The organism is Streptomyces mobaraensis NBRC 13819 = DSM 40847 (genome assembly GCF_017916255.1).
Classification (GTDB): Bacteria; Actinomycetota; Actinomycetes; order Streptomycetales; family Streptomycetaceae; genus Streptomyces; species Streptomyces mobaraensis.
Window position 1 is genome coordinate 5036359 of record NZ_CP072827.1, and the last position, 56769, is coordinate 5093127.

Consider the following 56769-nt stretch of genomic DNA (forward strand, 5'->3'; position numbering starts at 1 on the left):
CCAGCCGCCGCGTGGCGCTCACCCCCCTGGGTGAACGTTTCCTCACCGACCTGCGCCCCGCCTACGACGCCCTCAGGAGCGCGGTCGGCGATGCGCGCGACGCGGCGCGCGGCGTCGAGGGCGTTCTGCGCGTCGGCTTCCAGGGTGTCGCCGGCCGTACGGTCATGGCGGCCGTGCACGCCTTCCGGGAGCGGCACCCCGGCTGTGAGATCGAGATCGCGGAGATCCCGCTGGCCGACCCGTTCGGCCCGGTGCGCCGGGGCGAGGTCGACACGGCCGTGGTCCTGCTGCCGGTCGCGGAACCCGACCTGACGCTGGGCCCGGTGTTCTCCCGTGAGCAGCAGACGCTCGCGGTGTCCGTACGGCACCCGTTCGCGTCCCGCCGCCGCCTCGACGCCGAGGACCTCGCCGACTGCCCCCTCATCGGCCCCGCCGCCCCGGCCCCCGCCTACTGGCGGACGGCCCAGGCACCGTCAGTCACCCCGGGCGGGCGGCCGGTCCCGGCGGGCCCGGCGGTGTCCACCCTCCAGGAGGGCATCACCCTGGCCGCCGCCGGACGCGGCGGCATGCTGCTCTGCAGGCCGACCGGCACCTACCAGGCCCGCGACGACCTGGCGTTCGTCCCGGTCGACGGCCTCCCCCCGTCCGCCCTCGGCCTGATCCGCCACCGCGACGCGGCGACGGCCCGGCTCCGCGCTTTCGGCACGGCCCTGGCGGGGGTGGCGGAGGCATGACGACTACGGCGACTCTCGTGTCGCGAACGTCCCTTCCGTCTCACCCCTCCCACGGCCACGCCGCGTCCCGGCCCGCCTCCAGCAGCGGGATCGCGCGGAAGGCCGCGTCGTCGAGACCGCCGAAGGTGTGCCGGTCGCCGGTGCCCGAGGGGGCGTGGGCGGTGCGGTAGCCGGCGAGGTTCCAGGTGTAGACGGGGATGTGGGGCGGGACGGCGGCCGTGGCGTCGTAGGGACCGCCGGGGGCCGTCTGTTCGTCGGTGACGATCACGACGCGGTCGTGTCCGGCGTAGTGCCGGCGTACCGCGTCCGCGGTGTTCGTGCCGCCCAGGTCGCCGAACCGTTCCGTCGCCCGCAGCACCGAGTCGCCGGGCGCCAGCGGGATCCGGCGGCTCGTCGTGCCGAACTCCACCAGGTCGGCCGATGCCGCCCGGAGGGCGAGGGCCGTGCCGAAGACCGCCGCGCTGTCGGCCCGGTTCAGCCGCGTCCGCTCGCTGATCCCGCCGAACATCGACCCCGACCGGTCGACCAGCACCAGCGTCCGGCCGTCCAGCGCGGGGACGTTGGCGAGCGAGTGGGACAGCGCGCGCTCCAGCGCGTCGGCCCAGCGCGTCGAGCCGGTGTGCCGGTGGGCGGCCAGGTAGCGGAAGGGGAACTGCCGGGAGCGCGCCACCTCCGCCGGGTCGGCGATCCGCGCGGCGACGGCGGCGGCGACCTCGTCGCCCACCCCCGCCTCGTCGAAGTTCCGCAGGTTGCGGACCAGCGCCATGGTGCCCATGGACGGGATGACGGCCTCCCAGGCCGCCCGGTCCAGCGGCCCCTGGAGCCAGCCGGCCAGCGCCTCCCACGTCATGCCCGCCGCGGCGAGCCGCTCGGCGCCGCCCGGGCCGGTGAGCACGGCCCGCCGCTCCGCCACCGGGACGGCCATCAGCTCCCGGTGCGCGGTGAGCACCGGGTCCGCGGCCGGCGGTACGGCGTCCTCCGGGTGGTGCCGGCGGTCCAGCGCGTAGCGGAACAGCTCGCCCTGCCACGGCTTGGCCGGATCCGGCGCCGGGTGGACGACGTTGAGCACGTCGCCGAAGCGGAAGCCCTTGCTCGCGGTGTCGTACTTGAGCAGCGCCCTGCCGTGGTACAGCCGTCGCACCGCGTCCCCCACGCCGCGCTTGACCGGCTTCGGCACCGCCCGCCCGTACCGCGACGTCCAGTAGCCCAGCATCTCGCCCGGCTCGTCCGGGCGGAGCAGGACGGACGCGACGACGCCCCGGTTGCCGTACGGGCCCGCCGCCGGCGCTGCCGCCCCGCCGGCCGCGAGCCGCGCGTGGACGAACTCGGCCGCGCCGACGAGGGACGCGGTCCGCATGCCGCCGTCCGCGCGCAGCCAGCCCAGCAGCCGCGCCGTCCACTCGGGGTCCTCGACCGCCAGCCGGCGCACGAGACCGGCGAACCGGTCGTCGCGCTCCCCGCCGCCCTCGTAGAACGTGTCCTGGGCGACGGTGTTGGTGACGGCCAGCAGGAACAGCTCGCCGCGGGCCTCGCGCAGGTGACCGGTGCCGCCCTGGTGGTTGACGGCCGTGGCGCCCGTCGTGGCGACGGGCGACGTGGCGGCCCCGCGGCGGCGCGCGCGGGCGTTGAAACGGGACATGAGAAGCGGAACCCCCCTGGAGAGCCGGCTGACGGCTCGTCGGTGTGTGGCGGTGGGAGGGAGGCGGGACGGCGGTCCGTGGCGCCCGAGAACGAATGGCCGCGGATCGCCCGCCAGGAGTGGGCAGCACGTCGCCGGTCCCGTGTCGACGGGACGGTGACGTGCGGGAGTCGAACCCGAAGTAGCCGCGGACCGGCACACCGGACGCCCCGGTGCCGCGCCTCCCGAGATCAGGTCCGGCCACGGCGTGTTTCCGGCAAAGAAGGAGCCGTGGCCCGCGCACCGGGAGGTGCGTTGCGGTAGCGCTTACGCTCTCCCGAGATCGGAGGCGGGGACGGTACATGGTGCTCTGCCGTTGAGCTACCGGGGCCCTGAGCCCCGGACGGGATTCGAACCCGCAACCACCCGTTCCCGAAACGAAGTAACCGTCTCCTGCGCACCGGGAGATGCGTAAGCGATGTCTCCGACTCTGCCCGGACGGCGGGTGGTCCGCAACGGATTTACACGCGGCGCGGCGCGGCGGCCCGGCGGCGGCCCGGACGGACGCGGCCCTCCTCCGCGTATCCGGTCGGCGGCATGGAGAATCGCACCGGAATTGGCGGGAATCGGCCGAGCGCGCGGAACACGGGCGGTCCCGCGAATGCCCGGGCGATCCCGAAAGCGCGAAGTCCCGGCGGTGTCCCGGAACTTCACCGAAACCGTCCCCGATATCCGGATTCCTCTTCTCCGGCCCTTCCGTGGCGAACCCCTGCCGGCTTCCTCGCGCGGGCGGATGCGTAAACTCGGTCGCCGTTTCCGGATTCGGATCCGGAACGGCACCACGGAACAAACGGGGGACATCTTGCTCAGCCAGTTCGCAGATCTCACCGCCGCGGCACCCCGCCGCGCGGCGCTCACCGCGGGGGCCGTCGTGGCCGCTCTGGCGCTGACCGCCTGCGGTTCGTCCGGCCACGCGGCCGACAAGGGGAAATCCGGCGACGCCAAGGCGGACACCAAGGCGGACACCAAGGCCGACACCAAGGCGGACGCCGGGGCCAAGGAACTCCCCGCCGGGCAGCCCAGCCCGGAGGAGCAGGAACTGGAGTCGGACAAGAAGAAGGGGAAGTTCGTCGTCACCGGCCAGAAGGTGGTGATGGGCAAGCCCGAGTCCCTGCAAGGCGGTTCCGACGCCAAAAAGTTCGCCGGGAAGACCGTCGCCTTCGCCTACCTGACTGCCAAGCTGGCCGACGCCGACGCGCCCATGCGGCCGCCGATGGTGACCACCGACATCGGCACCCTGGTGCAGGGCGGCGAGCCGGGCCGGCCGCTGATCACCATCGGGCAGCTTCCGGGGACCCCGGCGGACTGCGAGAGCGCCGACTACGGCAAGGCGTGGAAGAAGGGCGAGGAGCGCACCTTCTGTCAGCCTTTCGTGGTGCCGCAGGGGAAGAAGGTCACCCACATCACGTACCGGCGGGGCTTCTACAAGGAGCCCCTGAAGTGGGTGCTCCCGAAGTAGCCGCCATACCGGTAGCCGCACGAGGGTGCGCGACCGCCGGGGCGCCCGCTCCGCGGCGCGCACCCGTTCCCGTACGCCCGTGACCGCCGTACGTCCACGACCGCCGTGGCTCCCGCACGCCCATGACGACGGCGAGGGGCCCGGCCGGTGATCCGGCCGGGCCCCTCGGGTTCCCGTGTGCCACCGCACGCCGGTGTGACGCGTCGAGCGCCCCGCCGACGGTGGACGAAGGGGGAGACCTTACGCCTTCTTGGTCTCCCAGAAGATACGGTCGATCTCGGCGATGAGCTCCAGCGCCTTCTCGCCCGTCTTCGGGTCGGTCGACGCCTTGGCGGCGCTCAGCGCCTTCAGGGTGTCATTGACCAGCTGGTGCAACTGGGGGTACTTCTCGAAGTGCGGCGCCTTGAAGTAGTCGCTCCACAGCACCGAGACGTGGTGCTTGGCGAGCTCCGCGCGCTGCTCCTTGATGATCGTGGCGCGGGCACGGAAGTGGGGGTCCTCGTTGGCCTGGTACTTCTCCTGGACGGCCTTGACCGATTCCGCCTCGATGCGGGCCTGGGCCGGGTCGTACACGCCGCAGGGCAGGTCGCAGTGGGCGCTGACCTTCACCTTGGGGGCGAACAGGCGGGAAAGCATAGTGGTGCTGTCCTTCCTCGTGATCGTCTTCTCAGGTGCGAGATTACTCGGTGCGGGAAGGCTTTTCCCGGGTACCCCGTGGGGCTTAGGACGAAAGACCGGTGTCAGGCTGGGACCGGACGGCGAAGGACGGGAGTGAGGAGCCGAGGTGCAGGAGCGACTGGACGAGCCCGCGTACGGGCTGGACCGCGAGCGTCGCGGACTGCTGCGGATCGGGCTGGCCGAGGTCTACAACCCGTCGATGGTCCCGACGCTGAACCCGGGCGACCAGCTGGTGGTGCAGTACGGCGCGAGCGTGCGTCCGGGGGACGTGGTGGTGCTGCGGCACCCGTTCCGGCAGGACCTGCTGATCGTCAAGCGCGCGGTGGAGCGGCGCGACGGCGGCTGGTGGGTCACCGGGGACAACCCCCTGGTCGAGAACGACAGCCGGGAGTTCGGCGCGGTGCCGGACGAGCTCGTCGTGGCCCGCGCCTGGATGCGGCTGCGCCCGCTGCCGCAGGCGGGTCAGCGGTCGGCGGGCGCGCTGCTCTCGTGGGCGGCCTCGGCCGTCCGGCCGGTGCGCTCCTCCGGGCTGCTGGGGCTGCCGCTCTCGCGCCGCTTGCGGGCCCGGTAGGCGGCGACGTTGGCGCGGGTGGCGCAGCGGTCGGAGCAGTAGCGGCGGGAGCGGTTGGTGGAGGTGTCGAGGTAGGCGTTGCGGCACGGCGGGGCCTGGCAGATGCCCAGCCGGTCCACGCCCAGCCCGGTGAGGTGGACGGCGAGGCCCATGCAGGCCGTGGCCGTGTAGCCGGCCGCCGAGTTCGCGGCGTGGTCGGCGATGTGCAGGTGCCAGTCCGGGCGGCCGGCCTCGTCGCGCTGCTGGTGGCCGGAGATCTGCGGGCTGACGGGGAACTCCATCAGCAGCGCGTTGAGCAGGTCCACGGCCCGTACCTCGTCGCCCTCGGCCGCCGCCTCGAAGACCGCGCGCAGCCGGGTCCGGACGCCGCGCAGCCGGGTGACGTCGCCGTCGGTGAGCCTGCGCGCCATCTGCGAGCCGGGTCCGAACATGTCCCGGGCGCCGTCGAGCGAGGTCAGGGTGTCGGTGCCGCGCACGGGCGCCTCGGTGTTGACCAGCCGGACGGCGTAGTCCGCGTAGGAGGCCAGTTCCACGGGGGGTCCTTCGGTGGTCGGCCCGGGGCCGAGCCCCGATGGGTAATGGATGTCGATGCAACGAGGCTATTACAGCGTACGACGGGTGGGCAGGCGGGACGCACTTTCCGGCCACCCGCGCCGTAGGCGAACTGGTGTCCGTAAACGCCGGACGGCGGTCGCCCGGAACCATGTTCCGTACGACCGCCGTCCGGCGTTCGAGTTACAGCACCTTGGACAGGAAGGACTTCGTCCGCTCGTGCTGCGGGTTGGTGAGCACCTCGCGCGGGTCACCGGACTCGACGACGACGCCGTTGTCCATGAAGACCAGCGAGTCGCCGACCTCGCGGGCGAAGCCCATCTCGTGCGTGACCACCACCATGGTCATGCCCTCCTCGGCGAGGTCGCGCATCACGTCGAGGACGTCGCCGACCAGCTCCGGGTCGAGCGCCGACGTCGGCTCGTCGAAGAGCATCAGCTTGGGTTCCATCGCCAGCGCCCGGGCTATCGCGACCCGCTGCTGCTGGCCGCCGGAGAGCTGGGACGGGTAGTTGCCCGCCTTGTCGGCGAGCCCGACCCGGTCCAGCAGCTTCAGCGCCCGCTCCCGGGCGACGGACTTGGTCTCGCGCTTGACCTGGACCGGCGCCTCCATGACGTTCTCCACGGCCGTCATGTGCGGGAACAGGTTGAAGCGCTGGAAGACCATGCCGATGTCCCGGCGCTGCGCGGCGACCTCGCGGTCCTTCAGCTCGTAGAGCTTGTTGCCCTGCTGGCGGTAGCCGACCAGCTCGCCGTCGACGTACAGCCGGCCGCCGTTGATCTTCTCCAGGTGGTTGATGCACCGGAGGAAGGTCGACTTGCCGGAGCCGGAGGGGCCGATGAGGCAGAACACCTCGCGCGGGGCGACCTCCAGGTCGATGCCCTTGAGGACCTGGACGGCGCCGAAGGACTTGTGAACGCCTTCGGCCTTCACCATCGGGGTGGCGGTCATGCGGAGCCTCCGGCCTGGCGGTTGCCGAACGAGAGCAGGTTGGCCTTGACGATCTTCTGCAGGGGGGTGGGCGGCAGGTTCCGCGTCGAACCGCGCGCGAACCGGCGCTCCAGGTAGTACTGGCCGACGCTCAGCACGCTGGTGAGCACCAGGTACCAGGCGGCGGCGACGAAGAGCATCTCGACCGTCGCACCCGAGGTCTGGCCGACGTTGGACGTGGCCTGGAGCAGGTCGTAGTACTGCACCGCGATCACCAGTGAGGTGGTCTTGAGCATGTTGATGAACTCGTTGCCGGTCGGCGGCACGATCACCCGCATCGCCTGCGGCAGCACCACCCGGCGCAGCGTCTTGGTGTGGCTCATGCCGAGCGCGTGCGCGGCCTCGGTCTGGCCCTCGTCGACCGACTGGAGGCCGGCGCGGCAGATCTCCGCCATGTACGCGGCCTCGTTGAGGCCGAGTCCGAGCAGGGCGGCCAGGAAGGGCGTCATGAACGACGACCAGTAGTCCTTGTAGATCGGCCCGAGGTCGATGTACTTGAAGACGAGTCCGAGGTTGAACCAGAGCAGCAGCTGGACGTAGACCGGCGTGCCCCGGAAGAACCAGATGTAGAACCAGGAGATCGAGGAGGTGACGGGGTTCTTGGAGAGCCGCATCACGGCCAGGATGACGCCGAGGACCACGCCCACCACCATGGACAGGATGGTGATGGTGATGGTGTTCCGGACGCCCCTGAGGATGTCGCCGTCGAAGAAGTAGTCGGGAACGGTGCCCCAGTTGACGTCGCCCTGGGCGAACGCGTTGATCAGGAGGCCGAGGACGGCGAGGGCGGCGACGGCCGACACCCAGCGGCCGTAGTGGCGTACGGGGACGGCCTTGAGGGGCTCGGAGGCGGCGCCGGATTCGGGGCGGGCGTCGCCCGGGTCCTGCGCCTTGTCGGTGTTCACGGTCACGGAGGTGGCCTTTCAGCGAGCGTGCGGTGGGTCAGGAACCGCCGTTGACCTTGGCTTCCTTGATGGCGCCCGCCGAGACGCCCCACTTGTCCATGATCTTCTGGTACTCGCCGTTCTTGATGATGGCGTCCATGGCGGCCTTGATGGCGTCGCGGAGCTGGGCGTTGTCCTTGCCGACGGCGATGCCGTACGGGGCCGCCTCCACCTGGTCGCCGACGATCTCGAAGTCGTTGCCGCCGCCGGAGGTCTTCACCGCGTAGGCGGCGACGGGGAAGTCGCTGGCACCGGCGTCCGCGCCGCCGCTGCGCAGCCGGGTCTGGGCCAGCACGTCGGTGTCGTACGCCTCGATGGAGATCTTGTTGTCGCCGCACTTCTCCGACTGGGCGTTGGTGAGGTCCTGCGAGACGGTGCCGCGCTGGACGACGACCTTCTTGCCGCACAGGTCCTGCCAGCCCTTGATCCCCTGGGTCTTGCCCTTGGGCGTGTAGAGGGAGACGCCGGCCTGGAAGTAGTCGACGAAGTCGAGACCGTCGGAGACCTTCTTCTTGGTCTTGGGATCGACGCCGTTCTGCCGGTCCTTGGTGTCGGTCATGGCCGACATGGCGATGTCGTAGCGCTTCGAACGAAGGCCCGCGACGAGCGAGTCGAACTTGGAGTTGTTGAACGTGAAGCGGACGCCGAGCTGCTTGCCGAGCGCGTCGGCGATGTCCGGGTCGATGCCGACGGTCTTGCCGTCCTTGACGAACTCCACCGGCGGGTAGGCGATGTCCGAGCCCACCCGGATCACCCGGGAGCCTTTGACGGACTGCGGCAGCTTGTCGAACAGCGGGGCCGAGGCGCCGGCCGACGACGAGTCGCCGTCCTTGTCCTTGTTCTTGGTCTGGTCGCCGCAACCGGTCAGCAGCAGGGCGCCGGCGACCGCGATCGCGCCGGCGGCGGCCAAACGACTCCTGGCGGCAGCCGGGCGGGGGGTGGTGCTTGCGGTCATTGCTGGTTCCTCCTGCGGGTGAGGGGATAGCCGACTCTTCACACGGACTGTTCAAGGAAAAAACGGGCTGCGAGGCCGCGCCGAGGGCGTCAGCACACTTCACCGGCTGCCGCGACCTCGGGTGTTTGGGGCATCTTGCCATCTGGACTACACCGTTCGGGGGGCCAGCAATGTCAAAATCGGATAACGGGATGATCGTCTTGCTGAAGAGGGTTGTTCGGGTGGTGTGGGGTTGGTTGACCGCTTCCGTTCGTTCCGGGAGCGAGACGCACATCACGAGCCTCACGTCTCACTCCATGGACTCGGAGTATCAGTTGACACCGATTTCCGGCCGACATCGGCGCGGCGTGGCAGAGAACCTCGTAACTCACTCGTCGGCCGTAGCGCTCATCCGGTAGAAAGGGCCCTTACCCCGCACCCGGGGCTCACGGCGCGTCGTGCAGCGCGCCCGGTGTCCGCACTCCTCGCTCGCGCTCCCGCGCGCGGACCGCCCGCACGGCGGTCGCTCCAGGCCCCGGCCATCCGCCGGGACGAGCGGACACCCGCCCGGCCGCCCCGCACTCCAGGGGACGGATATACCCTCGATGGACATCTCGACAAAGGGGTCAAGAAAGTGGCAGCGGAGATCGTCAATCCTCTCAGCGGGAGCGGTGCGGAGGAGGGTGCTCAGGAGGAGCCCTTCGATCCGGCCTTCGCGCTGCACCGCGGTGGCAAGATGGCGGTGCGGGCGACCGTGCCCGTGCGGGACAAGGACGACCTGTCCCTCGCCTACACACCGGGCGTCGCCAAGGTGTGCACCGCGATCGCGGAACAGCCCGAACTCGTCCACGACTACACCTGGAAGTCCCAGGTCGTCGCCGTGGTCACGGACGGCAGCGCCGTCCTCGGCCTCGGGGACATCGGTCCCGAGGCGTCCCTGCCCGTGATGGAGGGCAAGGCCATCCTCTTCAAGCAGTTCGGCGGCGTGGACGCGGTGCCGATCGCGCTCGACTGCCGCGAGGTGGACGAGCTCGTCGAGACCGTCGTCCGCCTCGCGCCGTCCTTCGGCGGCGTCAACCTGGAGGACATCTCCGCCCCCCGCTGCTTCGAGGTCGAGCGGCGGCTGCAGGAGCGGCTGGACATCCCGGTCTTCCACGACGACCAGCACGGCACCGCCGTCGTCACTCTCGCCGCCCTGCGCAACGCGGCCAAGCTCACCGGACGCACCCTCGGCGACCTGCGGGCCGTGATCTCCGGCGCCGGCGCGGCCGGCGTCGCCATCGCGCGCATCCTGGTCGAGGCGGGCATCGGCGACGTGGCCGTGTGCGACCGCAAGGGCATCGTCTCCCGCGACCGCGCCGACCTGACGGACGTCAAGCGGGAACTGGCCGGGTTCACCAACAAGGCCGGGCTCGCCGGGCCCCTGGAGTCCGCCCTGGACGGCGCGGACGTCTTCATCGGCGTCTCCGGCGGCACGGTCCCCGAGGCGGCGGTCGCGAAGATGGCCGACAACGCGCTGATCTTCGCGATGGCCAACCCCAACCCGGAGATCCACCCGGACGTCGCCCACAAGTACGCGGCCGTGGTGGCCACCGGGCGCAGCGACTACCCCAACCAGATCAACAACGTGCTCGCCTTCCCGGGCATCTTCGCGGGCGCCCTCCAGGTGCGGGCCTCGCGGATCACCGAGGGCATGAAGCTCGCCGCGGCCGAGGCGCTGGCCGCGGTCGTCGCCGACGAGCTGAGCGCCGACCGCGTCATCCCCTCGCCGTTCGACGAGCGCGTCGCCCCGGCGGTGACGGCCGCTGTGGCCGCGGCGGCTCGGGCGGACGGGGTCGCGCGGCGGTAGCCGTCCGACTTGAGGTCCTCAGACACCGGACGGGCTGCCTGGTCAGCCCGTCCGGCGTTTGAGGACAACCGCGCGGAGCGCGGTTTCGGGGGGTGCGGGGGCTCTCGCCCCGCGAGAAACGGTGAAAGGGCGGGGCCGGGGCACCCCCCCCCGCAGGGACGCGAGCCGCGTCACACCGCGCCCCCGTTCCCCCGCGCCAAGAGCCCCGCTAGGTTCGCACCATGTTCGCCGCCTATGCCGCACGCATCGACCGGGACCAGCCGCTCAACGGGCTCCAACTGGGCGAACGCCCCGAGCCCGAGGTACGTCCCGGCTGGACGACCGTCACCGTCAAGGCCGCCTCCCTCAACCACCACGACCTGTGGACCCTGCGCGGGGTGGGGATCAAGGAGGACGCCTTCCCGATGATCCTCGGCTGCGACGCCGCCGGGATCGACGAGGACGGCAACGAGGTCGTCGTCCACTCCGTCATCGGCCAGACCGGCCATGGAGTCGGCCCGGACGAGCCGCGCTCGCTGCTCACCGAGCGCTATCAGGGCACGTTCGCCGAGCGGGTCACCGTCCCGGCCTGGAACCTGCTGCCGAAGCCGAAGGAGCTGTCCTTCGAGGAGGCCACCTGCCTGCCGACGGCCTGGCTGACCGCCTACCGGATGCTGTTCACCAACGCGAACGTCCGCCCCGGGCAGAGCGTCCTGGTGCAGGGCGCCGGCGGCGGCGTGGCCACCGCCGCGATCGTGCTGGGCGCGGCGGCGGGCCTGCGGGTCTTCGCGACCAGCCGGGACGAGGCCAAGCGGCGGCGCGCCGTGGAACTGGGCGCGGAGGACGCGTTCGAGCCGGGCGCCCGGCTGCCGCACCGGGTGGACGCGGTCATCGAGACCGTCGGCGCCGCGACCTGGTCGCACTCGGTCAAATCCCTTAAGCCGGGCGGCACGCTCGTCATCTCCGGCGCCACCAGCGGCCCCAATCCGTCGGCCGTGGAGCTGACCCGGGTCTTCTTCCTGGAGCTGAGGATCGTCGGCTCGACCATGGGCAGCAAGGAGGAGCTGGCGGACCTGCTGGCCTTCTGCGCGGCCACCGGCGTCCGGCCGGTGATCGACTCGGTGCTCCCGCTGGACCGGGCACGCGAAGGGCTCGAAAGGATGGCCGAGGGCGAGCTGTTCGGGAAGGTGGTCCTGACGGTATGACCGTCGGATGCGGACGAGACGTGCGCGCCGCCCGGGGCCCGTTGTGGCCTCGGCGCTCGCGCTGCTGACAGCTGTCGCACCACTCGCCACTCCGACATCACGGGCCGAAGCCGCCCCTGCCGCTCCTGCCATTCCGGCCGCTCCGGCCGCGCCGGGTGACGGGATCCCCCCGCTGACCGACGACACCGGGCGGACCCTCACCCTCCGCGGCTGGAACCTCGCCGACAAGGACCACCGCGGCGACCGCGCCCTGGAGGACATCACCGAGCGCCACCTCCGGGACCTGTCGGCCCGCGGCTTCGACTTCGCCCGGCTCGCGGTCTTCTGGGACGACCTCGAACGCCGGCCCGGCCACTACAGCGAGCGCTACCTGCGGAAGATCGAACGGATCCTGGACTGGGCGGCCCGCTACCGCGTCAGGGTCGTGATCGACGCCCACCAGGACGTCTACGGGCCGGCGTTCGGCGGCCACCGGGGCATCCCCGAGTGGGCCACCCGCACCGACGGCCTGCCCTACCGGCCGCACCCGGGCGACTGGTTCGCCGAGTACTTCGAACCCGGCGTGCAGGCCGCGTTCGAGCACCTCTACGAGGACGCGGACCTGCGACGGGCCCAGCAGCGGATGTGGCGGGTGCTGGCCGGCCGGCTGGCCGGGCACCCCGCCGTGTACGGCTACGACCTGATCAACGAGCCGATGGGCCGGATGCGTCCGGGCGAGGACCTGCCCGCCGCCGCGCGCCGGGTGGAGGCCACCCAGATCACCGCCATGTACAACCGGCTCGTCGGCGCGATCCGCGCGGTCGACCGGAAGCACCGGATCCTCGTCGAGCCCACGCCCGTCGTCGGCGAGGGCGTCCCGACCTCCCTCGGCCGGATCGAGGACCCGGGCGGCCGGATCGTCTACGCGCCGCACTTCTACGAGACATCCATGGAGACCGGCGCGGACTACGACCCGGCTTCTCGCTGGATCGAACGCTACGAGGCCGCCGTCGTCCGCTACCCGCGCGAGCGGCGGATCCCCGTCGTGGTGGGCGAGTGGGGGCCGCCCGACAGCACCCTGCCGAACATGGGCCGCTACTACGCGGACGCGCTCGCGTCCCTGGACCGCTACGGCTCCGGCTGGGCCGGCTGGACCTGGTGCTACGGCGGCGGCTACTGCGCCCTGGACCGCGACGGCCGCTTCCAGCGGCACAAGGAGGACACGGCCCGGCCGTACGCGCCGGCCGTGGCGGGCGATGTGCGGCACACGGCGTACGACCCCCGGGACGGCGTCTTCCGTCTGGAGTACACCGCCTCGGCGGCGGGCGGCGGCCGGACGGACCTGACCCTGCCGCCGGCCCCGCGCGGCTGGCGCGTCACGGTCTCCGGCCCGGCCCGCGCGGACGCGGCGTACGTCCGCCCCGGCGAACGCGGCCGGGTGACGGTACGCGCCCGGCCGGGGGCGGCGGTCGGGGTGGTGGCGCGGCAGGTCCACCCCTGACAGCCGGGCCAGGTGCGCCGCCCGGGTGCCTGACGCGTGGCACCGGCCGCCCGTCGCGCCGACCACATGCGGTGCCGACCACTCGTCGCGTGGTGAGGACCGCGGGAACCCCGCGCGACGCAGCGCGCCCCGCGCCTCACTTCCGCAGCACTCCTCCTATCCGGACCGCCGCCTCGGCCAAGTGCTCCCGGCACTCGGCGAGTTGCCCCGCGGTCACTCCGTGGTCGCGGGCCGCGTCGCGGATCTCGTCGCGGAAGCGGTCCAGCAGGCGGTCGAGGTCGCGGGCCGGATCGGCGGAGTGGGTGTAGTCCACCGACGCCCACTCGGGCGCGTCCGCGCGCTCGACGCGTACCGTCGGGGCCCCTGGGCCGGCCTCGGGACGGCCGCCCGCCAGTGCGCCGAGCTCCTTGGCGAGCGCGGAGACGCCCTCCATGAGACCGGTCGGCCAGTCGCCGCTCCGGGCGTGCTCGCGGACCTGCTCCTGGACGCGCTCCTTGATGCGGAGGACCTCCTCGCGGGTGTGCTCCTGAGCCTGTCGCGCCTGGTGGCGGGCCTGCTGGGCCTCCTGGCGGGCCCGTCGGCTCTCCTCCTTCGCGCGGCGGGCCTGCTCCTTCCACTCCTCCTTGGCCCGGCGCAGCTCCTCCTTCATCCCGGCGAAGGGGTCGCCGCCCTGCCCGTCGGCCCCCGGGGCGCCGTCGCGCAGCCGGCCCGCGGCCTCGCGCAGCTCGCGGCGCAGGGCGCCGGCCGCGCCGCGGACGTCCTCCTGGATGTCGGCGGCGAGGGCCGTGACGGACTCCTGGATCTCCTGTTCCAGACCGGCCAGTTCACCGGCCCGGCCGCCGAGTTCGGCGCGGCCCGCGTCGGTGATCGCGTACACCTTGCGGCCGCCCTCGGTGGTGTGGGTGACCAGACCCTCGGCCTCCAGCTTGGCGAGCCGGGGGTAGACGGTGCCGGCGGAGGGGGCGTAGAGCCCCTGGAAGCGCTCCTCCAGCAGCCGGATGATCTCGTAGCCGTGGCGCGGGGCCTCGTCGAGCAGCTTGAGCAGGTAGAGGCGGAGGCGGCCGTGGGCGAAGACGGGGGGCATCAGAGGACCTTTCCCTGGGCGGGGGTGTCGGCGGGCGCGTCGGGTGCGTCGGGCTGATCGGGCCCGTCGTGGCCGTCGTGGCCGTCGGTGAAGGCGTCGGCGGCCGGGGGACGGCGGAGGACGGCCAGGGCCCCCGAGACGCTGGTGGCCCGTACCAGGCCGGTGGCCCGGCCCAGTCGGCCGGTGAGGCGCCGGCCGGCCCATTCGCCGGACTGCCGGAGCTCGGCGAACGCGTTGGAGACGGCGCCGGTGGCGGTGCCGGCCTCCACGACGGCGTCCGTCGAGCCGGGCAGGCGCAGGGCGACGTCGCCGGAGACGGTGTTGAGCTCCAGGGAGGGTGCCGGACCGGGGACGGGCGCGGTGGGTTCGGCGAGGTCGATGACGATGCCGCCGGTGACCGTGTCGGACTTCACCGCCTCGCTCCGGCAGTCGACGAGGGTGAGCTCGCCGGAGACGGAGTTGTGGCGCAGCGTCCCGGAGAGGGACTGGGCCTCCACGTCGCCGGAGACCGTCTCGGCCCGGACCGGGCCGGACAGGCCGACCAGCGTGGCGTTCCCGGTGACGCCGCGGACGTCCGTGGCTCCCGAGATGCCCGAGACGACGGCGTGCGCCCCGACGACGCCGACCTTGACGCGGGTGCCGGTGGGGACGGCCAGCGTGACCGTGACCGAGCGGTGGCGTATGCCGTGGGCGATCCGGCTGAGGATGTTCTTCCAGGCGAGGTCCTCGTACCCGACCGTCAGCGCTCCATCCTTGTGGGTGACAAGGAGGGGCGCCCCGGAGTGCGCGGACAGCTCCAGGCGGGCGGGGCCCGCGTCGGTGCCGACGATGTTGACGGCGCCGTTCACGAGGCGAACTTCCAGGGAGGCGACCGGCTCCTCGAAGGTCAGGTTCTCGGGTGCGGTCAGCGACCACTCCGGCGGGGTGGGCATGCGGGCCTCCTTGGGCGGCGTGGGCCGGTCGCGCCGGCGTGGCTCGGTCGCGGTCGGGCGCGACCCCGGGGCGTGCGGTGCGCGCCGCCACGGCATATCGCGTCTTATCGCGTCTCTGGTAAACACGATATATCGCGGGCTCGTGAAGTCAAGCCCACCCCGGTGGCATAGCGTTGGCGCATGTCCGCTACCGATCACATCCCGGCCGCGGGGCTGCTGCTGCTCTGCCGGGCCGCCCCCGACCGCGTACGACCCGTCGCGCAGCTGCTGCGACGGCCGATGGTGCTGGCCCCGGCGGGCGAGGGCTGGAGCGTCCTGGTGCCCGCGGCCGAGTCCTGGCGCGAGGCCGGCACCCACCTCGCCGCGGTCGCGGGGGACTGGGCGCACGCCCTGACGGTGGCCGACAACTGGCCGGTCGTCGGCCTGTGGTGGGACGCGGACGGCGCGGGGTTCGTGGTGGCGGCGGGCTTCCGCCGCACCGTGGGCCACACCTGGCTCCCGGACGGCACGCCCCTCGGCGAGGAGGAGGCGCTGACCACCCTCCGCACCCGGCTCGGTCTCGACCCGGTGCTCGACGGGGCGGCGCTCGACCGGCTGACGCGGCCGGACGCGGAGGCGGACGGGCCCGCCCGGGTTCTCGGCCTCGCCGCCGTCCTGGCGCGGGCGGGCCTCCAGCTCGGCCCGGGTGTCGTTCCCGGGCTGGCCGCCGGGCGGCTCTGCGAGGCGGCCGGGGCGCTGCCGGGCGCGGAGCCCGTGGACTGGCCCGGGTGGCGGGCGGCGGTTTGCGGGGGGCTGGGCGCGGCTGAGCGCGGGGCGCTCGGGGCGTGGACGCGGGGGCCGCGGGCGCGGGCTCTTGGTAAGGCCGAAGTCGCCGCCGGCGTCGTGCTGTTGGCTTGGTCGCGAGGTGGCGCGCGGCGTGGGTGGCGGGCGGCCGGTGCCGTGCTGGTCGCCGACGGCGCGTTGACGTTGCTGTACGACCGGTGGCGGGCGGGGCGCGGGGACTCCTGAGGGTGGCCTTGCGGCCGGGGGTGCCCCAGTCCCGCCCTTTCACCGTTTCTCGCGGGGGTGTCCCCCCGCACCCCCCCAAACCGCGCTCCGCGCGGTTGTCCTCAAACGCCGGACGGGCTGGTGGGGGCTGGCGTCCTCAAGCGCCGGACGGGCTGGTAGAGGCCGGCCCCCTCAAACGCCGGACGGCCTGAAGCGCGCCCTATTCGTCATCCTCGTCGTCCAGCCGCGCCAGCCACGTCGCCAGGCGTTCCACCGGTACCTCGAAGTCCGGGTTGAGGTCGACGAAGGTGCGCAGCTGTTCGGCCACCCATCCGAGGGTGACCTCCTCCTCGCCCCGTCGGTTCTCCAGCTCCTCGATGCCGCGGTCGGTGAAGTACAACGCTCTCTCCGTCAACAGGGGGTACGAAAGGGTCAGGATCGTCCTCAGGATAGGCGGCTCCCGGCGGCTCCGGCGCGGGGCGTTGGCCACGGCCTCTCGCGCCCGTCACGTCCGAGGGCTAGCCTGCTGCATCATCGCGGTCACGACAGCGGTGACAGCGCGACGACGGGGGGACGCGTGATGGACGGGATCACCCAGGTGCGGCTCGACGACGGCACGGTCGTGTGGGCCAGGATCAGCGAAGCGCAGGAGCTGGGCTCGCCCGGGAGCGGCGGGTACAAGGACTCGACGGCGGCGCGCCGCGTCGCGCGGTTGGCGAACGGGCTCGCGGACACCGTGCGCGGGGTCGTCGACTCGCTGCGCATGGGGGTCGCGGCGGCCCGGCCGCACGAGGTGCAGGTGCAGTTCGGCATCGAGTTGTCCGCCCAGTCCGGCCAGGTCATCAGTCTGCTCACCGACGCGGGCGGCAAGGCGTCGATCAACGTGACGCTCACCTGGAAGGAGAGCGGACCGGCCACCGGCGGCGCCCCCGGGGCGCCCACGACCCCCAGCGCTCCTTGAACCCCCATGAAGCCACCGTGCGCCGGTCCGTCGTCCGCGTCTCCGCGGCCGACGACGGGGAGCTGTCCGTAGACGACCGGTTCTGGGGCACGGGGTTCTTCATCGCCCCCGGCTGGGCCGTCACCTGCGCTCACGTCGTGGGGAACGGGGGCGGCGGCGTACTGGACGGCACCGCGGCCATCGAGGTCACGGACGGCGACGACCGCGTCCACGAGGGCAGGGTGGCGTTCGTCCTGCCGCGCCCGGACGACCCCGAGCGCCTCCCGGACCGCTGGCCGCTGCCCGATCTGGCGCTGGTCGAGGTCGCGGACGCGCACGGCGCCGAGTGCCTCTGGATGAGCGACCGTTCGGCGGTGGTCCCGGCCGACGTGGCCGTCTACGGCTGGTCGCGGGAGACCGGCGAGCTGGGCTGGCGCTACGGCACGGGCACCGCCGCCGGCGGCGACGGCAGCGGCCGGGCGATGCTGCTGCGCGGCGAGATCCCGGTGGAGGGCTGCTCCGGCGGTCCGGTGGTGGACACCGGCCGGGGCGCGGTCATCGGGGTGAGCAAGGGGCGGGGACAGAGCCACGGGCTCGCGGTGCCGATCACCGCCCTGCGGCGGATCGCCAACGACCGCCCCGGGCGCGACCGCCTGCACACCGTCGTCCGCGCGCACGACCGCTACCACCTGCGGCACTACCGCGCGGTCGGCACCGGCCGCAGCTGGACGGGCATCCAGAAGGGCCTGCGTCCGGCGGCCGAAGGGTTCACCCCGGTGCTGCGCACCCAGCTGTTCGCCCGCCTCGCCGAACTGACCCAGCCCCGGACGCCCGGCGAGGTGATGGCCCTGGTCGACCAGGCCAAGAGCCGGGTCGTCCAGGAGCCCTACCAGCCCGGCGTCGAGCACGATCCGCGCACCTGGCGCGAGGGCGTCGGCCTCCTCTACGACGTGCGGGACGGCGCGGAGGGCCGCGCCGGGCGCACGGGCTGGCCGGGCGCCGGCTCGGGCCCGGGGCGGGACCTGGAGCTGGAGGCGGTCCTGCTGTACGCGGCGTGGGTGGCGGCGGCCGTCAGCAGGTTCGGCGACCCCGCCGACGCCGGCCCGCTGCGCGAGCTGGCCGGCTGGGTGACCGGCAAGGCGGACCAGGTGCAGGACGTCATCCGCAAGGAGGTCCAGCGGATCCTGCACGGCCGCCGCGACCCCGGCCCCGACCGGCCGGAGCCGCCCGTCGGCGTCGTCCTGGTCAAGGACCGGCCGGGCCCGGTGGAGCCCGCCGAGGAGACCGACCTCCAGGCCCGGGCCGACGTGCTCGTCGAGGTGGACGCCCTGATGTACGGCGACCGCTACCCGTGGCGCGTCAAACTGCTCGGGCAGGACGACCGGATCACCCCGCTCCACGACGACGCCCAGGGTGCCCGCCGGGCCGAGCTCCGCGAGGCGCTGCGCGAACCGATAGCGGAGGCGCTGCGCCAGGGCGACGTGGGCGAGCACCTGGCGGCGCTCCAACTCGTCCTGCCGCGCGAGCTGTTCGACGAGCCGGTGGCCGACTGGCGGCTGGTGCCGCCCGGGACGGACGACGACGGCCTGGACCCGCACACCATGCCGCTCGGCCAGCGCCGCGTCGTGGTCGTCCGGGACCGCCGCCGCCGGGACCGGCGCCACTTCCCGGAGTGGCAGCGGCGGTGGAACGGCTGTACGGCCGGCCCGATGACCGCCGTACCGCTGCGCGCGGAGGTGCCCGTCCCCGGGCACGGCGCGCGGCGGCCGGAGAGCAGGCACGCGGCGTACGCCCGGCTCTCGGACGTGGACCCGGGCGCCGTCCCGGTCTTCTGCGGGCCGGTCTCGCACGGCCCGGGCGCCATGGCCCTGGACGCGGCGCTCGCCGCCGGGCACGCGGTGGTGATCTGGCGGGGATGCGCCGGGGAGCACCTCGATTGCGCCGAATTCCACGATGAGGTCTCCCGACTGGTGTGCGAGGCGGCCACGGCCGAGGGACTCCACCGCCGGCTGCGCAACCTGCGGATTCGCTGCGCCGACCCCGAACAGCCGGACGAGGAGGCGCGCTGGGCGAGGTCGATCGCCCTGCTGTTGGACCGGCCGGAGCATCCGGCGCCGCCCGGTCCGCCGCTGTCCGCGCCGGGTATGCGCCCGGAAGGCGGGGCGTGAAGGTGTCCCGGCGGAGTGACAGGGAAGTGACAGGGAAACGACGGAGCGAGACGGACGAGACGGAAAGGCTCGGCACGCCGCGCCCGGACCGGTACCGTCGTCCGGGGAGCGGAAGCGGCGACGGCGGACGCGTGGGGGCCCGGCCGGTGACAGCCGGGAGAGCCACGCCGGCAACGAGGAGCCCGATGTGAACGATTGGCGCATCTACCGGGGAGCCGGCCTGCCGCACGACGGCGTCCGGCGATTGCCTCCGCCGCCCCCCTGGCGCGACTTCGCCGCGGCCGGGCCCGACACCGGCGCCGGCACGGACCCGAGCGCGGCCCGCCGGCTGGGGGTGCAGCGCCGGCTGGTGGAGAACCACCACCCGCGGCCCGAGGAGGTCGAGGCGGTCAACGCCGCGCTGTACCTGCGCCGTCCGCTGCTGGTGACGGGCACGCCCGGAACCGGAAAGTCCACTTTGGCCCACGCGGTCGCCTACGAGCTCAAGCTCGGCCGCGTGCTGCGCTGGCCGATCGTCAGCCGCTCCACCCTGCGGGACGGCCTCTACCACTACGACGCCATCGCCCGCCTCCAGGACGTGCAGTTGGAGCGGGCCGGCGCGGACGTCGGCGAGCGCCACTCCATCGGCTCCTACCTGCGGCTGGGTCCGCTCGGCACCGCCCTGCTCCCGGCGGAGCGGCCCCGCGTGCTGCTCATCGACGAGCTGGACAAGAGCGATCTCGACCTCCCCAACGACCTGCTGAACGTGCTGGAGGAGGGCGAGTTCCGGATCCACGAGCTGGAGCGGATCGCCGACCGCGAGCCCGAGGTCGAGGTGGGGACGGACGACGGCGGCCGGGCGGTGGTCCGCTCCGGCCTGGTCCGCTGCACCACCTTCCCGCTCATCGTCCTCACCTCCAACGGCGAGCGCGACTTCCCGGCCGCCCTGCTGCGCCGCTGCATCCAGCTCGACCTCGAACCGCCGGGCGAGGAGCAGCTCACCGCGATGGTCCGGGCGCACCTGGGCGACGACGCGGTGACGGACGGGAGCGAGCTGATCCAGCGGTTCCTGCGGCGCGAGCCGGGCGAGGTGGTCGCCGCCGACCAGCTGCTGAACGCCCTGTTCCTCACCCAGCACGCCCCCAGCGCGGAACGCGTCACCCGAGAACGGCTCGCCGACATGCTGATGCAACCGCTGGACCGCCCGAGGTGATGAGCGATGACGGCGCCCCCCGAGCCGTGGCTGGAGGAGCTGGTCGGCCGGTTGCGGGCCACCTCCCAGGACGTGACCGCCGAGGAGATAGCCGACGCGGTGTGGCTGGCCGGACGGATGACCCCGGGCCCGGGGGCGCCCACCCCGTCCGGGGAGGGCGCAGAGCGCGCGGCGGCCGGTGAGACGGCCGCTGCCGCGACCGGCCGGCGGTCCGGGCTCACCGACCGCGCCCGGGTTCCGGACGAGCCCCGGCTGCCCTCGGCGGGCGGCGGGGAGCCGGCGCCCGAGGGTTCCGTCGGCGTGCGCCTCGACGGCCGTGGGGCGCGCGGGACGGGTGAGACCGCCGCGGCGGCCGGCCGGGGCATGGGTCCGGCCCGGGCCACCGACGCCGTCGAGCGGACGTTCCCCGTCCGGGTGCCCTGCGCCGCCTCCCTGCCCGGCCTGCTGGGGCTGCAGCGCGCCCTGCGCCCGCTGCGCGGCTACCGGTCGCTCGCCGCGCCCCCGCGCGGGCCGCTGGACGAGGACGCCACCGCCGACCGCGCGGCCCGCACGGGCGTCGTCCACCCCGCCTACCGCCGGGGCGAACGGCAGGCGGCGGCCATGCAGTTACTGATGGACACCTCCGCCTCCATGGTCGTCTGGGAGCGGATGCTGGACGAAATGGAGCAGACCTGTTCGCAGTTGGGCGTCTTCCGCGACGTCCGGGTGCGGTATCTGCACCGGGCGCCCGACGGTACGCCCCTGATCGCCACCTCGGCGGCCGGCGGCGCTCCCGGCTCGTCCCGGCAACGCCCGCGCCCCGCAGACCAGTTCCTCGACCCCTCCGGCCGCCGGCTCACCCTGGTCATCAGTGACTGCGTGGGTCCCCTGTGGCAGGAGGGGCGCGCCCAGCGGCTGCTGCACCGCTGGTCCGCGACCGCGCCGCTCGCCGTCGTCCAGCCGCTGCCGCCCAGGCTCTGGCCGCGCACCGCGCTGCCCGCCGAGGGCGGGACGCTCACCCGCGACCCCCTGTCGGGCGGCCGGCTGGGCTTCGAGCCGGACGCCTTCGGCCCGCCCCCGCCGCGGGGCGCACTGCCCGTGCCCGTCCTGCTGCCCGTCCGCGAGGCGCTGGGCGCGTGGGCCCGGCTGCTGTCCGGCCCCGGGCGGACGGCCGTGCACGGCGCGGCCGGCTGGGTGCTCCCGGAGCATCCGGCGTCGGCGCCACCGCCCCCGGAGGAGACCGGGAACCTCACCGCGGACGCCCGCCTGGCCGCGTTCCGCGCCACGGCCTCGCCCGGCGCCCTGCGCCTGGCGACGCACTTCGCGGCCGTTCCCCTGGCGTTGCCCGTGATGCAGATGGTGCAGCGGGCGATGCTGCCCGACACCGGGGCCATGGAGCTGGCCGAGGTGCTGCTCGGCGGGCTGCTCTGGCGGGTGCCCGCCCCGACGGGCAGCGACGCGGCCACCGGCCCCTGGTACGAGTTCGCCGACGGCGTCCGGGAGCTGCTGCTCCAGTCCCTCGGGGTGGACGAGGCCACCCTGGTGCTCAAGCACTGCTCCGACTACGTGGAGCGGCACTTCGGCCGGAGCGCCCGCAACTTCTCCGCCCTCGCGGTCGCGCGGCTGCGCGGCCGTCCGCTGCCCGACACCGGCGCCGACGACCCCGCCGACTCCGCCGATCCCTCCGGCTCCTCCGGCGCGGAACCCGAGCTGTTCGCCCGGGTCCCGGCCCGGGTGGTGCGCTGGTACCGGCCGACGCCCCCGGAGACCGGGCCGGTCGGCGAGGCGGCGGGCCTGCTGCGGCTCTGGCACGACCAGGGCGACTCCGCCCTGCTGCACGAGGCGCGCGGCCTCGTCGCCCCCCTGGCGGCGGCCCCGCTCGCCGGGCCGCACGGCGACGGACGCGACGAGGCGGTCCGCGCCCGGTTCGTGCTCGGCGGCGTCCTGCTGGCCCTGGCCGGCACCGAGGCCGTCCGCGACGATCCCGCCGGCCGCCGCGAGCTGCTGGACCGGGCCGTCGCCCTGCTCGCCGAGGCCCACGCGCACACGCCCCCCGGCACCGGGGAGCGCACCGCCGCCGGCACCGACGCGCACACCGCCACCGGCCTCGAACTGGCCGCCGCCCACTGGGCCCGCTGGCGGGCCGCGGCCGATCCCGCCGACGGTTCCGACCTCACGGCCGCCGAGGCGGTCCTGCGGGCCCTGCCCGCCCGGACCGACCGCCGGCTGCGGCTGGGCCGGGTCCTGCTGGCCCTCGCCGAGTCCGGCACCGAGTCGAGGGTCCCGCGCGCCGCCGAGGCCGCCGTCGAACTCCGCGCCGCCTGCGAGCTGCTGGAGGCCGAGGACGCGCCCGACGGGCGGCGCTGCGCCGCCCTGCTGGACCTGGGCCGTGCCCTGCGGCTGGCCGGCGAACCCGCCGCGGACACGCTCGCCGTCCTCGACCGGGCCGCCGAGGCCGCCGCGGACGAACTCCAGTCGCTCTACGCCCACCTCGAACGCGCCCGCGCGCACACCGGCGCGGGCGACGGCCCGCGGGCCGACGAGGCGTACACCGCCGCCGTCGCCCTCACCGGCCGCGACAGCCCGCGCCGCTGCCAACTGCTCACCGAGTGGGGCGAGTCGCTCCTCGGCCGCGCCGAGGCGGCCGGGCCGGCCGGGGACACCGGGACGGTCTCCCGCGCGGAGGCGGTCCTGCGCGAGGCGTACGCCGTGAGCCCCGGGCGCTCGCCACGCCGCCCGCGCCTCCAACTGCTGCTCGGGCGCGCCCTGGTGCTGCGCTACGGCCGGCTCGGCTTCCTGCCCGACCTCTACGAAAGCTGTCACCTGCTGGAACAGGCCGCCCGCCGGGCGCCGGACGGCGACACCCGCGCGGAGGCGTGGCTGGAGCTGGGCACCGCGCGGCTCGCCCTGCGGGAGCGCTCGCCCGGCCTGCCGCTGACCGACGCGGCCGACGCCTTCGCCGCCGCGGCCGAACAGGCGCGCCGCAGCGCCGGGGACGAGCCGGGCTCGGTCGTCGCCGCCCGCGCCTCGCACCGCTACGGCGAGGCCCTGGAGCGGATGGGGCTGCGCCGGCAGGCCCTGGCCGCGTACCGGGCCGCGGCGGGGGAGTGGCGCGACCTCACCGCCCGGCTGGCGGAGGTGCCCTGGGAGGAGGTCGCGGCCACCCGGGAAAGCGTCGCCCGCCTTTCCGGGGGGTGACCGTACGTGGTCCGAACGGGTTTCCGGATTACGGCGCCCGGGAAGAACCGAGCAGCCGCGAGGGGGCCGTCCACCGGACGTCCGGCGGGAGCCGCGGCAGGGAACCATGGCAGGGAGGAGCAGAGGGTGGCCAAGCACAGGAACGCCGCCGCGTCGGACCCCGCGGGCGGAGCGGGGGCGGCGCCGCCGCTGCCCGACCTTCGAGGCGTCGGCCTGCGCGGCCTGCGCGGCCTGCGGGATCCCGGCCTGGCCGCCGCCGTCGACAGCACGCTCCGGCGGCCGGCCGAGCTGGACGAGACCTGGTACTCCAGCGGCCACCAGGGGGGCCGCTTACGGGAGCCGGTGGAGGAGGCGGCCGGGGCGGGCGCGTGACGAGCGGAGAACAGAGCGGGGAACGGAGTGGGGAGCCGGCCGCGGGGACACCGCCCGGACGGCGGCCCGCGCCGCCGCCGCGTCCCGCGGGGGACGCGGGGCGCGGGGCGGGAGCGCGGGCGCCGGTGTCCGTACGGCCGCGCCCGGCCGCGCGACGGGCCGGCGACCCCCCTCGGCCCCTCGCCACCGCCTCCCTGCCGCTCGCCGTGAGCCTCGTGGCGCCGGACGCGCTGGAGCGGCTCGCGCGGACGCGCGCCACGGCCGACGACCTCGCGCTCCTCCTGCACGCCCTGCACAGCAGACGCCTCGTCCTCCTCAAGTCCCTGCTGACCCGCCTGGAACGGGACCCGCGCGCCGTCCCCGCCTCCGCGCGGGAGCGGTTCGAGGCGCATTGGAGCCTGATGGAGCGCGCGGAGGCGCGGCACGCGCCGGCGGTTCGCGACACCCTCGACTACCCCTCCGTCGGCAACTGGCTGGCGCGCGCCCTGGCCGCGCCCCAAGGCGCCCCGCTCGCCGCCGAGCTGGAGCACTTCGGGTCCGTCGCCGCCGCCGCCGCACTCCGCTCCGGGGCCGCCTTCACGGCCGAACTCGCCGCCCCCGCGGGGACGCTGGCCCTCCCCGGCATCGGCCTGCTGGAAGCCGGAGCCCCCGTCGTCCGGCTCACCGCCCGGGCCCGTACCGCCCGCCTCACCGTGCCCGGCGCCGGCCGCCACCCCGCGCACCACGGGCCGGTGCTGCTGCGCGGCGCCCGCCGGGTCACCGGCGCCGGGACGGGCTGGCACGGCCTGCGCAGGCTGCCCGGCGCCGCCGCCGTCCTGGACGACCTCGACCCCTACCGCGCCCCCGCCACCGGCGTCGGCCGGACCGCCCTGCCGCCTTCCGGCCGCACCGCGGGCGCCGGCCGGCCCTGGACCCGCCGCTGGCGCGCCGCCCTGGGCCTGCTGCGCGCCACCGACCCGCGGCGGGCCGCCGAGACCACCGCGCTGCTGCGCTGCCTGGTGCCCGTCGCCGGCCCGGCGGACGGCGGGGAGACCGAGGTCAGCGCCACCGCCCGGGCGGCGCCCGGCGCCATACTGGCCACCCTGCCGCGCACCGCCGCCGACCTGGCCGAGGTGCTCGTCCACGAGACCCAGCACACGAAACTGGCCGTGCTGCACGACCTCGTCCCGCTGCACGACGCCGGTCCCGCGGCCGTGCACCGGGTCGCCTGGCGGCCCGATCCCCGCCCGCTCGCCGGTGTGTTCCAGGGGACGTACGCGCATCTGGCCCTCGCCGAGTTCTGGGACCGGGCGGCCCGGGGGACCGCCCTGCCGGACGCGGTGCGCGAGGAGGCGCGGACCCGGTGCGATTCGTACCGCCGACAGGTCGCGGAAGCGGTGCCCATCCTGCTTGAATCCAGTGAACTGACTCCCGCGGGCCGGGAGTTCGCGACGGGCATGGAACGGCTCCTCCTGAGTCTGGGACGAACCGGACGCATGGCGCCCGGCATCGCCGGTGCGTCATCATGTGATGACGTACAGTGATGATGTCGCCGCACCGGACCCCCGGGCGGCCGCCCGGACCACGCGGTGCGAAGGAACGAGGGACGCGCATGAACACGCAGCGGTATCAGGTCGGCGCCGGTGCGCAGGACCGGGTCGGCGAGCACTTCACCATCGTCTTCGCCGGCTTCTACCGGCCTTGGGCGACCTGGATCCAGCACCGGCTGGAAAGCCACGGCCACCGGACGACACTCCACCGCTGGGACCCGCCCCGAGAGGTCCCCCTGGAGGCCGCGCTGGGCGACCTGCTGCTCGCCAGGGGCCGGATCCTGCTGGTGCTCAGCGACTGGTTCTTCGAACTCGGCCCGCGCCGCGAGGACGAGTGGAACGAGGCGCTGCGCGGCATCGTCGCGGACAACGTCGACCGCTTCGCCGCCGTCAACCTCACCAACCGGGCGCTCCTCCCCGCCACCGCCGTCCTGGAGCCGGCCGACCTCTGGGGCGTCGGCGCGCCCGAGGCCGAGCGCCGGCTCCTCGCCCGCCTTCAGCTGCCCGAGGGCCCGCCCCGGCGCCCGCTCCCCGCCGGCCCGGGCGCCCGCTACCCCAACGACCCGCCGGCCGTCTGGGGCGACGTCCCCCGCCGCAACCGCCGCTTCACCGGCCGCGACGACCTGCTCAACCAGGTCCAGGAGCAGCTGATGGACGCCGACCGCGGCACCGCCGTCTGCGTCCTCGTCGGCATGTCCGGCATCGGCAAGACGCAGATGGCCGCCGAGTACGCGCACCGGTTCAGCTCCGACTACGACGTCGTCTGGTGGGTCAACTCCGACACCCGCGGCACCCAGCGCGAGCGGTTCGGCGAGCTCGCCCCCGAGTTGCAGCTCGACGTCGGCTCCGAGCCCGGTGAGCGCATCCGCGCGCTGCGCGAGGCGCTGCGCCGCGGCGAGCCCTACAAGAACTGGCTGATCATCTTCGACGGCTGGGACGACACCGACCTCGTCGACGAGATCCTGCCCTGGGGCCAGGGGCACGTCCTGATCACCTCGCGCAACCGCCTCTGGGACCGGTACGGCGCCACCGTCGACGTACCGGGCTTCCAGCGGCACGAGAGCACCGGCTACCTGATGCGCCGCGCCCCCCGGCTCACCGCCGAACAGGCCGACGCCGTCGCCTCCGAGCTCGGCGACGTGCCCATCGCCCTGGTCCAGGCCGCCGCCTGGCTGGGCGAGTCGGACATGGAGGTCGCCGACTACCTGCGGATGGTCCGGGACGGCGACGGGGTCGGCCTGGCCGACCACGGCGAGTACGAGGGCATCCCCACCTCGATGATCACCTCCTGGTCGATACTGATCAACCGGCTCCGCGAGACCCAGCCCCACGCCGTCGAACTCCTCACCCTCTGCACGTCGTTCGGGGCCGGCCGGATCCCGATCGGCCTCATCCGCGTCATGCCGCCCGCCCAGCTGCCCGACAGCCTCGGCTGGCTGGTGTCCGACCTGCCGAGCTGGACGCGGGCGCTCGACACCCTGGTCAACTACTCGGTGTTCACCCGCGAATCGCGCGACCTGCGCACCACCCAGGCGCACGAGCCCGGACCCGAGCAGGAGTCGGTGCACATGCACCGGCTGGTCCACGACATCGTCGCCCGCCTCACCTCACCCGAGGAACGGCAGCTGCACCGCCGCATCGTCCGCCGCATGATCGCCGCCGCCGACCCGGGCAACCCCCAGGACAGCCGGCTCTGGCCCCGCTACGCCGAGCTGCTGCCGCACCTGGAGCCCTCCGGCGCGCTCGGCAGCCACGACTACCGGGTCCAGGAGACCGTCCTCAACCTGCTGCGCTACTGCATGCACAGCGGCGAGTTCCGCACCGGCGTCGAGCTGGCGGAGCAGATCCGCACCCAGTGGTCCGAGATGTTCCCGCCCGAGCACCCCCGGATGGTCGAACTCACCACCCAGCAGGGCAACATCCTGCGCGCCCACGGCCTCTTCCGGGCCGCCTACGAGCTCGACCGCGAGTGCCTGGAGCGGCTGCGCGCCCTCCCGGACACCGACGCCGGCAGCCTGATGACGGCCACCAGCTGCCTCGCCGCCGACCAGCGCTTCCTCGGCCAGTACACCGAGGCCCTCCAGATGCAGCGCGAAGTCCTCAACACGGCCCTCGAACTGCTCGGCCCCGACGACTACACCACCCTCCTCGCCCAGCACAACCTCGGCGTCGGCCTCCGGCTGCTCGGCCGCTACTCCGAGGCGTACGACATCGACCTGGAGACCCTGCGCGCCCGCGAGAACCAGCTCCGCGCCCGGCACGCCGCCACCCTGGTCTCCGGCATCGCCTGCGCCCGCGACCTGCGCCTGATGGGCCGCTACGGCGACGCCCTGGCCCGCCAGGAGCTCGGCATGCGGCTGCACATCCAGGTCCTGGGCGCCAACCACCCGCAGACCCTGCGCGCCCGCCACAACCTGCTGCTCTGCCAGCGCCGCGCCGGCTCCCCGCAGGACCTCACCGGCGCCATGGCCGGTCTCCTCGAACAGATGGAGCAGGTCCACGGCCGCCGGCACTACGCCACCATGGGCCTCGTCGTGGACTTCGGCAACTACGCCCGCGAGCACGGCGACATCCGGCAGGCCCGCGAGCTCATCGAGGAGGGCGAGAGCGGCTTCCGCACCCTCCTCGGCCCCGCCCACCCCATCAGCACCGGCATGCTCTCCAACACGGGCCTTGTCCTCCAGGCCGCCGGTGAACGGGCCGAGGCCCTCACCATGTTCGAGTCCGCCTACGCGGGCCTGGCCGCCTCCCTCGGCCCCGACCACCCCTGGGTCCTCGGCTGCGCCCTCAACGCCGCCGCCGGCCGCAACTTCACCGGCCGCCTGGAGAGCGCCGCCGACCTCAGCCGCGACACCCTCCGCCGCGCCCGCACCGCCCTGGGCCAGGACCACCCCTTCACCCTCTCCTGCGAAGTGGCCCTGGCGGCGGACCTGCGGGCGCTGAGGGAGCACGAGGAAGCGGAGAAGGTGGAGGAAGACGCCCTCCAGCGCCTCGCCCGCACCCTGGGCGCCCAACACCCCCACGCCCTCTCGGCCCGCCAACGCTCCCGGCCGTACTGGGACTTCGAGCCGTACCTGGGATAAGAGGTGCCGACCGGGAGGCGGTTCCCACTGAGACGGGTCGGCCGCTACCGGCGGGGTGTGAGGCTCACCGTGATGTCGCATTCGAGGGCGGCGGCCAGGCGTTGGAGAACCGGAAGGGTCGGTATCGCCTTGCCGGACTCGACGCGCGAGACGAATGCCTGTCCTGTGCCCGCGCGGGTGGCGAGCTCGGCCTGGGAAAGGCCGAGCTCGATCCTCCGGGAGCGGACGAGGGCCGCGGTGTTCACTGCGGCGCCGCGTTGTAGCGCGGCAGTTCACCGGTGTCGATGACCCAGTCGCTGATGGTGATCTTGTCGCCGAAGGTGTAAGGAACCCTGGCGCTGTACTCCGGGACGCCGTTCTTCGATGTGATGGCCCAGTAGTGGACGCACGTGCCGTCACGAGGGTCGACGATCAGATAGTGCGGGATGCCGAGCCGGGGGTAGTGGCGCACCTTGCTCTCGTAGTCGTTCTCCGGGTTGGAGGGCGAGACGATCTCGACGGCTGCCAGCAGGGCCTCGGGGTCGATGGCGTCGTCCGTGTCCATGGCGGCTTCGGGAAGGACGAGGACGTCGGGACGGCGCAGCTGGCCGAGGTCGGCCGCCTCGATGTCGCCCGAGGTGGTGGCGACGATCCCGGGAGGCAGCTGCGGCTGGAGTTGGCGTTCGATGCGCAGGGCGGCGAGGCCATGACGTCCTGCGGGACTCATCATCATGATGATCTGGCCGTCGCTGATCTCGACATGTGGGCTCAGGGGCGCCGGCGGCGTGAGGTGTTCGGCCAGTGAGCGCAGCTGGCGGTAGATCTCTCGTCGCGTCGCAGCCGTCATGACCTCACCTTACATGACGAAATCGTCATATAAGGGGTGAACGAGCGGGCCGAGGCCCTCGTCGTGTTCGAGTCCGCCCGCGCGGGCCTGGCTGCCTCCCTCGGCCCCGGCCACCCCTGGTCGGCCACCCCTGGTCCTCGGCCGCGCCGCCAACGCCGCCGCCGGCCGCGACTTCACCGGCCGCCTGGGAGGCGCCGCCCCCGCGCCCTCTCGGTCAGCCAACGCTCCCGGCCGTACCGGGACTTCGAGCCGTATCGGGGGTAGCGGCGCCTCGGGTGGTTCAAGTAGCCCCTGTGGCAAGGCCGTTACCGGCGGTGCCCCGCGAACGCTCGCGGTGACGACTCACAAGTCCGTGGTGAGAGGACGCACCTCTCGGACGTGAGTCGGGTCAAGGAGCGGCGCATTGGGTACGGAACGTCAGTGGGTGCGCGAAGAGTCGGGGACATCCCGGGCGACCGGGCGAGCGGCCACCCGGAAGAGTGCCATCGTGCTCGCCGCGGTGCTCCTGGCGGGCACGGGGGCAGTCCACGCGTCCGACGGTGAACCGGGGGACCGCGGCACGCACTGGAAGGTGCCCCGCCTCGTGGTGATGCCGCTGGGTGATTCGATCACCTATGGCGTCGGCAGCTCGGACGGCTCCGGGTACCGGGGCACACTGCGGAACCGGCTCGCCAAGCATGCCGGAACGCTGGATTTCGTCGGCTCGGAGCGGAGCGGCCGGCTTCCCGACCCCGATAACGAAGGCCATCCGGGGTGGCAGATCGACGACATCTCGACCAACATCGGCACCTGGCTGCCGGCGGCCAAGCCCAACGTCGTCCTCCTGCACATAGGGACGAACGACCTGGCCTACGACTACGGCTACGGCGTGGACGACGCCCCCGGCCGGTTGGGCGAGCTCATCGACAGGATCACATCGGCCGCCCCCGACATGACCGTGCTGGTCTCCACACTCGTTCCGGCCGGGGACCCCCGTACACGGAAACGCATCGACGCCTTCAACGCCGCGGTGCCGACCGTGGTGGCGGAACGCCGGCGCAGAGGATTCCACATCGGCCACGTGGACATGGGCAGGCTCACGAAGCAGGACCTCATCGACAGGCTCCATCCGAACGACGATGGATTCGCCAAGATGAGCGACGTCTTCTACGACGGAATCGCCCGGGCCGCCGTCGCCGGATGGATCCGGCAGCAGGTGGGTGTCAAACCGGCTCCGACGCCCAAGGTGTCCCCCGACAACCGACGGGAGCGCTGACATGAGCTCCCCGGCCCCCGGCACCCTCGACCACGGACCGGCCGAAAGCCGGCGAACCAAAGCACGCAGGCTGTACGCCCTGGACGGACTGCGGCTGATCGCGGCCCTGATGGTGGCCGCCTTCCACCTCATGGCCTACAACGGCCCGGGCTGGACCTACCCTGTGCAGATCGTCTTCCCCGACGCCCACGCCGTCGCGTACTACGGATGGACGGGGGTCCAGCTCTTCTTCCTCATCAGCGGTTTCGTCATCTGCATGAGCTGCTGGGGGAAGAGCGTGGGGGAATTCGCCGTATCCCGGGTGACGCGCCTCTATCCCGCGTACTGGTTCGCCGTCATCGCCGCCGCCTCGGCCCTGTGGCTTTTTCCCGGTGTGCGGGACGCCCCCACGCTCAGCGGTCTGGCGGTCAATCTCACCATGTTCCAGGACCCGTTGGGAGTGGACCGGGTGGACAGCGTCTACTGGTCCCTGTGGGCCGAGATGCGGTTCTACCTGCTGTTCGCGCTCGTCGCCTGGCGTGGGCTGACGTACCGGCGGCTCGTCGCCTTCTGCCTGGGGTGGGCCACCGCCGGAATGCTCGCCACCAAAGTCGACAACGGTCTTTTCCGGGCCGTCGTCATGCCGGAACACTGCTGGTACTTCATCGCCGGCATCGCCCTCTACCTGATCCACCGGTTCAAGCCGAACGTGCTGTTGTGGGGCATCGTCGCGGGCTGTTTCCTGCTAGGCCAGCATTTCCTGATCGCCGCCCACGCCTCGAACGAGCGCTACGCCGGGGTGAAAGCGCCCCTCTGGCCCGCCACGCTCCTGCTCGCGGCCGCCTTCCTCGCGATGGCGGCGGTGGCCGTCGGAATGACCGACCGCATCACCTGGCGCCGACTGCCCGTCCTCGGCGCCCTGACGTACCCCTTCTACCTGCTCCACGAGGACATCGGGTGGATCTTCATCCGGCACATGGAACACCGCATGAATCCCTATGCCGTTCTGGCGGTTCTGTTCTCGGCGGCCCTCGTCGCCTCCTGGCTGGTACACCGCTGGATCGAACGACCTCTGGGACGCCGCCTGCGGCGGGCCCTGAACAAGGGATTCGAGGAAATGCGTTTCTACAGTCAGCCCCTGCCTTCCTTGGAAAGCCCTTCCCTCGACGGCCCGGTGAAGGGATCCGGCGAATCATCCATTCCCCACTGACGCGGTTAGCCTTCCGGTGCCGACGATCACCGGAAGGAATCCGCACATGACCGCTCACCCACCGCCCTTGACCGTCGAGGCGGACACCGACGCGGGCCTGTGGACGCTGTCCGTACCCGGCGACGGCCTTGGCCTCCCCGGCATCGCCGGCGACGCCGTGTACGTACCGGTGGGGGAGGACCAACTGGCCGCCGTCGACGCCCGCACCGGCCGGATCCGCTGGTGCGCCGGGGGAATCACCGAGCCGGACGCCGCGGGGGCGGTGCGCGCGGGCAGGGCGGTCGTCGTCCCGACGGCACGGGAACACAGCCGCAGCGGATTCACCGCCCTGGACGCGGCGACGGGCGAGGTCCTGTGGAAGCGCCGCAAGAGCGGACTCAACCGGCCGGCCGCCGCCGGCTCGGCCGTCGTGCTGTGGAACGACTCCGAGGACGACCGGAGCACGATCACCGGTGTCGACGGGGCGACCGGCGAGACGCTGTGGGAGGACGAGTACGACCGGATCTACAGTCTGCTCGTCCGTGGTGACCTGGTGGTCCTGGACACCGCCTCACACCGTGCCCTGGACGCCCGTACCGGTAAGGAGATCTGGCATGGAGGCGGCGCCGGCACCCTGCTCGCCGAGAACGGGCCGAGCGATGCCGCGGTCTTCCACGCGTGGCACCGCTTCGGGAGTCTGACCCGGCACGCGACCCGTACGGGTGAGGAACTGGGAAGAGTCTCGTTCCCCCCACGGGTGCTGAAGCCCTCCCCGTACGTCGACCCCGTCCTGGTCGGCGGGGGCCGCGCCCTCTTCTCCGAGAGCTTCGGCCGCCGGGTCCGGGTGTACGCCTACGGAACCGAGCGGGCCGCGTGGCCCGTGGCCGACCTCAAGCTGGGGCTCCGGCGGTTCTCCACCTTCCGCGGCCCGGCGGTCTGCGTCGACGACTGGGCCTACGTGGTCACCTGGCGGGATCGCCTGTACGGGGCCGACGTCACCGGACGGCGCGGCCTGCGCAGGCTCGCGACGACCGCCCCGGACGGCACGGTCCTGAAGGAGCCGAAGGAGATCACCGCGGGCCCCCGGCACGTCTTCGTCTCCGGCGACGGCACCGTCGCCGGGCTCCGCGAAGGCCACGTCCTGTGGGTCGCCGCCACCAACCGATGGAGCCACCGCATCGTCCCCCTCGGCCCCGACCGCGTCCTGTTCCCGTCCACCGACGGACGACACAGCCACCTGCACTGCGCCGACGCGGAGACCGGCCGCCGGATCGGCTGAGCCCGGGAACGGGCCGGGGCCCGTACCGCCGATGCGGTACGGGCCCCGGGCTCGTAGCGGGTCGCCAGCCGGGCTCAGCTGTCGAAGACCTCGGCGACCAGGGCCGCCTGCTCCGCCTGGTGGCGCTTGGCCGAGCCGACCGCCGGGGAGGAGGAGTGCGGGCGGGAGACGCGGCGCAGGCGCTCGCGGGCCGGGATGTCGGCGCCGACCGCCAGGTCGAGGTGGTCGATCAGGTTCAGCGCGATGAACGGCCACGCGCCCTGGTTCGCCGGCTCCTCCTGGGCCCAGATGTACTTCTCGGCGTTGGGGAACTTGGCGATCTCCGCCTGGAGCTCGGCACCCGGCAGCGGGTACAGGCGCTCGATGCGGATGAGGGCGGTGTCCGTGGCACCGCGCTTCTGCCGCTCGGCCTCCAGGTCGTAGTAGACCTTGCCGGAGCAGAAGACGACCTTGCGGACGTCGGCCGCGTTCACCGTGGCGTCGCCGATCACCGGGCGGAAGCCGCCGGTGGTGAACTCCTCCGCCTTGGACGCCGCGGCCTTCAGGCGCAGCATCGACTTCGGGGTGAAGACGATGAGCGGCTTGTGGTGCGGGTTGTGGACCTGCCAGCGCAGGAGGTGGAAGTAGTTCGACGGCAGCGTCGGCATGGCGACCGTCATGTTGTTCTGGGCGCAGAGCTGGAGGTAGCGCTCGATCCGGGCCGAGGAGTGGTCCGGGCCCTGGCCCTCGTAGCCGTGCGGCAGGAGCAGGGTGACGCCGGACGTCTGGCCCCACTTCTGCTCGCTCGACGAGATGAACTCGTCGACGATGTTCTGCGCGCCGTTGGCGAAGTCGCCGAACTGCGCCTCCCACAGGACGAGCGCGTCCGGGCGGGCCAGCGAGTAGCCGTACTCGAAGCCCATCGCCGCGTACTCGCTGAGCAGCGAGTCGTAGACGTTGAACCGCGCCTGGTCCTCGGAGAGGTAGAGCAGCGGGGTGTAGTCCTCGCCGGTCTCGCGGTCGACGAGCACCGCGTGGCGCTGGCCGAAGGTGCCGCGGCGGGAGTCCTGGCCGGAGAGGCGGACCGGGGTGCCCTCCATCAGGAGGGAGCCGAAGGCGAGGGTCTCGCCCATGGCCCAGTCGATCGTGCCGTCCTCGACGCTGGCCGCGCGGCGCTGCAGCTGCGGCAGCAGGCGCGGGTGGACGGTGACGTTCTCCGGCAGGTTGACCTGGGACTCGGCGATCCGCTTGACGACCTCCTGGGAGATCGCGGTGTTCACCGGGACCGGGAACTCGGCCTGCGCCGGCGGGACCTCCGCCGTCGCGGGCGCCGAGGTGGCCTCGCGGACCTCGGTGAAGACCTTCTCCAGCTGGCCCTGGTAGTCCTGCAGGGCCTGCTCGGCCTCCTCCAGGGTGATGTCGCCCCGGCCGATCAGCGACTCGGTGTACAGCTTGCGCACCGAGCGCTTCTTGTCGATCAGGTCGTACATCAGCGGCTGGGTGAACGAGGGGTTGTCGGCCTCGTTGTGGCCCCGGCGCCGGTAGCAGATCAGGTCGATGACGACGTCCTTGTTGAACGCCTGGCGGAACTCGAAGGCCAGGCGGGCAACGCGGACGACCGCCTCCGGGTCGTCGCCGTTCACGTGGAAGATCGGCGCCTCGATCATCCGGGCGACGTCGGTGCAGTACATCGACGAGCGCGAGGACTCCGGCGGCGCGGTGAAGCCGACCTGGTTGTTGATGACGATGTGCACGGTGCCGCCGGTGCGGTAGCCGCGCAGCTGCGACATGTTCAGGGTCTCGGCCACGACGCCCTGGCCCGCGAAGGCCGCGTCGCCGTGCAGCTGGACCGGCAGGACGGTGAAGTCCGTGCCCGCCTTGCCGATGATGTCCTGCTTGGCGCGGGCGATGCCCTCGACGACCGGGTCGACCGTCTCCAGGTGGGACGGGTTGGCGGCCAGCGAGACCTTGATCTGCTCGCCGTCCAGGCCGGTGAAGGTGCCCTCGGCGCCCAGGTGGTACTTGACGTCGCCGGAGCCGTGCATCGACTTCGGGTCGAGGTTGCCCTCGAACTCCCGGAAGATCTGCGCGTAGGACTTGCCGACGATGTTGGCCAGCACGTTGAGCCGGCCGCGGTGGGCCATGCCGATGACGGCCTCGTCGAGGCGGGCCTCGGCGGCCGCGTCCAGCACCGCGTCCAGCAGCGGGATGACGGACTCGCCGCCCTCCAGCGAGAAGCGCTTCTGGCCGACGTACTTGGTCTGCAGGAACGTCTCGAACGCCTCGGCCGCGTTCAGGCGGCGGAGGATCCGCAGCTGCTCCTCGCGCTCCGGCTTGGAGTGGCCGCGCTCGACCCGGTCCTGGATCCACTTGCGCTGCTTGGGGTCCTGGATGTGCATGAACTCGATGCCGGTGGTGCGGCAGTACGAGTCGCGCAGCACGCCCAGGATGTCGCGCAGCTTCATCATCGACTTGCCGGCGAAGCCGCCGACCGCGAAGTCGCGCTCCAGGTCCCACAGGGTGAGGCCGTGCTCGGTGATGTCCAGGTCGGGGTGCTTGCGCTGGCGGTACTCCAGCGGGTCGGTGTCGGCCATGACGTGGCCGCGCACCCGGTACGCGTGGATCAGCTCGAAGACGCGGGCGGCCTTGGTGACGTCGTCGTCGTGCGAGGCGTCGATGTCCTTGAGCCAGCGGACCGGCTCGTAGGGGATGCGCAGCGCCTCGAAGATCTCGTCGTAGAAACCGTTCTCGCCCAGCAGCAGCTGGTGCATGATCCGCAGGAACTCGCCGGAGGCGGCGCCCTGGATCACCCGGTGGTCGTACGTCGAGGTCAGGGTCATGACCTTCGAGATGCCCATCTTGTTCAGGGTGTCCTGCGACGTGCCCTGGAACTCGGCGGGGTAGTCCATCGCGCCCACGCCGATGATGAGGCCCTGGCCGGGCATCAGGCGCGGCACGGAGTGCACGGTGCCGATGCCGCCGGGGTTGGTCAGCGACGCGGTGACCCCGGTGAAGTCCTCCATCGTCAGCTTGCCGACCCGGGCGCGGCGGACGATGTCCTCGTACGCCTGCCAGAACTCGAAGAAGTTGAGCGTCTCGGCCTTCTTGATGGCCGCCACCACGAGCTGGCGGTCGCCGTTCGGCTTCACCAGGTCGATCGCCAGGCCCAGGTTGACGTGCTCGGGCTTGACGAGGGTGGGCTTGCCGTCCTTCTCCGTGAAGGAGTAGTTCATCGACGGCATCAGCTTCAGCGCCTGCACCATGGCGTAGCCGATGAGGTGCGTGAAGGAGACCTTGCCACCGCGGGCGCGCTTGAGGTGGTTGTTGATGACGATGCGCTGGTCGAACAGCAGCTTCACCGGGACGGCGCGCACGGACGTGGCCGTCGGCAGCTCCAGCGAGGCGTTCATGTTCTTGGCGACCGCGGCGGCGGGGCCGCGCAGCGTCACGTACTCCGGGCCGGCCGGGGCCTCGGTCGCGGGGGCCGCGGCGGCCTTGGCCGCGGGCTTCGCGGCGGCCGGCCTGGCGGGCGCGGCGGCGGGCTTCGCGGCGGGAGCGGCCGGGGCGGCCGGGGCTGCCTGAGCGGCCTGGGCCGGAGCGGCGGGCGCGGCGGCGGCCGGAGCGGCCGGGGCCTGCGCGGGCGCGGCGGGGGCCGCGGGCGGCTGCGGGGCGGCGGCCGGCGCGGCGGGAGCCGTACCCCCGGTCACGTCCTGCTGCGCGGCGGGCGAACTCGCATCCTTGCCCGGCTTGTAGTCGGCGAAGAAGTCCCACCAGGCTCGGTCGACCGAGTTCGGGTCCTGGAGGTACTGCTGGTAGATCTCGTCGACGAGCCACTCATTGGGACCGAACACATCAGCAGGACTCTTGCCCTGCCCGTCTTGGTCGGTCGAAGTGCTCGAGGTGTTCGGGGACTGTGGCGACACGGCGGCAACCGCCCTCTTCCGCTTCCTAAGGTGGTGGACAGCGGGAATAAAGGCTACGCCTGTCCGCTGCCCTGATGCAGGCCACCGGGGCCAGTCGTCGCGCAAGTCACACTCGGCCCCGTGTTTCAGGGCATGACTTGGCGGGAAACACCCGAGGTTTCGCACTCCCCGACTGTTTCCGACCCCTCCGTGGGTACGCGGAATGGTGCCCCACATCCGGATGAACGTGTGCTTCCGCCTTCGACCCTACGTCAACTCGGATCACGAGGCTCGTCCTGGAAGAGTGACCCGGATCCGGCAGCCCCGGGGGGATTCGGCCACGCCGATGCTGCCGCCGTGCAGATCGACCGCCCAGCGGGCGATGGCGAGCCCCAGCCCCGTCCCCCCGTCGCTGCCCGGCCCGTGCTGCCCGGAGCCGCCCCGGTTGAACCGCTCGAAGACCCGGTGCCGCTCGGCCGGCGGGATGCCCGGACCCTCGTCCAGCACCTCCAGGTCCAGCGACTGCGGCCCCTCGCCGCGCCGCGCCCGGACCGTCACCCGGCCGTGCGGGGGGCTGTGCCGGACGGCGTTCTCCACCAGGTTGGCGACCACCTGGTGCAGCCGCTCCGCGTCCGCGTGCGCGGTCAGGTCGGGCGGCGAGACGTCCAGGTGCAGGTGGACGTCCTTGCGGGCGGCCCGGGGCGCGGCGCCGGTGCCGCAGGCGATGCTGGTCTCCTTCAGCACCTGCGCCAGGTAGGGCCAGACCTCGAAGCCGCGCGCGTGCAGCGGTACGACACCGTTGTCGAGCCGGGACAGGTCGAGTAACTGCTCCACCAGCCGCCCCAGCCGTTCGGTCTGCTGGAGGGCGGTCCGCATGGTCTCGGGATCGGCGGCCGAGACGCCGTCCACCACGTTCTCCAGCACCGCCCGCAGCCCGGCGATCGGCGTGCGCAGCTCGTGCGAGACGTTGGCGACCAGCTCCTTGCGGTGGGTGTCCACCGCCTCCAGGTCGGCCGCCATCCGGTTGAAGGCGTGCGCCAGGTCGCCGAACTCGTCCCGCCGCCCGTCCCGCACCCGGCGGGTGTAGTCACCGTGCGCCATCGCCCGGGTGACCTCGGTCATCTCGTCCAGCGGCGCGGTCAGCCCGTGCGCCACGAACTGGGTGATCAGCAGCGAGGCGATGATCGAGAAGACGGTGATGATCCGCAGCCCGGTCGCCGACCGGAACGCGACGAACACCAGGAACGTCGTGATCACCACCGACCCGACCACCAGCCACCCGAGCGCGGCCTTGACCGACCGGTAGGGATCCAGCGGGCGCAGCGCCTCCCAGGCACGGCCCAGCAGGCTCGGCCGCGGACAGACCGTCATCTCGCGTCCGTTCCCCTCACGCGGCCGGGGTCTCCAGCGCGTACCCCACCCCGTGCACCGTCCGGATGCGCTCCGCGCCGATCTTCCGGCGCAGGGCCTTGATGTGGCTGTCGACGGTCCGGGTGCCGGAGGCGTCCGCCCAGTCCCACACCTCGGCCAGCAGCTGCTCCCGGGAGAGGACGGCGCGCGGGGTGTTCGCCAGGCAGACCAGCAGGTCGAACTCGGTCGGCGTCAGGTGGACGTCCGCGCCGCGCACCCGCACCCGGCGCTGCGCGTGGTCGATCTCCAGCTCGCCCAGCCGCAGGATCCCGCTGCGCGGGGTGTGCGCGGCGAGCGTCGCCCGCTCCACCCGGCGCAGCAGGACGTGCACCCGCGCCGCCAGCTCGCGCATGGAGAACGGCTTGGTCATGTAGTCGTCCGCGCCGACGCCCAGCCCGACCAGCATGTCCGTCTCGTCGTCGCGCGCGGTGAGCATCAGCACCGGCACCGGGCGGCGGGCCTGGACCCGCCGGCACACCTCCAGGCCGTCGTAGCCCGGCAGCATCACGTCCAGCACCAGCAGGTCCGGCTGCCACGCCTCGGTGGTGTCCACGGCCGCGGGCCCGTCGCCCGCGATCCGCACCTGGAACCCCTCGGCCCGCAGCCGTGCCGCGATGGCGTCGGCGATGGTCCGGTCGTCCTCGACGATCAGTACCCGCCGCTGCGCCCCGGCGGAGGCTGCGGCGCCGCTCGGGCCCGTGTGTGTCTGCTCCATGTGCCCCGCCCCTAGCCGTCGTCCCCAGCGTCTTCCGGTGCCGGTCCTCCCACTGTGGCAAGCAGGGTACGGGCAGGTGGCGGGGGACGGCTACGCGGCGAGGACGGCGAGGTGGACGACGTCGGGGACGCCTCGGGCAACGATGATCTCTTCGGTGGTTACCCCGGCGAACCCGGCATTCCGGAGGGCCTCCTCGAACCGTTCGGACGGCTGTGCGGACCACACGGCGAGTACGCCGCCGGGGCGCAGCCGGGCGCGGCAGGCTGCGAGACCGGCGGGGGAGTAGAGGCCCTTGTTGTCTTCTGTGACGGTCCAGTCGGGGCCGTTGTCGATGTCCAGGCAGATCGCGTCGTAGTCGTAGTCGTAGTCGTGGGCGGGGCCGGGGAGCGGGGCGTCCAGGTACGCGAGGAGGTCCGCCTCCTCGATCCGTACCCGCGGATCGGCCAGCGCCGCGCCGGAGACGGCGGACAGCGGGCCCGTACGGTGCCAGTCGATCACCGCCCGCTCCCGCTCCACGACCGTGATCCGCTCCCAGCGCGGCTCCGCCGCCGCGTGCGCCAGCGAGAAGCCCACGCCCAGCCCGCCGATCAGCACCGCGGGCTCCGCCCGCCCGGCCGGCAGTGCCCGCAGCGCGGCGTCCACCAGCAGCCGCTCGGAGCGGCCGTCCGAGGTGTCCATCAGGAAGCAGCCGTTCGCGATGATCTCGTACACCGGCGGGGCCCCCGCCGCCGGGCCGCGCCGTCGCAGGACGACCTCGCCGTGGGGGCCGTCACGGCGGTCGAGGGTGGTCACGGGATCGTTCGGGACATACGGGACGGGCACGGGAGACCTCCGGAGACCGTTGATGTTCGACGGACGCATCCGAAGGTTAAGAGGTTGACAGGGGTGGGCTTGTTCACGGACCGAAGACGGGTCGGGGAGACGCCCGGGCCCGTACTGTTCGTACTGCGGCCCGCCGCCGGGCGGGCCGTCCGGAACGTCCCGGGAAGGTCCGGGCACGCCCCGGGCACGTCGACGGAAGGGAGCCCGGCCGAGTGACCGCCGCTGATCCCGCCGAGGCGGGCGCGTCCGCGCCGGCCGTCGGCAGTGCCGCCGGCCGACGGTGCCGACGGCCGGCGCGCCCGCTCCGCAGCCGCCTCGACGGGCTGCGGCAGCTGGTCCCCACCCCTCGGGCCACGCCCTTCACCTTCTGCTACGGCCTCGTCCTGCTCGGCACCGCGGTCTACGCCGAGCTCGGCGACGAGTCCACCGTCAACCAGCTGCTGCGCGACTCCAGCACCGACGCGGCCCACCTGGCCGACCGGCCGCTGGTCGTCCTGTTCGCCAGCGCCCTGTGGGTCGCCGGCGGGCTCTGGTCCTTCTTCGGCTGGGCGTTCGCCCCGGTGCTCGGCGCCCTGGAGCGGCGCGTGGGCGGGCTGCGCACGGCCGGCGTCTTCCTGCTCGGCCATGTGCTGGCGACCCTGGCGACCGAGCTGCCGGTGGCCGGCGCGGTCGCCGCCGGCCGGCTGCCGGCCGACTCGCTGCACCGGCTCGACTACGGCATCAGCTTCGGCCTGATGGCCTGTCTCGGCGCGCTGGCGAGCCTCCAGCGCCCGTCCTGGAAGTGGACGCTGCTGGGCACCGCCTCCCTGATGTGCGCCCAGGACCTGGTGGAACTCGCGGATCCGCTGGCCAGTTGGGGGCACCCCATCGCCCTGCTGGCCGGCGTCGCCTGCGAGCTGCTGCTGCGCGGTGACGTCCGGGAGGTCCGGGGCGGCGCCCGCCGGGGCGGCGGCGTCCGGAACGTGGTGGCGTCGGCCGCGCGGGCTCCCCTCCGGCCCGCGCCGGCCGTCGCCGGAGTCCCGGACACCGCCGCCCCGACCGGCACGGACGTCCCCGCCGGGACGGACTCAGCGGACGGTGCCGTCCCAGCTCCACTCGGCGACGTGCCCCTCCCCGGGCCGCGCGATCCGTCCGGTGGCGCGGAGCAGGGCGCGGCCGGGCTCGTCCTCGTGCGGGACGCCGGGGAACAGCCGGGCGAGGGCGGGACCGGCGAGCCCGGCCGGCGGGGTCCAGTCGACGCCCAGGCCGGCGGCGATGTCATGGGTGTGGACGACGGTCTCCACCACGCCCATGGCGGCGAAGCCGGGCCCGTCGGAGTGGCCCCACGGGTGCCAGGCCCGGTCCTCGGGCGCGGCGGCCCGGACCGCGGCGGCGAGGAACGACGCCGCGACGCGGATGCCCTCCAGCCGGGCTGAGACCGGGGCCCGCGGGTCGAGCGAGGCGAACAGGGTGATGTAGCGGTCCTGGGGCCTGGCGGTGAGCAGGCCCGCGTACCCCGTGATGCCCAGGGCCAGATGGTCCAGCGTCGCGTGGCAGGACCACTCCAGCCGCCCGGCCGGCCGCGACCAGTCCGCGTCCGGGGCCAGGCCGTCGAGGAAGGCGGTGGCCCGCTCGGCGGCCTCGGTGACCAGGGCGGCCGGGGCCAGGGCCACGGCCGTGCCCGGCGCCGTCAGGACGCTCACGCGCGTCCCTCCGCCCGGACGAACTCCACCAGCCGGCCCCAGCTGTCGCCGCCGTGCCCGGCGTCGACGCCCCGCTTGACCAGGCGCTCGAACAGCTCGGGCAGACCGGAGGCCACCCCGCGCGCCTCGCTGGCGTGGGCGAGGTGTCCGATGGCCGCGAGGTGCACGTCGAGCGTGGCGTCGTCGCCCGGGTAGCTGCGGGCGTCGGCCTGCGGGGCGTACGTGTTCATGAAGAACTCGACGGCCCGCATCCAGCGGCCGGCGACCGCGGTGAAGGCCGCGGCCTTGCCCTCGCCGTCCGTCCCGACGAGCGCCACGCCGTGCGCCCAGCCGGTGAGCGTGGACCACATCAGGCCGAGCAGCGCGGTGTCGTAGAGCGAGGCCAGGGTGACGTCGGTGCCCAGGTCCACCGGGTCGCCGAGGGCGGCGAGCGTCGCGCGGTGCTCGGCGAGGGCCTCCGGGGAACCGCTGTAGAGGAACATGAAGTCGGGGTTGCCGACGCCGGGCGGCGTCGTCATGATCGCGCCGTCGAGGTAGCGGAAGCCGTGCTCCTCGGCCCAGCGGGCCGCCTCGGCGGCCTGCTCCGGGGCGCCGGAGGTGAGGTTGACGACGGTCCGGCCGGCCAGGTCGCCGACCAGCGGGTCCAGGACCTCGTGGACCGTGTCGTAGGTGGCCAGGCAGACGACCACCAGCGGGCTCGCCGCCACGGCCGCGGCGGCGTCCGGCGCCTCGGCGGCGCCCTTCTCCACCAGGGCGGCGGCCTTGCCGGCCGTGCGGTTCCAGACGGTCGTGCGGTGGCCGGCCGCCAGGAACGCACCGGCCAGCGCGGTGCCCATCGAGCCCAGCCCGAGGACGGTCACCTTCGTGCTCATGGAAAAGTCACCCGTTTCATGCGGATTCATGCGGAAGTACTGGGAGTTGAGAGGACGTGCTCTCGTGTGACCCCTACATTTCCAGCGCCGCCGCGCCCCCGACAGTGGCAGGACTGACCGCCTCCGCAAAATTCCTGCCACTAGGCTTCCGGGTATGAGCGCTGGTTCCGTGGCCGTGGCAGTGATCGACGACGACATCCCCTATTGGGACCTGTACGAACTGGGGGTGGTCTGCACCGTCTTCGGCATCCCGCACCCGGATCTCGCCGACCCCTGGTACGACCTGCGCCTGTGCGCCGCCGACCCGTCCCCGGACCAGCCGCCGCCCGGCCCGCTCGGCTTCACCCTGCGCACCCCCTACGGGCTGGAGGGACTGGACGGCGCGGACACCGTGATCATCCCGTCCGTTCCGGAGGCGTGCGTCGACGGAGAGCGCGAACTGCCGGACGAACTCCTCCGCGCGCTCCGACGCGCCGCCGACCGGGGCGCGCGCATGGTCTCCTTGTGCGCCGGAGCCTTCGCCCTGGCCGCCGCCGGGATCCTCGACGGCCGCCGGGCGACCGCCCACTGGATGCACACCGAGGCCCTGGCCCGCCGTCACCCGGAGGTGGAGGTGGACGACTCGGTGCTGTACGTCGACGACGGGAACGTCCTCACCAGTGCCGGCGTCACCGCCGGCCTCGACCTCTGCCTCCACCTCGTCCGCCGCGACCTGGGCGCGCACGTCGCCAACCAGCTCGCCCGGCGGCTCGTCGTGCCGGCCCACCGCCCCGGCGGGCAGGCCCAGTTCGTCGAGGTCTCCGTCCCCGAGACCGGCGACGACGGCCTGGCCCCCGTCCTCCAGTGGGCCACCGAGCGCCTCGACCAGCCCCTCACCGTCGACGACCTGGCCGCCCGCGCCGGCATGAGCCCCCGCACCTTCTTCCGCCGCCTCCAGGCCGCGACCGGCACCACCCCCCTCCAGTGGCTCCTGTCCCAGCGCCTGTCCCGCGCCCAGTCCCTCCTGGAGGCCACCGCCCTCCCGGTGGAGCGCGTCGGCGAGCTGAGCGGCCTGGGCACGGCCGCCAATTTGCGCCGCCATTTCACCCTGCACTTCGGCATCACCCCCACGGACTACCGCCGCGCCTTCCCGGGCCACGGCGGCAGAACGGTCCGCCCGGGCCGGACGGTACGCCGGGTGGGGCACTGACGGCGCGTCCTGTCGGCGACCTCCCCCTGATCGCTCACAGCGAACGCCGCCTCGGGAACATCTCCCCGCGCAAGGACATTGAGTCTGCATAGCTCAACTTGCCTGCCGAAGGGGAGATCATGGCTGCTGAGGCCGCTGACAGCAACGCCGTCACGACGCTGACCCTGCCCGTGCTGCCGCTCGACGACGAGGTGGTCCTGCCGGGAATGGTGGTTCCGCTGGATCTGACCGACTCCGAGGTGCGCGCGGCCGTCGAGGCGGCGCAGGCGGCGGCGCAGGGAGGTGCGAAGCCGCGCGTGCTGCTCGTGCCACGCGTGGACGGCACCTACGCGGGCGTCGGCACGCTCGGCACGGTGGAGCAGGTCGGCCGGCTCTCCGACGGGGATCCGGGCGCCCTCATCCGCGGTGTCCGCCGCGTCCGGATCGGGGCCGGGACGACCGGGCCCGGCGCCGCGCTCTGGGTGGAAGGCACGGCCGTCGAGGAGGCCGTCCCCGACCCGCTGCCGGGGGCCGTCACCGAGCTGATGAAGGAGTACAAGGCGCTCGCCACCAGCTGGCTCCGCAAGCGCGGCGCCTGGCAGGTCGTGGACCGCGTCCAGCAGATCGACGACGTCGCCCTGCTCGCCGACAACTCCGGCTACTCGCCGTTCCTCACCGTCGCCCAGCGCGTCGAGCTGCTGGAGACCGCCGACCCGGTCGCGCGGCTGAAGCTCGCCGTGAAGCAGCTCGGCGACCACCTCGCCGAGCAGGACGTCGCCGAGTCCATCGCCAAGGACGTCCAGGAGGGCGTCGACAAGCAGCAGCGCGAGTTCCTGCTCCGCCGGCAGCTGGAGGCCGTCCGCAAGGAGCTGGCCGAGCTCAACGGGGACGCGGACGGGGAGTCCGACGACTACCGCGCCCGGGTGGAGGCCGCCGACCTGCCGGAGAAGGTGCGCGAGGCGGCCCTGAAGGAGGTCGACAAGCTGGAGCGGGCCTCCGACCAGAGCCCCGAGAGCGGCTGGATCCGCACCTGGCTCGACACCGTCCTGGAGATGCCCTGGACGAAGCGCACCGAGGACGCCTACGACATCCCGGGCGCCCGGGCCGTGCTCGACGCGGACCACGCGGGCCTGGACGACGTCAAGGAGCGGATCACCGAGTACCTGGCGGTGCGCAAGCGGCGTGCCGACCGGGGGATGGGCGTGGTCGGCGGGCGGCGCGGGGGCGCGGTGCTCGCGCTCGTCGGCCCGCCCGGCGTCGGCAAGACCTCGCTCGGCGAGAGCGTCGCCAAGGCCATGGGGCGCGAGTTCGTCCGGGTGGCGCTCGGCGGCGTGCGCGACGAGGCGGAGATCCGCGGCCACCGGCGCACGTACGTCGGCGCACTCCCCGGCCGTATCGTGCGCGCCATCAAGGAGGCCGGTTCGATGAACCCGGTCGTCCTCCTCGACGAGATCGACAAGGTCGGTTCCGACTTCCGCGGCGACCCCGCCGCGGCCCTTCTGGAAGTCCTCGACCCCGCGCAGAACCACACCTTCCGCGACCACTACCTGGAGGTCGAACTCGACCTCTCCGACGTCGTCTTCCTCGCCACTGCCAACGTCCTGGAGGCTATCCCGCAGCCCCTGCTCGACCGGATGGAGCTCGTCCGCCTCGACGGCTACACCGAGGACGAGAAGGTCGTCATCGCCCGCGACCACCTGCTGCCCCGGCAGCTGGAGCGGGCGGGCCTGGAGCCCGGCGAGGTCACGGTGGACGACGCGGCGCTGCGCCGGCTCGCCGGCGAGTACACCCGCGAGGCCGGCGTCCGCACGCTGGAGCGGTCGCTCGCCCGGCTGCTCCGCAAGGTCGCGGCCCAGCACGAACTCGGCGAGCGGGAGCTGCCGTTCACGATCGGCGTGGACGAGCTGCGCCCGCTGATCGGCCGCCCGCACCACACGCCCGAGTCCGCCCAGGACCCGGCCGAGCGGCGCACCTCCGTCCCGGGCGTGGCCACCGGTCTGGCCGTCACCGGCGCGGGCGGCGACGTCCTCTTCGTCGAGGCGTCCCTGGCCGACCCGGAGACGGGTGCCGCCGGCCTGACCCTCACCGGTCAGCTCGGCGACGTGATGAAGGAGTCCGCGCAGATCGCCCTGTCCTTCCTCCGCTCCCACGGCGCGGAACTGGAGCTTCCGGTCGGTGACCTCAAGGAGCGCGGCGTCCACCTGCACGTCCCGGCCGGCGCCGTCCCCAAGGACGGGCCGAGCGCGGGCATCACGATGACGACGGCCCTGGCGTCCCTGCTCTCCGGCCGCCGGGTCCGCCCGGACGTCGCGATGACCGGCGAGGTGTCGCTGACCGGCCGGGTCCTGCCGATCGGCGGCGTCAAGCAGAAGCTCCTGGCGGCGCACCGGGCGGGCGTCACGACCGTCGTCATCCCCAAGCGCAACGAGCCGGATCTCGACGACGTCCCGGCCGAGATCCTGGAGAAGCTGGACGTCCACGCGGTGTCGGACGTCCGGCGGGTGCTGGAGCTGGCACTTGAACCGGTAACCGCGCCGGCGACGGCCTCCCTTGACGAAGAGGTTCCCGTGGCGGCGTAAAGCGGCGGGGTGGCTTCTGACGGGCCGTCGGAGTGCGGGAATGCCGCGCTCCGACGGCCTGTTGTTCGCACCATGACGAACACTCGCACGCGTCTGAACCGCCCCTCCGGCGTCCGCTCCCTCCGCCTCGGCGACACCAAGGTGACCTACGTGCCCGACGGCCTCGTCCAGTTGTCGCCGCGAGGCTGGCTCCCGGCCACCACGGACGAGGTGTGGGCGGCCCACCCCGAATACCTCGACGACGACGGCTACCTGGTGGCCGGCGTGGGCGGCCTGCTGGTGGAGCACGGCGACCGCGCCCTGCTGATCGACGCCGGCATCGGCCCGGTCTCGCTGCCGGCCACGCCCGGCGCCCCCGTCGGGCGGATCGAGGGCGGCGCCCTCCTCGACCACCTCACCGCCCTCGGCCGTCCGCCCGCCGCCCTGGAAGCGGTCGCGATCACACACTTCCACCGCGACCACATCGGCTGGTCCGCCCGGTTGACCGCGGCGGGCGTGCCCCACCTGGTCGCGGCGCCGGAGTGGGAGGAGCGGCACCTCGCCGTGGAACACGGCGTGCCGGAGGAGACCCTCGCCGCGATAGCGACCGACGTGCGCACGGTCGCCGACGGCGAGGAGGTCTTCCCGGGCGTCCGGGCCCTGTTCACCCCCGGCCACACGATCGGCCACGCCGCCTACGTCATCACCGGCGGCGGCCGCACCCTGATCGCCTTCGGCGACGCGCTGCACACTCCGCTCCAGGTCGCCCACCCCGAATGGTCCGCCGTCGTCGACCACGACCCACGCCAGTCCGCCACCCACCGCCACGCCCTCGTCACCCGCCTCACCGAACCCGGCACCCTCGGCTTCGGCATCCACTTCGCCGACGTCCCCTTCGGCCACGCCCGCCGGACGGAGGACGGCGGGGCGACGTGGGAGGCGGTGGACGAGTGAGGTGACCGAGCGGCGCTCGGCTCGAGAAGGCCACTGCCAGGACGAGGCTGTCAGGCCAAAAGCGTCACCTGGCGGATGTAGACCCGCTGGTGACGTGGGACGACTTGGTAGACGAACATGCCGTACCCCCTGATGATCTCCTGTTTCATCCGGGGCGACGGTCCTTCGTACTTCGTCCCGTCCAGGTAGAGGGCTGCCGCCGCACGGACCAGCTCGTCGGCTTTCTCCTCGATTTGCGCGACAAAGACAAGGTGATCAAGGCCGCCGATGACGTGCTCGGGGGAGGGGTCGTATTCCCAACCCCAGGCATCACTCATCGGTCACCGCGGATCGGGCCTCGTCGTGAAGGGCCAGGCAAGTGTCCATGGCGTCCCGCCACCGCGGATCGTCCCGATCGAGGGAGTTGGCCGCGTCCAACGCCGCCTGGTAACGAGCTGCCAAGGACGGTTGACGCTCGATTTCGATCTCGGTGGCCCACTTGATCTGGAAGAACCGGATCGGCTGGAACGAGCCGTCCTGTGTGGCGGCGGTGAAGGCCATGTCGCGGTCCGCTTGGAACTCGGCCAGACGGGACGGGGCGACTCGGGCGAGTGCCGCTCTCAAGGCGGGGAAGGTCATGTCCGGTCGCGGGATGAGTTCGGACGGCTGTTCGTCGTGCGCCGTGGTCATGGCTCCTCCGTCTATCCGAGCGTACTGAGAACGGTAACGCCTTCGCGGTGGAGGTGGGCGGCCATGCGTGAGGAGACCGTACCGGTGGACGAGTGACGTGTCGGCCGACCACATGGTTGGGCCTCGTGATCGCCCGCGCCGTCTGGTGGCGGGGAGGAGTGCGCGATAGGCGTCGAGCCGAGTCGTCCGCATCGACTTTCCCGGGCACCTGAACGGTTTCGCCGCCGATGTCGTTCTCCTCAAGGAAGGCGCGGAGAAGAACGCCAAGGGGCGTTGGACGTACCAGGACGTCGCCTTCGTCGCCGAGGTAATCTCCAAGGACACCGCGCGGAACGACTACGGGCCCAAGAAGGACGCCTACGCGGCCGCCGGGGTCCCGGTGCTCCTGATCGTCGATCCGTACACCGGGCTCTGCCACGTCTACACGGACCCCAAGGACGGTGCGTATCGCCTGGAGCCGGTCGATCTCGCGGGCACGGTCGTCGGACTCGTGCTGGACACCGGGGAGTTCACCCACGAGTGACCGGATCGGCCGGGAGCGGTCTCAGTTCCACGTCCGGGCCAGGAACAGAGCCGTCGTCGTCATCAGGTCGACGCGTCCGCCGTGCGCGTCGACGGTCCGGGCGACCTCCGCGAGGAGGCGGCGGCGGGTGTCCTCCGGTTGGACGCGGTAGAAGGACAGGGACGTCAGCAGGGCCGCGATGCCGGTGGTGGAGCGTTCGTGCGTCGTGGAGTAGACGCGGTGGCCGAGGTCGGTGAAAGCGGGATCCGCGCGGAGTTCCGCGGTCACCCAGGCGTGCTCGCCGCGGACGGACTCGCGGGGGCGCTCGTCGAGGATCGAGTGCGGGGGACGCTCGGGGAGGAAGCGGTCGTGGACGGCGGCGAGTTCCCGGCGCAGGGGTTCGTCGGTGACGTACCAGTCGTTCCAGAAGAGGGCGAGCGCGCCGCCGGGGCGGAGTACGGAACGAGCGCGGGACCAGCGGACCTCCGGGTCGGTCCAGTGCCACGCCTGGGCGGAGAAGAGGAGGTCGAAGCGGCGGCCTGCGGGGTCCCAGGTCTCGAACTCACCCGGCTGCACGGTGATTCCGGGGCGGTCGGCGCGGTGCCGGGCCAGGACGGCGGCCATGCGCGGGTCCGGCTCGATCGCCGTCACCGAGACGCCGAGCGCGGCGAACACCAGCGTCGCCTTCCCGGTGCCGGCACCGACCTCCAGCGCCTCGACGCGGCCCCCCGCGCCGTGCCGCGCGAACTCCAGGACGCCGGCGAACAGTTGCGCCGGGTACCCGGGCCGCGCGGCGTCGTACTCTTCGGCGGCCTCACCGAACACCGCCCGCCGTGCGCGGTCCGGCCGGCCGGGTCCGTCCTCGTCGCGATGCGTCATGGCGGCAGCCTACGAGGCGGGCGCCAAGGGCCGGGGAGGGCACGTGGGTTGTGCCCTGGGTACGGTGGTGTTCCCGTGCCTGGTGTGACAACGAGGAGTGCGCGCGTGAAGTACCGCAGGCTGGGCCACGACGGCCCGGAGGTGTCGTCCGTGGGTCTCGGCTGCATGGGCATGTCGGTCGCCTACGGGACGCCCGACGACGCGGAGTCCCTCCGCACCCTCGACCACGCCCTCGACCTGGGCGTCACCCTGCTGGACACGGCGGACGCCTACGGGCGCGGCGCCAACGAGGAGCTGCTGGGCCGCTGGCTGCGGCGGCGGGGCGCCGGTGACCGGGAACGCCTCGTGCTCGCCACGAAGTTCGGGCTCCGGCACGACCCGGTGACCGGCCGCGTCGACGCGGTGGACACCTCGGCGGCGTACGTCCGCGCCGCCTGCGACGCGTCGCTGCGCCGCCTGGGCACCGACCGCGTCGACCTCTACTACGCCCACCGCCGTGACCCGGCGACCCCCGTCGAGGAGACCGCCGGCGCCCTGGCCGAGCTGGTGGCGGCGGGCAAGGTGCGCTGGATCGGGCTGAGCGAGGTCGGCCCGGAGACGCTGCGCCGGGCGCACGCGGTCCACCCCGTGAGCGCGGTGCAGATGGAGTACTCGCTGTTCACCCGCGACGCCGTGGAGGGCGGGCTGCTGGACGTCTGCCGCGAGCTGGGGATCGCCGTGGTCGCGTACTCGCCGCTCGGCCGCGGCATGCTGACCGGCGCCCTGGGCTCCCGCGACGACCTGGCGGAACACGACAACCGGCGGCGCTGGCCCCGGTTCTCGCCGGAGAACTTCGGCCCCAACCTCGCGCTCGTGGACGCCGTGCGGCAGGTCGCAGGGGAGATCGGCTGCACGCCCGCGCAGGCGGCGCTGGCCTGGCTGCTCGCCCGGGGCGAGGACGTGGTGCCGATCCCCGGGACGAAGAAGCGGCGCTACCTCGCGGAGAACGCCGCCGCCGCGGACCTCCTCCTCACCGCCGAACAGACCGCCCTGCTCGACCGCGCCGTGCCGCCGGACGCGGTGGCCGGCGAGCGCTACCCGCAGCAGGCGCTGCGGCGGCTGGGGCACTGAAGGGGTAGGTGGGCCTACAGGGGGGACGTCAGGGTGCGGCCTCGGCAAGCCAAGTGCGGTGGATGACCTCCCGGAAGCGTAGGTGATCCGGATACGCGGTCACGTGCCGGACGGACCAACCGTGTGGGACGGTGAAGTCCTCCACACGGTCGGAACTCGCCCCGCACTTGGCGCACCGCATCGAGAACGTCACCGCTGCTGCCGCCTCGTACTCCGGACGGATCGTCGGGCCACGGGCCCCGGCAAGGCTGTTCACTCGCCACCCCTCTCGGCCGGGAGCACGGAGGGTGCCGGCGAACCCGGCCTTTGGGCGCCCGGGACGGACGCGCTGGTGACGCGACGGGGCGCCGGAACCCTTTCGCGGCAGATACACGGCGACGGACTGCGGTGGACGATGTCGATGCCGTGTGCGGAAACCCTGACGAAGGGCGCGGTCGGGTCCTCCGTCGGCGGGACGTCGGCCCAGGCCGCTCCGGCGGTCGGGACATGTACTTCCCGCGGCGGGCGGTGGCCGTCTCTGACGGCTCTGGGGGCCGGGCACAGCTTTTCCCATGCCCGGGAAAGCCAATGGGGGATAGCGTTGAACACGTCGACGCTCCTTCGCAGCGTGGACCGTGCCCCGGGGCGCTGGCAGGCGCCGCCGGGGTGTTGTGTGCTGCGACCGTAATACCGGAATGTGGAGCGGTGTAGAGCAGTTGGGAGCTATCCACTCATCCGTGTAGCGCTTCCTTGCTCTATGTTGACTGCTATGGCAGGTGAGCAGGGCCCGGCGCCCATCGACCCGACCAAGGCGATCTACGTCTACATGCAGGTCGCGGACCACATCGCGGCCCGCATCGTCGCGGGTGAACTCAGGCCGGGCGCCAGGCTCGCGGGGGAGCGAGACCTGGCGGAGGAGTACCGCGTGGCCATCGGCACCGTTCGGCGGGCCATCCAGGAACTGCGGGAGCGGGGCTTGCTGGTGACGCTGCCCGCCAAGGGAACGTTCGTCACCGAGCCCACGGAGTAGGCGTCGCCGTCGGCATGCGACGGAGGGCGGCGGCCGGAACCCTAACCACGGCCCGGAGCGGCCGCCTCCAGTTCGTCGATCGTGCCGGACATGATGGTCTTGACGTGCCGGGTGATGTGCTCCACCGGCCAGTCCCACCAGGCGACGTCCAGCAGCCGGGCGATGTCCTCGGGCGCGTACCGGTACCGGATGACCTTGGCCGGGTTGCCGCCGACGATGGCGAAGTCCGGTACGTCGTCGACGACGACCGAGCCGGAGGCGACGATCGCCCCGTGCCCGATCCGGACGCCGGGCATCACCAGCGAGCGGTAGCCGAACCACACGTCGTTCCCGACCACGGTGTCGCCGCGGCCGGGCAGCCCGGTGATCAGGTCGAAGTGGTCGGTCCAGGAGCCGCCCATGACGGGGAAGGGGAACGTCGAGGGGCCGTCCATCCGGTGGTTGGCGCCGTTCATCACGAACCGCGTCCCCTCGCCCAGGGCGCAGAACCTGCCGATGACCAGCTTCTCCGGGCCGTAGTGGTACAGCACGTTCCGGGTCTCGAACGCCGTCGGGTCGTCCGGGTCGTCGTAGTACGAGAACTCTCCGACCTCGATCAACGGCGAGGTCACCAGCGGTTTCAGCAGTACCACCCGGGGCTGGTCGGGCATCGGGTGGAGGGTGGTGGGGTCGAGGGGAACAGGCGGCATCAAGGGGCCTCCTTCTCGCACACGGCGGACCAGGACCGCTCAATGATCACAAACGCCGGGCGGGCGCGCGGAGTGTCACGGGAGCGTGAGAACCGCGTCACAGGAGATCGAATCCGTTCCCCCGAACGGCCGACTCCGCGCGAGAGTAGGCGAGCCCGGCAGCCGTCGGGCGGACAGCCGTGGTCGCGGCGGCCCCACCCGGCCGCCGGGCCGGAAAGCAGAGGTTCCCTTGTCGCGATCCATAGCCCGCCTGGTCGTCACCGCCGCCTGCGGGGCGGCGCTGGCATCCGCCGTCGTGCCCGCGGCGGTGGCGGCGGAGCGGAGTGCCGCCGCTCGGCCGACCGTCGTGTTCGGCAAGATCCAGTACGACAGCCCGGGGCGCGACGACCGCTCCGACCGGAGCCTGAACGCCGAGTGGGTCACCGTCACCAACACCGGCAAGAAGGCCGTGGACCTCAGCCGCTGGACGCTCACCGACAACGAGCGCCACACCTACCGCTTCGGCAAGCTGCGCCTCGCCGCCCACGCGTCCGTCCGCGTGCACACCGGCACCGGCCGCGACACCGCCGCCGACGTGTACCAGAACCGGCGCGCCTACGTCTGGAACAACGACCGGGACAAGGCCACCCTGCGGGACGCCGCCGGGCGTACCGTCGCCACCGCCTCCTGGGGCCGTCGCTGATCCGCGCGAGGTCGTGAGGTCCGCCGCCGGCCTCCGGGCCGGTGGCGGAACCCCGGCTCAGCCCTCGACCGCCATCCGCACGCCCAGCGCCACCAGCACCCCGCCGGAGGCCAGTTCCAGCCGCCTGCGCACCCGCTCCCGCGAGATGATCGCCCGCATCCGGCCGACGAACCACACGTACATCCCGTAGTACCCGACCTCGAACACCGCCCAGATCGCGGCCAGTGCCACCATCGCCGGCAGGTGCGGCACCCCGTCCGGGACGAACTGCGGCAGGAACGACATCGCGAACACCGCCGCCTTGGGGTTCGCCAGATTGCACAGCAGGCCGGCGCGGTACGAGGACCAGCCCGAACGTTCCTCCTCCGGCTGCGGAGCGCCGGCGTCCCCGACGGCCTTCGCCTTCCCCGCTCCGCGCCGCACCTCCAGCAGCGTCCTGACCCCGAACATCACCAGCACCCCGGCCCCGACGATCCGCATCACGTCGTACGCCACCTGGGACGCCGCCAGCAGCGCCGTCAGGCCGAACGCGGCGGCGAGGCCCCAGACGAAGACGCCGGTCTCGTTGCCGAGCACCGTCATGAAGCCGGCCCGGCGGCTCTGCAGCGACTTGCGGATGATCAGCATGGTGCCCGGCCCGGGGGAGGCGGCGATCAGTGTGCAGGCCCCGAGGAAGGCGAGAAGGGTGGTGAGCATGGGACTATCGTGAGCCAAGGGGTTGAGGGGACGCCAGTGTTTCGTGCCCGCAGCCGGTCCCGTCGCCGCCGTCCGCCGCCCGGGACTCCAGCCCCGAGCGGTCGATCATCTCCCGCAACAGCCCGAGCGCTGCCCCCAGTTGCCTCATGGTCTCCTCGATCCGGTCCCGCTCCGCCGGCACCTCCTCCGCCAGCGGCGCACACGCGGGCAGCAGCAACGACACCTCGTCCCCGGCGGTGCACGGCAGGACCGCCGCGATGGTGGCCGTGCCCAGCCCCGCCGCCAGCAGGGTGCGGACGTCGCGAACGGTCCGGACGTCGTCCTCGTCGTACTCGCGGTAGCCGCTCGGCCGGCGCTCCGGCCGCAGCAGCCCCTGCTCCTCGTAGTAGCGCAGCGCCCGGGGGCTGACGCCCGAACGCCGTGCCAGTTCACCGATGCGCAAACGGACCGCCCGCCCTCCGAGTTGACTCTCACGCCGACGTCAACGTCTAGCTTCGCGGGCATGGCGATTCATTCCCCGGAGCACCCCGTTCACCCCACCGACCCCACCCCCGTCACCGTCCTCGGCATGGGCCCCATGGGCCGCGCCCTCGCCGGCGCGCTGCTCGCCGCCGGGCACCCCGTGACCGTCTGGAACCGCACCCCCGGCCGCGCCGCCGAACTCGTCGAACGCGGCGCCGCGGAGGCCGGATCGGTCCGGGCGGCGGTCGGCGCCTCCCCCCTCGTCATCGTCTGCGTGATCGACTACGCGGCGGCGGACGCGATCGTCCGTCCCGCCGCCGCGGCGCTGCGCGGCCGGACGCTGGTCAACCTCACCGCCGACACCCCGGACCGGGCCCGGGCCACCGCCGCGTGGGCCGCCGAGCACGGTGTCGGCTACCTGGACGGCTCCATCCTGACGCCCGCGACGACGATCGGCACCGACGCCGCCGTCGTCATCTACAGCGGACCGGAGGAGCGGTTCGCCGCGCACCGGTCCGCCCTGGCCGCCCTCGGCGGCCGGTCCGACCACCTCGGCGCCGACCCCGGCCGCGCCGCCGCGTTCGACGTCGCCGCGCTGGACTTCTGCTGGACGGCCGTGAGCGGCTACCTCCACGCCCTGGCCCTGGCCCGGGCGGAAGGCATCACCGCCGCGCAACTCCTGCCGTACGCCCAGGGAATCGTGGAACTGCTGGGGCAGGTGGTACCGGTGTACGCGGAGCGGGCCGACGCGGACAGCCACCCGGGCGACGTCTCCAACGTCACCTCCGTCGCGGCCGGCATCGAGCACATCGTCCACGCCTCGGCCGCGCGCGGGCTGGACACCGGCGTCCTCGACGCGGCCCTCGCCGTCGCCCGCCGGGCGATCGCCGAAGGGCGCGGCCGGGACGACTTCTCGCGCCTCGTGGACACCGTGCGCGTGGCGTGAATCGGCGCCCGAGGCGCGCGTTTCCCTACGGAAGGGGTGATTCCGGCGGGGAAAGACCGCGGAGTTGCCGACTCCGCGGCCGGAAGCGGCAGTTCCGCCCCGTCGGCCCCCGCCCGGACCCCCTCCGCCCACCGGCCGAAAAGTGCCCGTGGAATACCCCTCCCCATTGTCCGGCCGACCGGCTGCCGCTTGCATGTCCCTGCCCTGAAGCAGTCCCACGGGTCGAAGCGGCCCACCGAGTGGAGCGGTTCGACCGTCCGGCGCGTATCGAGGGGGAGACCTTGCGCAGTACCGGAGCACGTTCAGGCAGAGCCGGCAGATCCGGCAGAAGCAGAGCACAGAGCGGCATATCGGGTGCGGCGGCGCTGATCGGCGCCGCCGCACTCGTCGTCTCGGCGGTCCCGGCCCACGCCGATCCGGCGAAACCGGGGGACGGGCCCGGTCAGGTGATCCCGGCGGGCAGGACCGCGACCCCGGCCCTGGTCCGGGGCATCCGCGAGCCCGTCGCCGCGAGCGGCAGCCCCGCCGACGCGGCCCGCGGCCACCTCGCGGAGAAGAAGGGCCGCTACCGCATCGCCGACCCCGGCCGCGACCTGCGGCCGGTGCAGACCCTGAGCTCGGGGACGACCGAGACGGTACGGCTCCAGCAGCGGCACCGGGGCGTGGAGGTCCTGGGCGGCCAGTACGTCGTACGGATGGAGCACAAGGACGGCAAACGCGTCGTCACCGGCACCTCCGGCAAGTACTTCACCGGGCTGAAGACCGCCACGACCCCCGACGTCGACGAAGAGCTGGCCGTCGAACGGGCCGTCGGCGCCACCGAGGACCGGCTCGCCGCGCAGCGGGCGGCCGGGCCCCGCAAGAGCGCGGACGACGCCGAGAAGGCGCCCCCGCTGACCGGCACGGCCCGCGGGCTGGTCGTGCTGCCCAAGGGCGAGGGCGTCCTGACCCAGCACGTCACCGTGCGCGGCGCCGACCCGGCCACCGGCCGGCCGGTGCTGCAGGAGGTGTACATCGACGCCAAGTCGGGCTACCCGGTCCTCCAGTACAGCGCCATCAAGACGTTCGGCGCGCCGAGCGCCGACGCGGGCAAGGGCAAGGCCGCGGACGCCTCCCGTACCGCCGCGAAGCGGACCGCGGCGGCGGCCGACGGGCCGCAGGACGGCGCCACCGGCACCGGCGTCCGGCTCGACGGCAAGTCCGTCGACCTCCAGGTCACCAAGGACGCGACGCGCAACGAGTACGTGATGCGCGACCTCTCCCGGATGCGCGACAGCACCCACAACGAGCTGTCCACCTGGGACGCCCGCGGCAAGTCCGTCGACGAGACGTCCGGCACCTGGCCCGAGGGCGTCAAGGAGTTCGGCTCGGCCGACCCGGCGTTCGGCAAGGACGCCACCGAGTCGGGCGCGGTCGACGCGCACTGGGCCGCCGGCAAGGTCTACGACTACTACCGGACCGTGCACGGCCGGAACAGCCTCAACGGGCGTGGCATGGCCATCAGGTCCCTGGTGGGCGTGAGCTACTGGGGCATGCCGTACGTCAACGCCTTCTGGGACGGCACCAAGATGGTGTACGGCAACGGCGACGCCGAGTACCGGCCGCTCTCCGCCGGTCTGGACGTCGTCGGCCACGAGATGACCCACGGCGTCGTCGAGAACTCCGCGGACCTCGTCTACGCCGGCCAGTCGGGCGCCATGAACGAGGCCATCGCCGACTACTTCGGCAACGCCATCAAGAACGACGCCCGCGGCGTCGCCATGGACGACCCCGACTCCGGTCTGCTCGGCGAGTCGCTGTGCCGCACCAAGTCGCCGCGCGACTGCGCGTTCCGGGACCTCAACGACGGGAGGACCACCTCCAAGTCCTTCCTCGGCGTGGGCTTCGGCACCGACAACGGCGGGGTGCACCTCAACTCGACGATCTTCTCCGGCGCCCTGTGGGACATCCGCCAGGACCTGGACAAGACCCTCGCCGACAAGATCGTCTACAAGGCGCTCACCGAGTACATGACGCCG

The 56769-nt window shown here is 73.2% G+C and carries 49 protein-coding genes, 1 tRNA gene and 2 pseudogenes (2 of these 52 cut by a window edge); 27 read left to right on the forward strand and 25 right to left on the reverse strand.

Going from position 1 to position 56769, the window contains the following annotated elements; all coding sequences use genetic code 11:
• Positions 1 to 734, forward strand: the 3' portion of a protein-coding gene (locus J7W19_RS21810) for a LysR family transcriptional regulator (RefSeq protein ID WP_004937662.1). Its footprint begins 196 nt before the window's first position; the window shows 734 of its 930 coding nt (coding positions 197-930); its start codon lies off the left edge, out of view; it ends in the stop codon at positions 732 to 734.
• 40 nt (positions 735 to 774) lie between these two features.
• On the opposite strand, the gene J7W19_RS21815 is transcribed toward J7W19_RS21810, so the two are convergent.
• Both J7W19_RS21815 and J7W19_RS21820 read right to left on the reverse strand, forming a co-directional pair.
• A complete protein-coding gene (locus J7W19_RS21815; protein ID WP_004937664.1) occupies positions 775 to 2373 on the reverse strand; it encodes a TROVE domain-containing protein in 1599 nt (532 codons plus the stop codon).
• A gap of 374 nt (positions 2374 to 2747) precedes the next feature.
• Positions 2748 to 2817: transfer RNA gene (locus J7W19_RS21820), tRNA-OTHER, on the reverse strand.
• Between the two features lie 397 nt (positions 2818 to 3214).
• Here J7W19_RS21820 and J7W19_RS21825 point away from each other — a divergent pair.
• On the forward strand, positions 3215 to 3871 hold the full coding sequence (locus tag J7W19_RS21825) for a hypothetical protein (protein WP_004937665.1): 657 nt from the start codon (positions 3215 to 3217) through the stop codon (positions 3869 to 3871).
• Positions 3872 to 4111: 240 nt separating this feature from the next.
• Here the strand turns inward: J7W19_RS21825 and sodN are convergent, their stop codons facing one another.
• The gene (gene sodN / locus J7W19_RS21830) at positions 4112 to 4507 is read right to left on the reverse strand and encodes a superoxide dismutase, Ni (protein ID WP_004937667.1); all 396 of its coding nucleotides are present in this window, start codon (positions 4505 to 4507) and stop codon (positions 4112 to 4114) included.
• 148 nt (positions 4508 to 4655) lie between these two features.
• Here sodN and sodX point away from each other — a divergent pair, with 148 nt between their 5' ends.
• Positions 4656 to 5120 carry a nickel-type superoxide dismutase maturation protease gene (gene sodX / locus J7W19_RS21835; protein WP_004937670.1) on the forward strand — a complete coding sequence of 155 codons (465 nt, stop codon included), beginning with the start codon at positions 4656 to 4658 and terminating at the stop codon, positions 5118 to 5120.
• Here the strand turns inward: sodX and J7W19_RS21840 are convergent.
• The 4 genes from J7W19_RS21840 to J7W19_RS21855 all read right to left on the reverse strand — a co-directional run bounded on the left by J7W19_RS21840 (position 5012) and on the right by J7W19_RS21855 (position 8561).
• Complete coding sequence (locus J7W19_RS21840; RefSeq protein WP_004937672.1) at positions 5012 to 5653, reverse strand: CGNR zinc finger domain-containing protein; 642 nt, start codon at positions 5651 to 5653, stop codon at positions 5012 to 5014. The two genes, sodX and J7W19_RS21840, sit on opposite strands and share 109 nt — an antisense overlap.
• Positions 5654 to 5855: 202 nt before the next feature.
• Positions 5856 to 6623 (reverse strand): amino acid ABC transporter ATP-binding protein, encoded by a 768-nt coding sequence (locus tag J7W19_RS21845; protein ID WP_040887376.1) that lies wholly within the window; start codon positions 6621 to 6623, stop codon positions 5856 to 5858.
• Positions 6620 to 7573 (reverse strand): amino acid ABC transporter permease, encoded by a 954-nt coding sequence (locus J7W19_RS21850; protein WP_004937676.1) that lies wholly within the window; start codon positions 7571 to 7573, stop codon positions 6620 to 6622. Before J7W19_RS21850 ends, J7W19_RS21845 begins: the two co-directional genes overlap by 4 nt.
• Positions 7574 to 7604: 31 nt before the next feature.
• Entirely contained in the window at positions 7605 to 8561 is a 957-nt protein-coding gene (locus J7W19_RS21855; RefSeq protein ID WP_040887378.1) for an ABC transporter substrate-binding protein, read from the reverse strand.
• A gap of 613 nt (positions 8562 to 9174) precedes the next feature.
• On the opposite strand from J7W19_RS21855, the gene J7W19_RS21860 reads away from it, so the two are divergent.
• The 3 genes from J7W19_RS21860 to J7W19_RS21870 all read left to right on the forward strand — a co-directional run bounded on the left by J7W19_RS21860 (position 9175) and on the right by J7W19_RS21870 (position 13053).
• Positions 9175 to 10389, forward strand: coding sequence for an NAD(P)-dependent malic enzyme (locus tag J7W19_RS21860; RefSeq protein WP_004937681.1), 1215 nt, complete (start codon positions 9175 to 9177; stop codon positions 10387 to 10389).
• 221 nt (positions 10390 to 10610) lie between these two features.
• Positions 10611 to 11573, forward strand: coding sequence for a zinc-binding dehydrogenase (locus J7W19_RS21865; RefSeq protein ID WP_004937683.1), 963 nt, complete (start codon positions 10611 to 10613; stop codon positions 11571 to 11573).
• Positions 11574 to 11580: 7 nt separating this feature from the next.
• Positions 11581 to 13053, forward strand: a complete 1473-nt coding sequence (locus J7W19_RS21870; RefSeq protein ID WP_051072437.1) for a cellulase family glycosylhydrolase — start codon at positions 11581 to 11583, stop codon at positions 13051 to 13053.
• A 136-nt stretch (positions 13054 to 13189) separates the two neighbouring features.
• Here the strand turns inward: J7W19_RS21870 and J7W19_RS21875 are convergent, their stop codons facing one another.
• On the reverse strand, positions 13190 to 14137 hold the full coding sequence (locus tag J7W19_RS21875) for a PadR family transcriptional regulator (protein WP_004937687.1): 948 nt from the start codon (positions 14135 to 14137) through the stop codon (positions 13190 to 13192).
• Positions 14137 to 15069, reverse strand: coding sequence for a DUF4097 family beta strand repeat-containing protein (locus tag J7W19_RS21880; RefSeq protein ID WP_004937690.1), 933 nt, complete (start codon positions 15067 to 15069; stop codon positions 14137 to 14139). The genes J7W19_RS21875 and J7W19_RS21880 overlap by 1 nt, the downstream gene beginning before the upstream one ends.
• A gap of 180 nt (positions 15070 to 15249) precedes the next feature.
• Here J7W19_RS21880 and J7W19_RS21885 point away from each other — a divergent pair, with 180 nt between their 5' ends.
• Positions 15250 to 16077, forward strand: coding sequence for a hypothetical protein (locus J7W19_RS21885; protein ID WP_004937692.1), 828 nt, complete (start codon positions 15250 to 15252; stop codon positions 16075 to 16077).
• Positions 16078 to 16276: 199 nt separating this feature from the next.
• Here J7W19_RS21885 and J7W19_RS21890 read toward each other — a convergent pair whose 3' ends face one another.
• Positions 16277 to 16456, reverse strand: a complete 180-nt coding sequence (locus J7W19_RS21890) for a DUF6104 family protein (protein ID WP_004937694.1) — start codon at positions 16454 to 16456, stop codon at positions 16277 to 16279.
• Between the two features lie 180 nt (positions 16457 to 16636).
• Here J7W19_RS21890 and J7W19_RS21895 point away from each other — a divergent pair, with 180 nt between their 5' ends.
• From J7W19_RS21895 to fxsT, 7 genes are all read left to right on the forward strand, one after another.
• A complete protein-coding gene (locus J7W19_RS21895; protein WP_004937696.1) occupies positions 16637 to 17017 on the forward strand; it encodes a CU044_2847 family protein in 381 nt (126 codons plus the stop codon).
• Positions 17018 to 17034: 17 nt separating this feature from the next.
• Positions 17035 to 19164 (forward strand): VMAP-C domain-containing protein, encoded by a 2130-nt coding sequence (locus J7W19_RS21900; protein WP_004937698.1) that lies wholly within the window; start codon positions 17035 to 17037, stop codon positions 19162 to 19164.
• 187 nt (positions 19165 to 19351) lie between these two features.
• The gene (locus J7W19_RS21905; RefSeq protein WP_004937700.1) at positions 19352 to 20356 is read left to right on the forward strand and encodes an AAA family ATPase; all 1005 of its coding nucleotides are present in this window, start codon (positions 19352 to 19354) and stop codon (positions 20354 to 20356) included.
• A 6-nt stretch (positions 20357 to 20362) separates the two neighbouring features.
• Positions 20363 to 23533, forward strand: a complete 3171-nt coding sequence (locus J7W19_RS21910) for an SAV_2336 N-terminal domain-related protein (RefSeq protein ID WP_004937704.1) — start codon at positions 20363 to 20365, stop codon at positions 23531 to 23533.
• A gap of 126 nt (positions 23534 to 23659) precedes the next feature.
• Positions 23660 to 23905 carry a hypothetical protein gene (locus tag J7W19_RS21915; RefSeq protein ID WP_004937706.1) on the forward strand — a complete coding sequence of 82 codons (246 nt, stop codon included), beginning with the start codon at positions 23660 to 23662 and terminating at the stop codon, positions 23903 to 23905.
• 125 nt (positions 23906 to 24030) lie between these two features.
• A complete protein-coding gene (locus J7W19_RS21920) occupies positions 24031 to 25428 on the forward strand; it encodes an aKG-HExxH-type peptide beta-hydroxylase (protein WP_004937708.1) in 1398 nt (465 codons plus the stop codon).
• Between the two features lie 68 nt (positions 25429 to 25496).
• Entirely contained in the window at positions 25497 to 28517 is a 3021-nt protein-coding gene (gene fxsT / locus J7W19_RS21925) for an FxSxx-COOH system tetratricopeptide repeat protein (RefSeq protein WP_004937709.1), read from the forward strand.
• A 44-nt stretch (positions 28518 to 28561) separates the two neighbouring features.
• Here fxsT and J7W19_RS21930 read toward each other — a convergent pair whose 3' ends face one another.
• Complete coding sequence (locus tag J7W19_RS21930) at positions 28562 to 28762, reverse strand: helix-turn-helix domain-containing protein (protein WP_004937712.1); 201 nt, start codon at positions 28760 to 28762, stop codon at positions 28562 to 28564.
• On the reverse strand, positions 28759 to 29343 hold the full coding sequence (locus tag J7W19_RS21935) for a Uma2 family endonuclease (protein WP_004937717.1): 585 nt from the start codon (positions 29341 to 29343) through the stop codon (positions 28759 to 28761). The genes J7W19_RS21930 and J7W19_RS21935 overlap by 4 nt, the downstream gene beginning before the upstream one ends.
• A gap of 487 nt (positions 29344 to 29830) precedes the next feature.
• Between J7W19_RS21935 and J7W19_RS21940 the strand changes: the two genes are divergently transcribed.
• The 3 genes from J7W19_RS21940 to J7W19_RS21950 are packed head-to-tail and all read left to right on the forward strand — an operon-like array spanning position 29831 to position 33045.
• Complete coding sequence (locus tag J7W19_RS21940) at positions 29831 to 30598, forward strand: SGNH/GDSL hydrolase family protein (protein ID WP_004937720.1); 768 nt, start codon at positions 29831 to 29833, stop codon at positions 30596 to 30598.
• A 1-nt stretch (position 30599) separates the two neighbouring features.
• A complete protein-coding gene (locus J7W19_RS21945; RefSeq protein ID WP_004937722.1) occupies positions 30600 to 31787 on the forward strand; it encodes an acyltransferase family protein in 1188 nt (395 codons plus the stop codon).
• 46 nt (positions 31788 to 31833) lie between these two features.
• Positions 31834 to 33045 carry an outer membrane protein assembly factor BamB family protein gene (locus J7W19_RS21950; protein ID WP_004937724.1) on the forward strand — a complete coding sequence of 404 codons (1212 nt, stop codon included), beginning with the start codon at positions 31834 to 31836 and terminating at the stop codon, positions 33043 to 33045.
• Positions 33046 to 33119: 74 nt separating this feature from the next.
• On the opposite strand, the gene J7W19_RS21955 is transcribed toward J7W19_RS21950, so the two are convergent.
• The 4 genes from J7W19_RS21955 to J7W19_RS21970 form a co-directional block, all read right to left on the reverse strand.
• Positions 33120 to 36947: a multifunctional oxoglutarate decarboxylase/oxoglutarate dehydrogenase thiamine pyrophosphate-binding subunit/dihydrolipoyllysine-residue succinyltransferase subunit gene (locus tag J7W19_RS21955; protein WP_040887382.1), complete on the reverse strand. Its 3828-nt coding sequence runs from the start codon at positions 36945 to 36947 to the stop codon at positions 33120 to 33122.
• A gap of 261 nt (positions 36948 to 37208) precedes the next feature.
• Positions 37209 to 38297, reverse strand: coding sequence for a sensor histidine kinase (locus tag J7W19_RS21960; RefSeq protein WP_004937730.1), 1089 nt, complete (start codon positions 38295 to 38297; stop codon positions 37209 to 37211).
• Between the two features lie 16 nt (positions 38298 to 38313).
• Positions 38314 to 39051 carry a response regulator transcription factor gene (locus tag J7W19_RS21965; RefSeq protein WP_004937733.1) on the reverse strand — a complete coding sequence of 246 codons (738 nt, stop codon included), beginning with the start codon at positions 39049 to 39051 and terminating at the stop codon, positions 38314 to 38316.
• A gap of 90 nt (positions 39052 to 39141) precedes the next feature.
• Positions 39142 to 39912, reverse strand: coding sequence for a spermidine synthase family protein (locus tag J7W19_RS21970; protein ID WP_411848842.1), 771 nt, complete (start codon positions 39910 to 39912; stop codon positions 39142 to 39144).
• A gap of 173 nt (positions 39913 to 40085) precedes the next feature.
• On the opposite strand from J7W19_RS21970, the gene J7W19_RS33690 reads away from it, so the two are divergent.
• Positions 40086 to 41288 (forward strand): rhomboid-like protein, encoded by a 1203-nt coding sequence (locus J7W19_RS33690; protein WP_004937738.1) that lies wholly within the window; start codon positions 40086 to 40088, stop codon positions 41286 to 41288.
• Here the strand turns inward: J7W19_RS33690 and J7W19_RS33695 are convergent.
• Positions 41184 to 41555, reverse strand: a pseudogene (locus tag J7W19_RS33695) (maleylpyruvate isomerase N-terminal domain-containing protein); the annotation flags it as partial. The gene J7W19_RS33690 and the pseudogene J7W19_RS33695 sit on opposite strands and share 105 nt — an antisense overlap.
• The gene (locus tag J7W19_RS21980; RefSeq protein ID WP_004937742.1) at positions 41552 to 42427 is read right to left on the reverse strand and encodes an NAD(P)-dependent oxidoreductase; all 876 of its coding nucleotides are present in this window, start codon (positions 42425 to 42427) and stop codon (positions 41552 to 41554) included. The pseudogene J7W19_RS33695 and the gene J7W19_RS21980, both read right to left, overlap by 4 nt.
• Before the next feature lie 154 nt (positions 42428 to 42581).
• Between J7W19_RS21980 and J7W19_RS21985 the strand changes: the two genes are divergently transcribed.
• The 3 genes from J7W19_RS21985 (at position 42582) to J7W19_RS21995 (ending at position 47107) form a co-directional block, all read left to right on the forward strand.
• A complete protein-coding gene (locus J7W19_RS21985) occupies positions 42582 to 43616 on the forward strand; it encodes a helix-turn-helix domain-containing protein (RefSeq protein ID WP_040887383.1) in 1035 nt (344 codons plus the stop codon).
• Between the two features lie 119 nt (positions 43617 to 43735).
• Complete coding sequence (gene lon, locus J7W19_RS21990; protein ID WP_004937748.1) at positions 43736 to 46174, forward strand: endopeptidase La; 2439 nt, start codon at positions 43736 to 43738, stop codon at positions 46172 to 46174.
• 72 nt (positions 46175 to 46246) lie between these two features.
• Positions 46247 to 47107, forward strand: a complete 861-nt coding sequence (locus J7W19_RS21995) for an MBL fold metallo-hydrolase (RefSeq protein ID WP_004937751.1) — start codon at positions 46247 to 46249, stop codon at positions 47105 to 47107.
• Positions 47108 to 47157: 50 nt separating this feature from the next.
• Here J7W19_RS21995 and J7W19_RS22000 read toward each other — a convergent pair whose 3' ends face one another.
• Together J7W19_RS22000 and J7W19_RS22005 are read right to left on the reverse strand one after the other, a co-directional pair.
• A complete protein-coding gene (locus tag J7W19_RS22000) occupies positions 47158 to 47424 on the reverse strand; it encodes a hypothetical protein (RefSeq protein WP_004937754.1) in 267 nt (88 codons plus the stop codon).
• Positions 47417 to 47776: a hypothetical protein gene (locus J7W19_RS22005; protein WP_004937756.1), complete on the reverse strand. Its 360-nt coding sequence runs from the start codon at positions 47774 to 47776 to the stop codon at positions 47417 to 47419. The genes J7W19_RS22000 and J7W19_RS22005 overlap by 8 nt, the downstream gene beginning before the upstream one ends.
• A gap of 184 nt (positions 47777 to 47960) precedes the next feature.
• On the opposite strand from J7W19_RS22005, the pseudogene J7W19_RS22010 reads away from it, so the two are divergent.
• Positions 47961 to 48299: pseudogene (locus tag J7W19_RS22010) on the forward strand (Uma2 family endonuclease); the annotation flags it as partial.
• Positions 48300 to 48320: 21 nt separating this feature from the next.
• Here J7W19_RS22010 and J7W19_RS22015 read toward each other — a convergent pair.
• Positions 48321 to 49157 (reverse strand): class I SAM-dependent methyltransferase, encoded by an 837-nt coding sequence (locus tag J7W19_RS22015; protein WP_004937760.1) that lies wholly within the window; start codon positions 49155 to 49157, stop codon positions 48321 to 48323.
• Positions 49158 to 49262: 105 nt separating this feature from the next.
• On the opposite strand from J7W19_RS22015, the gene J7W19_RS22020 reads away from it, so the two are divergent.
• Positions 49263 to 50267 carry an aldo/keto reductase gene (locus J7W19_RS22020; protein WP_004937763.1) on the forward strand — a complete coding sequence of 335 codons (1005 nt, stop codon included), beginning with the start codon at positions 49263 to 49265 and terminating at the stop codon, positions 50265 to 50267.
• 28 nt (positions 50268 to 50295) lie between these two features.
• Here the strand turns inward: J7W19_RS22020 and J7W19_RS33935 are convergent, their stop codons facing one another.
• Positions 50296 to 50820 (reverse strand): DUF7848 domain-containing protein, encoded by a 525-nt coding sequence (locus J7W19_RS33935; protein ID WP_459214077.1) that lies wholly within the window; start codon positions 50818 to 50820, stop codon positions 50296 to 50298.
• Positions 50821 to 51015: 195 nt separating this feature from the next.
• Between J7W19_RS33935 and J7W19_RS22025 the strand changes: the two genes are divergently transcribed.
• Positions 51016 to 51276 carry a GntR family transcriptional regulator gene (locus J7W19_RS22025; protein ID WP_004937766.1) on the forward strand — a complete coding sequence of 87 codons (261 nt, stop codon included), beginning with the start codon at positions 51016 to 51018 and terminating at the stop codon, positions 51274 to 51276.
• A 41-nt stretch (positions 51277 to 51317) separates the two neighbouring features.
• On the opposite strand, the gene J7W19_RS22030 is transcribed toward J7W19_RS22025, so the two are convergent.
• Positions 51318 to 51965 carry a CatB-related O-acetyltransferase gene (locus tag J7W19_RS22030; RefSeq protein WP_004937769.1) on the reverse strand — a complete coding sequence of 216 codons (648 nt, stop codon included), beginning with the start codon at positions 51963 to 51965 and terminating at the stop codon, positions 51318 to 51320.
• A gap of 229 nt (positions 51966 to 52194) precedes the next feature.
• Here J7W19_RS22030 and J7W19_RS22035 point away from each other — a divergent pair, with 229 nt between their 5' ends.
• Positions 52195 to 52647, forward strand: a complete 453-nt coding sequence (locus J7W19_RS22035) for a lamin tail domain-containing protein (protein WP_004937771.1) — start codon at positions 52195 to 52197, stop codon at positions 52645 to 52647.
• Positions 52648 to 52704: 57 nt separating this feature from the next.
• Here the strand turns inward: J7W19_RS22035 and J7W19_RS22040 are convergent, their stop codons facing one another.
• Both J7W19_RS22040 and J7W19_RS22045 read right to left on the reverse strand, forming a co-directional pair.
• Entirely contained in the window at positions 52705 to 53343 is a 639-nt protein-coding gene (locus tag J7W19_RS22040) for a LysE family translocator (RefSeq protein ID WP_004937774.1), read from the reverse strand.
• A gap of 4 nt (positions 53344 to 53347) precedes the next feature.
• Positions 53348 to 53785, reverse strand: a complete 438-nt coding sequence (locus J7W19_RS22045; RefSeq protein ID WP_004937777.1) for a MerR family transcriptional regulator — start codon at positions 53783 to 53785, stop codon at positions 53348 to 53350.
• Between the two features lie 60 nt (positions 53786 to 53845).
• Here J7W19_RS22045 and J7W19_RS22050 point away from each other — a divergent pair, with 60 nt between their 5' ends.
• Both J7W19_RS22050 and J7W19_RS22055 read left to right on the forward strand, forming a co-directional pair.
• Positions 53846 to 54751, forward strand: coding sequence for an NAD(P)-dependent oxidoreductase (locus J7W19_RS22050; RefSeq protein ID WP_004937781.1), 906 nt, complete (start codon positions 53846 to 53848; stop codon positions 54749 to 54751).
• Positions 54752 to 55032: 281 nt separating this feature from the next.
• A protein-coding gene (locus tag J7W19_RS22055; protein ID WP_411848843.1) for a M4 family metallopeptidase crosses the window boundary here: on the forward strand, positions 55033 to 56769 show its 5' portion. 1137 nt of this gene lie beyond the right edge of the window; only the first 1737 of its 2874 coding nucleotides appear in the window; it begins with the start codon at positions 55033 to 55035; its stop codon lies off the right edge, out of view.

Bases quoted from the DNA above. Each gene is read 5' to 3' on its own strand.
- J7W19_RS21815 (WP_004937664.1), bottom strand. From the start codon at position 2,373: ATGTCCCGTTTCAACGCCCGCGCGCGCCGCCGCGGGGCCGCCACGTCG.
- sodN (WP_004937667.1), bottom strand. From the start codon at position 4,507: ATGCTTTCCCGCCTGTTCGCCCCCAAGGTGAAGGTCAGCGCCCACTGC.
- J7W19_RS21845 (WP_040887376.1), bottom strand. From the start codon at position 6,623: ATGACCGCCACCCCGATGGTGAAGGCCGAAGGCGTTCACAAGTCCTTC.
- J7W19_RS21855 (WP_040887378.1), bottom strand. From the start codon at position 8,561: ATGACCGCAAGCACCACCCCCCGCCCGGCTGCCGCCAGGAGTCGTTTG.
- J7W19_RS21865 (WP_004937683.1), top strand. From the start codon at position 10,611: ATGTTCGCCGCCTATGCCGCACGCATCGACCGGGACCAGCCGCTCAAC.
- J7W19_RS21870 (WP_051072437.1), top strand. From the start codon at position 11,581: ATGCGGACGAGACGTGCGCGCCGCCCGGGGCCCGTTGTGGCCTCGGCG.
- J7W19_RS21875 (WP_004937687.1), bottom strand. From the start codon at position 14,137: ATGCCCCCCGTCTTCGCCCACGGCCGCCTCCGCCTCTACCTGCTCAAG.
- J7W19_RS21880 (WP_004937690.1), bottom strand. From the start codon at position 15,069: ATGCCCACCCCGCCGGAGTGGTCGCTGACCGCACCCGAGAACCTGACC.
- J7W19_RS21885 (WP_004937692.1), top strand. From the start codon at position 15,250: ATGTCCGCTACCGATCACATCCCGGCCGCGGGGCTGCTGCTGCTCTGC.
- J7W19_RS21895 (WP_004937696.1), top strand. From the start codon at position 16,637: ATGGACGGGATCACCCAGGTGCGGCTCGACGACGGCACGGTCGTGTGG.
- J7W19_RS21910 (WP_004937704.1), top strand. From the start codon at position 20,363: ATGACGGCGCCCCCCGAGCCGTGGCTGGAGGAGCTGGTCGGCCGGTTG.
- fxsT (WP_004937709.1), top strand. From the start codon at position 25,497: ATGAACACGCAGCGGTATCAGGTCGGCGCCGGTGCGCAGGACCGGGTC.
- J7W19_RS21935 (WP_004937717.1), bottom strand. From the start codon at position 29,343: ATGACGGCTGCGACGCGACGAGAGATCTACCGCCAGCTGCGCTCACTG.
- J7W19_RS21945 (WP_004937722.1), top strand. From the start codon at position 30,600: ATGAGCTCCCCGGCCCCCGGCACCCTCGACCACGGACCGGCCGAAAGC.
- J7W19_RS21950 (WP_004937724.1), top strand. From the start codon at position 31,834: ATGACCGCTCACCCACCGCCCTTGACCGTCGAGGCGGACACCGACGCG.
- J7W19_RS21960 (WP_004937730.1), bottom strand. From the start codon at position 38,297: ATGACGGTCTGTCCGCGGCCGAGCCTGCTGGGCCGTGCCTGGGAGGCG.
- J7W19_RS21965 (WP_004937733.1), bottom strand. From the start codon at position 39,051: ATGGAGCAGACACACACGGGCCCGAGCGGCGCCGCAGCCTCCGCCGGG.
- J7W19_RS21970 (WP_411848842.1), bottom strand. From the start codon at position 39,912: ATGCGTCCGTCGAACATCAACGGTCTCCGGAGGTCTCCCGTGCCCGTC.
- J7W19_RS21980 (WP_004937742.1), bottom strand. From the start codon at position 42,427: ATGAGCACGAAGGTGACCGTCCTCGGGCTGGGCTCGATGGGCACCGCG.
- J7W19_RS21985 (WP_040887383.1), top strand. From the start codon at position 42,582: ATGAGCGCTGGTTCCGTGGCCGTGGCAGTGATCGACGACGACATCCCC.
- lon (WP_004937748.1), top strand. From the start codon at position 43,736: ATGGCTGCTGAGGCCGCTGACAGCAACGCCGTCACGACGCTGACCCTG.
- J7W19_RS21995 (WP_004937751.1), top strand. From the start codon at position 46,247: ATGACGAACACTCGCACGCGTCTGAACCGCCCCTCCGGCGTCCGCTCC.
- J7W19_RS22000 (WP_004937754.1), bottom strand. From the start codon at position 47,424: ATGAGTGATGCCTGGGGTTGGGAATACGACCCCTCCCCCGAGCACGTC.
- J7W19_RS22005 (WP_004937756.1), bottom strand. From the start codon at position 47,776: ATGACCACGGCGCACGACGAACAGCCGTCCGAACTCATCCCGCGACCG.
- J7W19_RS22015 (WP_004937760.1), bottom strand. From the start codon at position 49,157: ATGACGCATCGCGACGAGGACGGACCCGGCCGGCCGGACCGCGCACGG.
- J7W19_RS33935 (WP_459214077.1), bottom strand. From the start codon at position 50,820: ATGGGAAAAGCTGTGCCCGGCCCCCAGAGCCGTCAGAGACGGCCACCG.
- J7W19_RS22025 (WP_004937766.1), top strand. From the start codon at position 51,016: ATGGCAGGTGAGCAGGGCCCGGCGCCCATCGACCCGACCAAGGCGATC.
- J7W19_RS22030 (WP_004937769.1), bottom strand. From the start codon at position 51,965: ATGCCGCCTGTTCCCCTCGACCCCACCACCCTCCACCCGATGCCCGAC.
- J7W19_RS22040 (WP_004937774.1), bottom strand. From the start codon at position 53,343: ATGCTCACCACCCTTCTCGCCTTCCTCGGGGCCTGCACACTGATCGCC.
- J7W19_RS22050 (WP_004937781.1), top strand. From the start codon at position 53,846: ATGGCGATTCATTCCCCGGAGCACCCCGTTCACCCCACCGACCCCACC.